Origin of the sequence: Maricaulis maris (assembly GCF_036322705.1) — a bacterium.
GTDB lineage: Bacteria > Pseudomonadota > Alphaproteobacteria > Caulobacterales > Maricaulaceae > Maricaulis > Maricaulis maris_B.
Window position 1 is genome coordinate 513,316 of record NZ_AP027270.1, and the last position, 56,913, is coordinate 570,228.

Annotated in this window: 51 protein-coding genes and 2 tRNA genes (2 of these 53 cut by a window edge); 24 read left to right on the top strand and 29 right to left on the bottom strand. The window is 64.6% G+C overall.

Translation table 11 applies throughout. From position 1 onward, the window contains the following. Positions 1–751, top strand: partial view of a TIGR03862 family flavoprotein gene (locus AAA969_RS02235; RefSeq protein WP_338243170.1) — the 3' portion only. 488 nt of this gene lie to the left of the window's left edge; only the last 751 of its 1,239 coding nucleotides appear in the window; its start codon lies off the left edge, out of view; the stop codon is at positions 749–751. Here AAA969_RS02235 and dapD read toward each other — a convergent pair. The 7 genes from dapD to rpmH all read right to left on the bottom strand — a co-directional run bounded on the left by dapD (position 748) and on the right by rpmH (position 6,268). Then, positions 748–1,575, bottom strand: coding sequence for a 2,3,4,5-tetrahydropyridine-2,6-dicarboxylate N-succinyltransferase (dapD, locus tag AAA969_RS02240; protein WP_338243172.1), 828 nt, complete (start codon positions 1,573–1,575; stop codon positions 748–750). The genes AAA969_RS02235 and dapD overlap by 4 nt on opposite strands. Next, positions 1,572–2,270, bottom strand: a complete 699-nt coding sequence (locus AAA969_RS02245) for a pyrimidine 5'-nucleotidase (protein ID WP_338243173.1) — start codon at positions 2,268–2,270, stop codon at positions 1,572–1,574. Before AAA969_RS02245 ends, dapD begins: the two co-directional genes overlap by 4 nt. A 1-nt stretch (position 2,271) precedes the next feature. Further along, positions 2,272–3,267 carry a DUF1036 domain-containing protein gene (locus tag AAA969_RS02250; protein WP_338243175.1) on the bottom strand — a complete coding sequence of 332 codons (996 nt, stop codon included), beginning with the start codon at positions 3,265–3,267 and terminating at the stop codon, positions 2,272–2,274. Positions 3,268–3,273: 6 nt separating this feature from the next. Beyond that, entirely contained in the window at positions 3,274–3,849 is a 576-nt protein-coding gene (gene yihA / locus AAA969_RS02255) for a ribosome biogenesis GTP-binding protein YihA/YsxC (protein ID WP_338243177.1), read from the bottom strand. A gap of 68 nt (positions 3,850–3,917) precedes the next feature. Beyond that, positions 3,918–5,705: a membrane protein insertase YidC gene (gene yidC / locus AAA969_RS02260; protein WP_338243179.1), complete on the bottom strand. Its 1,788-nt coding sequence runs from the start codon at positions 5,703–5,705 to the stop codon at positions 3,918–3,920. Between the two features lie 6 nt (positions 5,706–5,711). Then, positions 5,712–6,128, bottom strand: coding sequence for a ribonuclease P protein component (locus AAA969_RS02265; RefSeq protein WP_338243181.1), 417 nt, complete (start codon positions 6,126–6,128; stop codon positions 5,712–5,714). Between the two features lie 5 nt (positions 6,129–6,133). Then, positions 6,134–6,268, bottom strand: a complete 135-nt coding sequence (rpmH, locus tag AAA969_RS02270; RefSeq protein WP_297736733.1) for a 50S ribosomal protein L34 — start codon at positions 6,266–6,268, stop codon at positions 6,134–6,136. Between the two features lie 99 nt (positions 6,269–6,367). Between rpmH and AAA969_RS02275 the strand changes: the two genes are divergently transcribed. Next, positions 6,368–7,144: a TVP38/TMEM64 family protein gene (locus AAA969_RS02275; protein WP_338243186.1), complete on the top strand. Its 777-nt coding sequence runs from the start codon at positions 6,368–6,370 to the stop codon at positions 7,142–7,144. 16 nt (positions 7,145–7,160) lie between these two features. After that, positions 7,161–8,627: a sensor histidine kinase gene (locus AAA969_RS02280; RefSeq protein ID WP_338243187.1), complete on the top strand. Its 1,467-nt coding sequence runs from the start codon at positions 7,161–7,163 to the stop codon at positions 8,625–8,627. Here AAA969_RS02280 and ggt read toward each other — a convergent pair. Next, on the bottom strand, positions 8,618–10,342 hold the full coding sequence (gene ggt, locus AAA969_RS02285) for a gamma-glutamyltransferase (RefSeq protein ID WP_338243189.1): 1,725 nt from the start codon (positions 10,340–10,342) through the stop codon (positions 8,618–8,620). The two genes, AAA969_RS02280 and ggt, sit on opposite strands and share 10 nt — an antisense overlap. 64 nt (positions 10,343–10,406) lie before the next feature. Between ggt and AAA969_RS02290 the strand changes: the two genes are divergently transcribed. The 3 genes from AAA969_RS02290 (at position 10,407) to AAA969_RS02300 (ending at position 12,127) form a co-directional block, all read left to right on the top strand. Then, a complete protein-coding gene (locus AAA969_RS02290; RefSeq protein ID WP_338243191.1) occupies positions 10,407–11,402 on the top strand; it encodes a P1 family peptidase in 996 nt (331 codons plus the stop codon). Positions 11,403–11,513: 111 nt separating this feature from the next. Beyond that, positions 11,514–11,590, top strand: a tRNA-Arg gene (locus AAA969_RS02295). A 297-nt stretch (positions 11,591–11,887) separates the two neighbouring features. Further along, complete coding sequence (locus tag AAA969_RS02300; protein ID WP_338243193.1) at positions 11,888–12,127, top strand: hypothetical protein; 240 nt, start codon at positions 11,888–11,890, stop codon at positions 12,125–12,127. Positions 12,128–12,203: 76 nt separating this feature from the next. Here AAA969_RS02300 and AAA969_RS02305 read toward each other — a convergent pair whose 3' ends face one another. The 3 genes from AAA969_RS02305 to AAA969_RS02315 all read right to left on the bottom strand — a co-directional run bounded on the left by AAA969_RS02305 (position 12,204) and on the right by AAA969_RS02315 (position 14,958). Next, positions 12,204–12,692, bottom strand: a complete 489-nt coding sequence (locus AAA969_RS02305) for a hypothetical protein (protein WP_338243195.1) — start codon at positions 12,690–12,692, stop codon at positions 12,204–12,206. A 392-nt stretch (positions 12,693–13,084) separates the two neighbouring features. Further along, positions 13,085–14,404, bottom strand: a complete 1,320-nt coding sequence (locus tag AAA969_RS02310) for an MFS transporter (protein WP_338243197.1) — start codon at positions 14,402–14,404, stop codon at positions 13,085–13,087. Between the two features lie 98 nt (positions 14,405–14,502). Further along, a complete protein-coding gene (locus tag AAA969_RS02315) occupies positions 14,503–14,958 on the bottom strand; it encodes an Lrp/AsnC family transcriptional regulator (protein ID WP_338243199.1) in 456 nt (151 codons plus the stop codon). Positions 14,959–15,074: 116 nt separating this feature from the next. On the opposite strand from AAA969_RS02315, the gene AAA969_RS02320 reads away from it, so the two are divergent. After that, positions 15,075–16,730, top strand: coding sequence for an aminotransferase class V-fold PLP-dependent enzyme (locus tag AAA969_RS02320; RefSeq protein ID WP_338243201.1), 1,656 nt, complete (start codon positions 15,075–15,077; stop codon positions 16,728–16,730). 21 nt (positions 16,731–16,751) lie between these two features. Here the strand turns inward: AAA969_RS02320 and AAA969_RS02325 are convergent, their stop codons facing one another. From AAA969_RS02325 to AAA969_RS02360, 8 genes are all read right to left on the bottom strand, one after another. Further along, entirely contained in the window at positions 16,752–17,351 is a 600-nt protein-coding gene (locus tag AAA969_RS02325; protein ID WP_338243203.1) for a hypothetical protein, read from the bottom strand. An 87-nt stretch (positions 17,352–17,438) separates the two neighbouring features. After that, the gene (locus AAA969_RS02330; RefSeq protein ID WP_338243205.1) at positions 17,439–18,428 is read right to left on the bottom strand and encodes a hypothetical protein; all 990 of its coding nucleotides are present in this window, start codon (positions 18,426–18,428) and stop codon (positions 17,439–17,441) included. Positions 18,429–18,578: 150 nt separating this feature from the next. Further along, on the bottom strand, positions 18,579–19,847 hold the full coding sequence (locus AAA969_RS02335; RefSeq protein WP_338243207.1) for a DUF819 domain-containing protein: 1,269 nt from the start codon (positions 19,845–19,847) through the stop codon (positions 18,579–18,581). A gap of 122 nt (positions 19,848–19,969) precedes the next feature. After that, a complete protein-coding gene (locus AAA969_RS02340) occupies positions 19,970–22,078 on the bottom strand; it encodes a M13 family metallopeptidase (protein WP_338243208.1) in 2,109 nt (702 codons plus the stop codon). 148 nt (positions 22,079–22,226) lie between these two features. Then, entirely contained in the window at positions 22,227–24,296 is a 2,070-nt protein-coding gene (locus AAA969_RS02345) for a M13 family metallopeptidase (protein WP_338243210.1), read from the bottom strand. Between the two features lie 77 nt (positions 24,297–24,373). Beyond that, positions 24,374–27,592, bottom strand: a complete 3,219-nt coding sequence (locus tag AAA969_RS02350) for an efflux RND transporter permease subunit (protein ID WP_338243212.1) — start codon at positions 27,590–27,592, stop codon at positions 24,374–24,376. Between the two features lie 29 nt (positions 27,593–27,621). After that, on the bottom strand, positions 27,622–28,893 hold the full coding sequence (locus tag AAA969_RS02355) for an efflux RND transporter periplasmic adaptor subunit (RefSeq protein WP_338243213.1): 1,272 nt from the start codon (positions 28,891–28,893) through the stop codon (positions 27,622–27,624). A 2-nt stretch (positions 28,894–28,895) separates the two neighbouring features. After that, positions 28,896–30,311 (bottom strand): efflux transporter outer membrane subunit, encoded by a 1,416-nt coding sequence (locus AAA969_RS02360; RefSeq protein ID WP_338243215.1) that lies wholly within the window; start codon positions 30,309–30,311, stop codon positions 28,896–28,898. Between the two features lie 303 nt (positions 30,312–30,614). Here AAA969_RS02360 and AAA969_RS02365 point away from each other — a divergent pair, with 303 nt between their 5' ends. The 6 genes from AAA969_RS02365 to phoB all read left to right on the top strand — a co-directional run bounded on the left by AAA969_RS02365 (position 30,615) and on the right by phoB (position 37,804). Beyond that, the gene (locus AAA969_RS02365) at positions 30,615–31,976 is read left to right on the top strand and encodes an ATP-binding protein (RefSeq protein ID WP_338243218.1); all 1,362 of its coding nucleotides are present in this window, start codon (positions 30,615–30,617) and stop codon (positions 31,974–31,976) included. Positions 31,977–32,138: 162 nt separating this feature from the next. Further along, on the top strand, positions 32,139–33,839 hold the full coding sequence (pstC, locus tag AAA969_RS02370; protein WP_338243220.1) for a phosphate ABC transporter permease subunit PstC: 1,701 nt from the start codon (positions 32,139–32,141) through the stop codon (positions 33,837–33,839). After that, on the top strand, positions 33,832–35,574 hold the full coding sequence (gene pstA / locus AAA969_RS02375; protein WP_338243223.1) for a phosphate ABC transporter permease PstA: 1,743 nt from the start codon (positions 33,832–33,834) through the stop codon (positions 35,572–35,574). Before pstC ends, pstA begins: the two co-directional genes overlap by 8 nt. Positions 35,575–35,578: 4 nt before the next feature. Continuing rightward, a complete protein-coding gene (pstB, locus tag AAA969_RS02380) occupies positions 35,579–36,370 on the top strand; it encodes a phosphate ABC transporter ATP-binding protein PstB (protein ID WP_338243224.1) in 792 nt (263 codons plus the stop codon). Positions 36,371–36,401: 31 nt separating this feature from the next. Continuing rightward, positions 36,402–37,085, top strand: coding sequence for a phosphate signaling complex protein PhoU (gene phoU, locus AAA969_RS02385; protein WP_338243227.1), 684 nt, complete (start codon positions 36,402–36,404; stop codon positions 37,083–37,085). A 29-nt stretch (positions 37,086–37,114) separates the two neighbouring features. Next, a complete protein-coding gene (gene phoB, locus AAA969_RS02390; protein WP_338243229.1) occupies positions 37,115–37,804 on the top strand; it encodes a phosphate regulon transcriptional regulator PhoB in 690 nt (229 codons plus the stop codon). Here phoB and AAA969_RS02395 read toward each other — a convergent pair. The 4 genes from AAA969_RS02395 to AAA969_RS02410 form a co-directional block, all read right to left on the bottom strand. Next, positions 37,780–38,736 (bottom strand): hydrogen peroxide-inducible genes activator, encoded by a 957-nt coding sequence (locus AAA969_RS02395; protein WP_338243231.1) that lies wholly within the window; start codon positions 38,734–38,736, stop codon positions 37,780–37,782. The genes phoB and AAA969_RS02395 overlap by 25 nt on opposite strands. 359 nt (positions 38,737–39,095) lie before the next feature. Beyond that, the gene (locus tag AAA969_RS02400; RefSeq protein WP_338243234.1) at positions 39,096–39,830 is read right to left on the bottom strand and encodes a carbonic anhydrase; all 735 of its coding nucleotides are present in this window, start codon (positions 39,828–39,830) and stop codon (positions 39,096–39,098) included. 157 nt (positions 39,831–39,987) lie between these two features. Next, a complete protein-coding gene (locus tag AAA969_RS02405) occupies positions 39,988–40,344 on the bottom strand; it encodes an NINE protein (RefSeq protein WP_338243236.1) in 357 nt (118 codons plus the stop codon). A gap of 155 nt (positions 40,345–40,499) precedes the next feature. Next, positions 40,500–41,030 (bottom strand): GcrA family cell cycle regulator, encoded by a 531-nt coding sequence (locus AAA969_RS02410; RefSeq protein ID WP_338243239.1) that lies wholly within the window; start codon positions 41,028–41,030, stop codon positions 40,500–40,502. Between the two features lie 204 nt (positions 41,031–41,234). Here AAA969_RS02410 and AAA969_RS02415 point away from each other — a divergent pair, with 204 nt between their 5' ends. From AAA969_RS02415 to AAA969_RS02430, 4 genes are all read left to right on the top strand, one after another. After that, on the top strand, positions 41,235–42,047 hold the full coding sequence (locus tag AAA969_RS02415; RefSeq protein WP_338243241.1) for an ABC transporter permease: 813 nt from the start codon (positions 41,235–41,237) through the stop codon (positions 42,045–42,047). A 68-nt stretch (positions 42,048–42,115) separates the two neighbouring features. Continuing rightward, the gene (locus tag AAA969_RS02420) at positions 42,116–43,303 is read left to right on the top strand and encodes an aspartate aminotransferase family protein (RefSeq protein WP_338243243.1); all 1,188 of its coding nucleotides are present in this window, start codon (positions 42,116–42,118) and stop codon (positions 43,301–43,303) included. Between the two features lie 28 nt (positions 43,304–43,331). Continuing rightward, on the top strand, positions 43,332–44,261 hold the full coding sequence (locus tag AAA969_RS02425; RefSeq protein ID WP_338243245.1) for an Hsp33 family molecular chaperone: 930 nt from the start codon (positions 43,332–43,334) through the stop codon (positions 44,259–44,261). Positions 44,262–44,384: 123 nt separating this feature from the next. Then, positions 44,385–45,539, top strand: coding sequence for a GGDEF domain-containing protein (locus tag AAA969_RS02430; RefSeq protein WP_338243246.1), 1,155 nt, complete (start codon positions 44,385–44,387; stop codon positions 45,537–45,539). Here the strand turns inward: AAA969_RS02430 and AAA969_RS02435 are convergent. After that, a complete protein-coding gene (locus AAA969_RS02435) occupies positions 45,536–46,993 on the bottom strand; it encodes a TrkH family potassium uptake protein (protein WP_338243248.1) in 1,458 nt (485 codons plus the stop codon). The two genes, AAA969_RS02430 and AAA969_RS02435, sit on opposite strands and share 4 nt — an antisense overlap. A 49-nt stretch (positions 46,994–47,042) precedes the next feature. After that, positions 47,043–47,435, bottom strand: coding sequence for a Co2+/Mg2+ efflux protein ApaG (apaG, locus tag AAA969_RS02440; protein ID WP_338243250.1), 393 nt, complete (start codon positions 47,433–47,435; stop codon positions 47,043–47,045). A 164-nt stretch (positions 47,436–47,599) separates the two neighbouring features. On the opposite strand from apaG, the gene AAA969_RS02445 reads away from it, so the two are divergent. The 3 genes from AAA969_RS02445 (at position 47,600) to AAA969_RS02455 (ending at position 50,913) form a co-directional block, all read left to right on the top strand. After that, complete coding sequence (locus AAA969_RS02445; RefSeq protein WP_338243253.1) at positions 47,600–48,619, top strand: 2'-deoxycytidine 5'-triphosphate deaminase; 1,020 nt, start codon at positions 47,600–47,602, stop codon at positions 48,617–48,619. A 97-nt stretch (positions 48,620–48,716) separates the two neighbouring features. Then, positions 48,717–50,711, top strand: coding sequence for an alpha/beta hydrolase family protein (locus AAA969_RS02450; RefSeq protein ID WP_338243255.1), 1,995 nt, complete (start codon positions 48,717–48,719; stop codon positions 50,709–50,711). Between the two features lie 128 nt (positions 50,712–50,839). Beyond that, positions 50,840–50,913: transfer RNA gene (locus tag AAA969_RS02455), tRNA-Gly, on the top strand. Between the two features lie 151 nt (positions 50,914–51,064). On the opposite strand, the gene AAA969_RS02460 is transcribed toward AAA969_RS02455, so the two are convergent. Together AAA969_RS02460 and AAA969_RS02465 are read right to left on the bottom strand one after the other, a co-directional pair. Continuing rightward, positions 51,065–52,663 (bottom strand): glycosyltransferase family 2 protein, encoded by a 1,599-nt coding sequence (locus AAA969_RS02460; RefSeq protein ID WP_338243257.1) that lies wholly within the window; start codon positions 52,661–52,663, stop codon positions 51,065–51,067. 71 nt (positions 52,664–52,734) lie between these two features. Further along, complete coding sequence (locus AAA969_RS02465) at positions 52,735–53,307, bottom strand: SixA phosphatase family protein (RefSeq protein ID WP_338243259.1); 573 nt, start codon at positions 53,305–53,307, stop codon at positions 52,735–52,737. Between the two features lie 46 nt (positions 53,308–53,353). On the opposite strand from AAA969_RS02465, the gene AAA969_RS02470 reads away from it, so the two are divergent. The 4 genes from AAA969_RS02470 (at position 53,354) to AAA969_RS02485 (ending at position 54,994) form a co-directional block, all read left to right on the top strand. Continuing rightward, positions 53,354–53,989 (top strand): peroxiredoxin, encoded by a 636-nt coding sequence (locus AAA969_RS02470; protein WP_338243262.1) that lies wholly within the window; start codon positions 53,354–53,356, stop codon positions 53,987–53,989. A 140-nt stretch (positions 53,990–54,129) separates the two neighbouring features. Then, positions 54,130–54,390: a hypothetical protein gene (locus AAA969_RS02475; RefSeq protein ID WP_338243264.1), complete on the top strand. Its 261-nt coding sequence runs from the start codon at positions 54,130–54,132 to the stop codon at positions 54,388–54,390. Continuing rightward, positions 54,387–54,797, top strand: coding sequence for a hypothetical protein (locus tag AAA969_RS02480; RefSeq protein ID WP_338243266.1), 411 nt, complete (start codon positions 54,387–54,389; stop codon positions 54,795–54,797). Before AAA969_RS02475 ends, AAA969_RS02480 begins: the two co-directional genes overlap by 4 nt. Beyond that, on the top strand, positions 54,794–54,994 hold the full coding sequence (locus AAA969_RS02485; protein ID WP_338243268.1) for a helix-turn-helix transcriptional regulator: 201 nt from the start codon (positions 54,794–54,796) through the stop codon (positions 54,992–54,994). The genes AAA969_RS02480 and AAA969_RS02485 overlap by 4 nt, the downstream gene beginning before the upstream one ends. Before the next feature lie 12 nt (positions 54,995–55,006). On the opposite strand, the gene AAA969_RS02490 is transcribed toward AAA969_RS02485, so the two are convergent. After that, a complete protein-coding gene (locus AAA969_RS02490; RefSeq protein WP_338243270.1) occupies positions 55,007–56,113 on the bottom strand; it encodes an ABC transporter permease in 1,107 nt (368 codons plus the stop codon). 13 nt (positions 56,114–56,126) lie between these two features. Continuing rightward, positions 56,127–56,913: the 3' portion of an ABC transporter ATP-binding protein gene (locus tag AAA969_RS02495; protein WP_338243272.1), read on the bottom strand. 140 nt of this gene lie beyond the right edge of the window; the window shows 787 of its 927 coding nt (coding positions 141–927); its start codon lies beyond the right edge, outside the window — the gene reads right to left on this strand; it ends in the stop codon at positions 56,127–56,129.

Consider the following 56,913-nt stretch of genomic DNA (forward strand, 5'->3'; position numbering starts at 1 on the left):
GCTGGCGCTTGGCGGAGCGAGCTGGCCGCGACTGGGCTCCGATGGGGGCTGGGCAGGTCTGCTGTCCTCACGCGGCGTGGATCTGGTCGGGTTCTCGGCCTCCAATTGCGGCGTCGAGATCAGCTGGAGTGCAATCACACAGGACCGCTTTGCCGGCGCGCCCCTGAAGACCATCGCGCTGACCCTCAATGGCGAACGCGTGGCCGGCGAGGCGATGATCGCGCGTTATGGCCTGGAAGGCGGCGCCGTCTATGCGCTGTCGGCACCGATCCGCGAGGCGCTTGCGTCGGGCGAGACAACAGGCGAGGCCGTGACGCTCAGCCTCGACCTCAAGCCGGCGCGCAGTGAAGAGGAGATGGCGGCGTGGCTCGGCAAGGCGAGGAAGGGCCAGTCACTGACCAATACGCTGCGCAAGGCCGGCCTGACGCCGCAGGCGATCTCGGTGCTGCGCGATGCCGTGCCGGATCTGCCCCGTGATCCCGCCGCGCTGGCGCGGCTGATCAAGGCGGTGCCTCTGACCGTGACGGCCCAGCGCGGGCTCGACCGGGCGATCTCCTCGGCCGGCGGGATTGCCCGCGATGCGGTCGATGACCGTTTCATGATCACGGCGCTGCCGGGCGTCTTTGCCGCCGGCGAGATGCTCGACTGGGACGCGCCGACCGGCGGCTATCTGTTGCAGGCCAGTTTTGCGACCGGCGTTGCCGCCGCGCGCGGGATCGAAGCCTGGCTCGGGACGGCCGACGCCGGCTAGCGCAGCAGGTCGTTGATCGCCGTCTTCGAGCGGGTCTGCGCGTCGACGCGCTTGACGATCACGGCACACGCCAGTGACGGACCGCCCTTCGGGTCGGGCAGGGTGCCGGGAACGACGACGGCATAGGACGGGATCTCGCCGCGGGTGATCTCACCGGTTTCACGGTCGACGATCTTGGTCGACTGGCCGAGGAAGACACCCATCGAGATGACAGCCCCCTGGCGCACGATCACGCCCTCGGCGACTTCCGAACGGGCGCCGACGAAGACATCATCCTCGATGATTACCGGCCCGGCCTGCAGCGGCTCGAGCACGCCGCCAATCCCGACACCGCCCGAGATATGCACATTCTTGCCGATCTGGGCGCAGGACCCGACCGTCGACCAGGTATCGATCATCGTCCCTTCGTCGACATAGGCCCCGAGATTGACATAGCTCGGCATCAGCACGGCACCCGGGGCGATGAAGGAGCCACGCCGCACGGCGCAGGGCGGCACGGCGCGGAAGCCGGCCGACTTGAACTCGGCCTCGCCCCAGCCCTCGAACTTCGACGGCACCTTGTCCCACCAGCGCGACCCGGCCACACCGCCATCAACAAGCCCCATCGGGTTGAGCCGGAAGCCGAGCAGTACGGCCTTCTTCAGCCATTGATGCACCCCCCAGTCACCATTGCCCTCACGCGAGGCAACCCGCGCCCGACCGCTGTCGAGCAGGTTGATCGCGGTCTCGACGGCCTCGCGGACCTCGCCCGTCGTGTCAGCGGAAATCCCGTCCCGATTGTCCCAGGCGGTTTCGATCGTGGTGATGAGGGCGGTATCGGTCATGAGGCGTCGTCCGGTGTGGCAGCGGTCCGGATGGACCCGAGGAAGGTGGGCAGGCAGTCCACGGCGTGGTGGACATGGTCGGGGTGTTCGTCCGGCGCGGCGCTCTCTTCGTCGCGCGGGCCTTCTTTGGCGCGAACGAGCACGGTTGTGAAGCCCATCTCGTGCGCGGTCTTGAGGTTGCGCACGCTGTCCTCGAAAAAGATCGACTGGCGCACCGGCAAGTCGAAATGCGAGACGAACTTGTCGAAGCCGGCCTGGTGCGGCTTGGGCTGGAAGCCTGACGCCTCGACATCGAAGATGTCGTCGAAGAGATGGGTTAGCCCCATGTGACCCAGAATGTTTTCGGCATGGCTGAGCGAGCCGTTGGTATAGACGAGGCGCTTGCCGGGCAGGGCTTCGATACGGGCCGCCAGCTCGGGATGGGTGATGATCCCGGTCGGGTCGACATCATGCACGAAGTCGAGGAATTCCCGCATGTCGACCGTATGGTTGGCCATCATGCCGTTCAACGTGGTGCCATAATCGCGCCAGTAGGACTTCTGGACGATGCGGGCTTCGTCCTCGGGCAGGCCGAGCGTGCGCGCGACATATTCCGTCATGCGCCGGTCGACCTGGCTCATGATCGGGGCGTCGGACGGGTAGAGCGTATTGTCCAGGTCAAAGACCCAGTGGGTGATGTGTCTCAGATCGGCCATTCTAGGGCCTCCGGAAGTCACCTTCGCCCAGCGAGATGCGGGAGCCGCCATCGCTCGGTTCGGTGATGCGGCGAAAATTGGCGGCGGCATAGCCACGTTCGGCACAGTCGCGCCGGCCTTCGGCGACGAAGCGTGCGGGCGCGACGCAGAAACTCTCCGAACCATCGATCAGGCCGCGGCGGCCGGCGGTGTTGATGCGTTCGGCGTAGAAGAAAGCGGTCGGGGTCTCGAAGCGCGTTGCCAGTACTCGCGCGCACTCACCGGCATGGATGCGCCACCAGCCGCGCGACTGCCAGATCGTGCCGACCTGATGGCCGATCGCGACCGCGATATCGCCGTCGGCGTCGTTGCACACGGTCAGGCCACTGGCCGCATTGCGGGCCAGGGCGCGCGCCTCAAGGGCGTCGATCAGGGCATCATTATCGGGCCGGCTCGACAGGCCGGCATCGCGCAGGAAGGTGGAGACAGCCCGGCGGGTCGTATTGCCTTCCAGGCCGTCCACCGTGCTGCTCGGATAGCCTGCCGATTGCAGCAGGCGCTGGATCCCGGCTGTGGTGGCGCGGCGCCCGAAATCGACCGGCTCGACCAGTACCGTACGCTCGCGATCCTCGCCCTCGCGGATGAAGAAGTCGCGGGACGCCATGCCAAGCGACGAGCAGCGTGTATTGGCGACGACCTCGAAGTCGGACTCGTCAACGCAGAGCGGGACAGTGCCGCGCCATTCGCGAACGCCGCCGAGATAGGCGATCGAGGACTTGGCGTAATAGAAGATCGGCTGGTCGCTATCGAGGTCGACATCGTCGGCGATGGTGACGCAATTGCCTGGCCGCAGCCGGGTCCAGCCTTCGATGGCAACCCCGCCCTCAACCGCCCAGGCGGCGGCGGCTTCAACGATATAGCTGGTCTCGTTGCACAGTTCGGCTGCATCGGCGCGCGGCGCGGACGTCAGGAGCAGGACGGGCAGGGCGAGAAGGCCGGCAAGCAGGTAACGCAACATGCGCGATCATCCCATGTCGGGCAGCAGGGCGACAATCTCTGCCCGCAGCTGGTCGACGCCGTCTTGCTTGGCGCTGGAGGTAGCGACAACGCGCGGGAAGGCGGCCGGTCGCTTGGCGATCTTTTCGGCGGTCTCGCCGATCAGGCGGACCACGGCGGGCGGTTTGATCTTGTCGGTCTTGGTCAGCACGATCTGGTAGCTCACGGCCGCCTCGTCGAAGACGTCCATGATCTTGAGATCGACGTCCTTGAGTCCGTGCCGGCTGTCGATCAGCAGATAGACGCGCTTGAGATTGACCCGGCCCCGCAGGAAGGCCTTGGTCAGGCGGGTCCATTTCTCGACCACCGGCTTGGGTGCCTTGGCATAGCCATAGCCGGGCAGGTCGACGATGCGCAGATCGCTGCCCTCGACCTCGAAGAAGTTGAGCTCGCGCGTCCGCCCGGGTTCGCCCGAAGCGCGGGCGAGCCCCTTCTGGTTGGTCAGCGCGTTGATCAGCGAGGACTTGCCGACATTCGAGCGCCCGGCAAAGGCGATTTCCAGCCTGTCCGGCTCGGGCAGATGATCCAGTGCCACTGCGCCCATCAGGAAGGTGCAGGGGCGCGAGAAGAAACGCCGCCCGAGGCCGGGATCGAGCTCGTCGCTACCGTCGGTCAGGACGCGTCTCCCCCGCCACGCTTCATCAGGCGGGCAATCAGCTTGTCGACCTGGGTCTCGTTCCCGTGGCGCCGCATGATGATGTATTGCTGCAGCACGGAGAGGAAGTTGTTCCAGGCCCAGTAGATCACCAGACCGGCCGCGAACGGGGCCAGGATGAAGGTGAAGATGATCGGCAGGAAGGCGAAGATGCGCGCCTGCATCGGATCCGGCGGCGGCGGGTTGAGCGCCTGCTGGGCGGCCATGGTCAGGCCCATGATGATGGGCCAGGCGCCAATGCCCAGGACGCCACCGATCAGCCAGATGCCGGACGGGTCGTAGGGGATCAGGCCGAACAGGTTCCACATGTTCGTGGGGTCCGCTGCCGAGAGGTCGCGGATCCAGCCGAAGAAGGGCGCGTGGCGCATCTCGATGGCGTTGAACAGGGTCTGGTACAGGGCAAAGAAGATCGGAATCTGCGGCAGGATCGGCAGACAGCCGGCCAGCGGATTGATCTTCTCGGTCTTGTAGAGATCCATCAGCGCCTGTTGCTGCTTTTGCTGGTCCGCCGCGTAGCGTTCCTTGATCGCCGCCATTTTCGGCTGCACGGCCTTCATCTTCGCCATCGAGGCATAAGCCCGGTTGGCGAGCGGGAACATGACGATCTTGACCATCAGCGTCAGCGCCAGGATGGCGAGGCCGAACTGGCCGGTCAGGCCTTCCAGCATGTGCAGCAGCCATACGAAGGGGCGCGCGAGGAACCACAGCCAGCCCCAGTTGATGGCCATGTCGAAGCGTTCGATGCCAACCTCGTTCTGGACCTGCTGCAGCACGTCCAGCTCCTTGGCGCCAGCGAAGATGCGGGTCGTGGAGGACAGGCTCTGGCCGCTCGGGACCGCGATGGCCTGCTCGACATAGCTGGCTTCGAATGCTGTCTCGGCGCCGCGCTCGATGGAGCGGAAGCGGGCGGTAAAGGCGCGGTCCTGATCGGGAATCGCTGCCGCCATCCAGTAGCGCTGGGTGATCCCGACCCAGCCGCCAATGCCGCTTTCCTCGGTCTGGTCACCGTCTTCCAGCTTGCCGAACTTGCTCTGCACCAGGGTGCCGTCAACGACGGCAAGCGCGCCTTCGAACACCGCCATGTTGCGGGTTTCGTCTTCCGGACGGCCCTCGTGACGGACCAGGCCATAGCGGGAGAGCTCGACTTCCTGGCCGGAATTGTTGGTGACGACGTCGGTCAGGGTGAAGAGGTAGTTCTCGTCAACCGAGATCACCCGCTCGAAACGCAGGCCCGACGGGCTGTCATAGGTGAGGGTGACGGGTGTGTCGGGCGTCAGGGTCGAACCCGAGGCCAGCGTCCACTCGGTCGAGCCGCCCGGCAGGTCGGCAAAGCCCGGCGTACCGGAGGTCCAGCCATCACGGGCGTAGAAAACATGGTCGGAGCCGATCGGGTTGAGCAACGCCACCGGGGTGTCATCATCGACCGTTTCGCTGTGGCGACGCAGGCGGATATCGTCGAGGCGGGCGCCGGTCAGCGACAGTGAGCCGAGCACGGACGGGGCGTCGATGGTGACGCGCTGATTGCCGGCCAGGGCGGTTTCGCGATCAACCGTCGTCGGTGCGGCGGGTTCAAGGGTCGAGGCGGGCAGATCCGGGTCGGCCAGCTCGGCGGCGGCCTCCACGGCGGCGGCCTGCTCGGCGCGACGCTCCTCTTCGGCCGGGGCCATGACGAATATCTGGTATCCGGTCAGGATCACCAGGATCAGACCCAGTGCGATAAACAGGTTGCGTTGATCTTCGCCCATGAAAACTCAGGCCTCTTGCGCTTTGTGTTCGCGACCGCCTGGCGTTTTGTCATCGACAAGACTGACCAGAGCGCTTTCGACATCCCCCACCAGGCGCGACCAGTCCCGATCGGGCGTCGTCGCGCGTGCGATGAATACATAGTCAATGCCGGGCTGTCCGTGGAGGGGGAGAAGCAGCCGCACAATCTCTCTCAGGCGCCGCTTGGCGCGATTGCGGATCACGGCACCGCCGATCTTGCGAGTCGCGGTGAAGCCGGCCCCGATATGCCCGGGCGAAACATCGTCGGCCCCGACACGCAAAGAGCTGCCTCTCGAGCGGGCCTGTATGACCACACCCGATCGGACGGCTTTTTTGCCTTTTGCGACGTGCAAAAATTCGCGCCGCGTTTTCAACCGTTTAACGGAAGGAAGCGGCGCTGACATCGTCCTTAGGCGGACAGACGCTTGCGGCCCTTGGCCCGGCGACGAGCCAGGATTTGACGGCCGGATTTCGTCGCCATGCGCGCACGGAAGCCGTGCCGGCGCTTGCGGACGAGCTTGGACGGCTGAAATGTACGTTTCACGGTCGCGCTCCATTGGCGTTCAATTCGAGAGCGGCGGCAATTACGCGCTTGAAGCAGCGGCGTCAAGGGTTCATGCCCCGCAGGACGCAGGAGAATGACATGCCCGAGACGCCGGTCCAGCCGCCCTCAATCCCGCCGAAAGGGCCGAATAGCGCGGCCCGCTGGCTGCGGCCAGTCATTCTTCTGGCCCTGATCGGTCTGATTGCGGCACTGCTGCTGACAGGGACCGGTCCGCAGGAGCTGCTGGGCTGGCTTCGCGACAGCCGGGGGCTGACCCGTGAATTCACCAGCGCCCATCTCTGGCTGGCGGCGTTTGCCTATACCGGTCTTTACATCGCCTTGGCGAGTTTGGCCCTGCCGGGTGCGCTCTGGCTGACCATCGGGGCCGGATTCCTGCTCGGTCCGGTCTGGTCGATACCCGTCTCCATGGCCGGGCTGACAATTGGCGCGCTGAACACGCTCATCCTGGTGCGCTTTCTGGCCGGTGACGTCCGGCGGGACCGTCTGCGCGCCCGCTATCGCCGCATCGCGGCCGGCTTTGAGCGTAACCAGTTCAGCTATGTCATTCTCCTGCGCCTGCTGCCGCTGCCCTATTTCGGCGTCAACCTGGCAGCCGGTCTGTCGAGCGTGCGCTGGGAGGCGTTCGCGTTGGGCACCCTGATCGGCTCGATCCCGTCCATCATCCTCTATGCCGGCTTTGGCGCCGGACTGGGTTCCCTCACCGAGATGAACAGCCTGCCGGGACCGGGTGCACTGCTGCAGCCATCTGTGCTCGTTCCGCTTGCGATGGTGATCCCGCTGGCGCTGGCTCCCGTGATCTGGCGGCGCTGGCAGCGCCGCGCAAAAGCGGGCGCCTTGCCGGACGAAACGCTCTAGGCTATCGGCGAAACCGATGTCGACAGACCTGCCCCCCTCCGGCGACGAGCCTGCTCGTTCGACTATCGCGCCCCTGACAGGGGCGCTCGACAATCTGCGGGCGCAGCTCCTGATGGTGACGGTGGGCCTGATCGCGGCGGGTCTGGTGCTCGTCTATTTCCCGGCCGCGGCGAGTTTCCGCCTGCAATGGATGACAGACCGGGCCGAGGCGGCGCACCTGGCCGCACTGGCGGCCGATGTCGCTCGCGGCGGGGCCTTGGGTGAGGATGAGGTGCGGGCCCTCCTGATGGGCGCTGACGCCGTCGCAGTGGCCCGTGTCCGAAATGGCATGAATGAGCTGGTCCTCTATTCCGGTCCGATCGGCGATGGCCTGGTCGAGAGCGATCTGCGCTCCGCTGGCTGGTGGACCCATATCCGCGACACCATCGACACGCTCAACGCCTCTGATGACCGGCTGCTGCGCATCCGGGCGCGTCCGCGCGGCGCGCCGGACGAGCTGATCGACGTCATCGTCCGGGAAGCACCATTGCACGCAGCCCTGCGTGATTTCTCCCGGCGCCTGCTGATCTATGCCAGCCTCGCGGCGATCGCCGTCGGTGTGGTTCTGTACTGCGCGCTCTTCTTCCTATTCGTGCGACCGATGCGGCGTCTTGCCGGCGCCATGACCCATTTCCGGGAGAACCCCGCTGATGCCTCGCGCATGATCCGGCCCGGCACCGCACGCAACGAGATCGGTCAGGCCGAGCAGGAGCTCGCCCGCATGCAGGCGGATATCCGCCAGGCCCTGCTTCAGCGCGAGCGACTGGCGGCGCTTGGCGGCGCCGTCGCCAAGATCAATCACGACCTGCGCAATGTGCTGACCAGCGCCCAGCTGGTCTCGGACCGTCTGGCCATGGATGCCGATGACCGCGTGCGGGGCATGGGCGAGCGCCTGGTCCGGGCTGTCGACCGCGGCATTCGCCTGTGCGAGGCGACGCTGGAGTTCGGTCGGGCCGAGGAAAGCGCTCCGGTCCGTCAGTTGATCCGGGCCCGGGCCCTGCTCGACGAAGTCGCTGATGATGCCATGCTGGCCGAAGGCGAGGTCATCTGGGTCAATGAGGTCGGCGCCGAAATCTGTCTCGATGCCGATCCCGACCAGGCACACCGGCTCTTTCTCAATCTCTGTCGCAATGCGATCCAGGCGATGCAGGCTGTTGAGGGCGAGCGCCGACTCACGGTGCGCGCCACGCCGGTGTCGCCCGTTGGCGACGGGCCCGACGAGGTCCGGGTCGAGCTGTCCGACACCGGACCCGGTCTGGCCCCGAAAGCGCACGAACGTCTGTTCCAGGCGTTCAGCGGCTCAGCCCGGCGCGGCGGTACCGGGCTGGGTCTGTCGATAGCCCGTGAGCTCGCCCGCGCTCATGGCGGCGATGTGGCGCTGGTCGCGACCGGACCGGACGGGACAATCTTCGCGGTGCAACTACCGGCCGCCAATCAGGGCTGACGGGCCTGGCCTTCGCGGCGCGGATCGGCGCCACCGACCAGCGTGCCGTCTTCGAGCCGCCGGACAATATGCAGACCGGAAATCTCGCCGCGATTGGCGTCCAGGGTGAAGCCGAGATCGGTCAGCCCGGACAGGATAGTCGGATCCATGCCGTCCTCGACCCGTACTATATCGCCGCGCGCCACCACATTGGGCAGCTCGATTGCCTGTTGCGGGGTCAGTCCCCAGTCCAGCATGCCGACCAGGGTCTTGGCCGTGTAGGCAATGATGGAGGAGCCGCCCGGTGATCCAGTGGCCAGAACAAAGGTGCCGTCGCGGTCGAAGACGATGGTCGGCGACATCGAGGAGCGCGGCCGCTTGCCGCCATCGGGCGCATTGGGCACCAGGGCGCCATCGGCATCTGTCGGCGTGCGCGAGAAGTCCGTCAGCTGGTTGTTGAGGAAAAAGCCGCCCGCCATGCGGTGGCTGCCGAACACGCTCTCCACCGTGGTCGTCATCGAGACCACATCGCCATCGCTGTCGACGATCACGAAGTGACTGGTGCCGGGGGAATCCGGCGTGGCATCGGCACCGGGCGCCTCGATGCCCGGAGGAATGCCGGGGACCGAGGTCGGCAGCGCCGTGGTCCGGTTGATACCGGCCGAGCGTGTGGTGATATAGTCTGCGTCCAGCAGGCCTTCGCTCGGCACGCTCACGAAATCGGGGTCGGCGACATAGGCGTCGCGGTCGGCATAGGCCAGGCGGCTGGCCTCGATGAAGCGGCGCCAGCCCTCGAGGGTCTCCGGGCCGGTTGCCGACATGTCATAGGGTTCCAGCAAGCCGAGGATCTCGTTGACCGAAATTCCGCCGGAAGCCGGCGGCGGCGCCCCGCACACGGTCCACTCGCGATAATCACGGCAGATCGCCTCGCGCCGGATGGCCTGGTAGCTGGCCAGGTCGCTCAGGGTCAGGCCGCCGGGGCGGGGCTGATCCTGGACGGCGTCGATGATCGCCTCGGCAAGCGGGCCTTCATAAAGCGCTCGCCAGTCCGCCGCGAGGGCGCGCGTGGTCTCGGCATAGGCCGGATTGCGCAGCAGGTGGCCAGCGGGCAGGGGGGTGCCGTCATCGGTGAAGAAATAGTCCCGCGAGGCCGGCCACTCGTCGAGCGGTCCGCGCGGCGCCATGCCGGCGATAAAGCCGGCCAGTCGCGGTGATATCTCGAAACCGTCCTCGGCGAGGACGGTCGCCGCCTCGAACCCGTCAGCCCAGTCCAGCGCGCCGTGATCGGCGTGGGCCATGGCCAGCATGGCGACCGCACCCGGCACGCCGATCGAATGACCCGAGAAGACCGCTTCGGCAAAGCCCAGCGGCTGGCCATTGGTGTCGATGAAGAGCTCGGGTGTGGCGGTGGCCGGCGCGGTCTCGCGACCGTCATACACGGTCAGATCGCCGGACTGCGCGTCATAATAGACCAGGAAGGCCCCGCCACCGAGACCGGAGCTTTGCGGCTCGACCAGACCCAGAACGCTCTGCACCGCGATGGCCGCATCGATCGCATCGCCGCCAGCGCGCAGGGCTTCGAGCCCGGCCTCGACGGCGTGCGGGTTGGCGGCCGCTACCATCGCCTGACCCTGCGGCGGCGCCCCGGCCGTGTCCGGCGTCTCCTGTGCATTCGTGCAACTGGCGAGAAAAAGGCCACCCGCGAGCGCGGTGGTGGCGAACAGGAAACGCAGCATCTAACTTGCCCCTCAGAATTGTCCGGTCAGACTGGAGTCCGAAGTGACAGTTAAGAGGCCGGTCATGTCAATGCCAGCACCCCGCAACAGCCTGACCGATATCGCCGGTCTGCGTGTCGGACAGGTCCATGATGCATCGGCCAGGACGGGCGTGACCGTGATCCTGCCCGACCAGCGCGCGGTCTGCGCGGTTGATGTGCGCGGTGGCGGGCCGGGAACGCGCGAGACCGATGCCCTCGCCAGTCACACCCTGGTCGACGCCGTCGACGCGGTGGTCTTGTCCGGCGGCTCCTCCTACGGCCTCGCCGCTGCGGATGGGGTTGCCGCCGCGCTGGGCGCGCGCGGTGACGGGTTCGCGCTGTTTGACCTGCCCGGCGTTCCCAAATCGCCGGTGGTCCCGTCGGCCATCCTCTATGATCTCGCCAATGGCGGCGACAAGCGCTGGGGCGAGGAACCGCCCTATCGGGCGCTGGGCAAGGCAGCGCTGGCCGCTGTCTCTGACACGGTCGAGCTGGGCGCGTTCGGGGCCGGTCATGGTGCCCGCGCCGGTCTTCATCCCGGCGGCACCGGCACCGCCAGCCTGGCCCTGTCCGGCGAGGGCGGATGCGTCGCCGCGCTGGTCTGCGTCAACAGTTTCGGCTCGGTTACCCTGCCGGGTGCCGACGATGTCTATTGGGCCTGGCCGCATGAGATCGGGGGCGAGTTCGGGGGCCGTCGTCCACCGGCCGACTGGCGTCCTGCGCCCGAGGACTGGGGGGCCGCCAAGATGCAGCCCGGCCCGCGCGAAAATACCACGATTGCCGTGGTCGCGACCGATATTGCGCTGACCCCGGCACAGGCCAAGCGTCTCGCGATCATGGCCCAGGACGGTCTCGCCCGCGCCATCCGCCCGGTTCACACACCGTTCGATGGTGATGTCGTCTTCGCCTTGTCCACAGCCGCGCACCCCCTGGGCGCGGGCGGCGAGGCCCATCTCGCCCGGCTCGGCTCGGCCGCCGCCGACTGCCTTGCCCGGGCCGTCGCCCGCGGGGTCCATGCGGCCCGGCAGACCAGCCGCTGAGAGGCGCTGCGCATCACAGTGCATTTGCCGCAATCGGGGACTTGCCATCGGGAAAACCCGAGGCTAGGTTCCGCGCCTCTTCGGGGCTGAGACCCCGGAGCCATACGGCCTGCACCGGTAGCTCAGTTGGATAGAGCACTAGACTACGAATCTAGGGGTCGGGAGTTCGAATCTTCCCCGGTGCGCCATTTTTCTTTAAGTTCCCGCTCCGCTCAACCCTAGCCCGTCACTGCTTTCGGCGATGGGGTCGATGCTCACATGGAACGCGCTCAAGGCTGTGGGGTTTGAGTCTGGTCCCGCCGGGTGCGCCATTCTTCTTTGATCTCACGGCAACTCGCTCCGCTCGACCCGAGCCTGTCGCTGACTTCGGCGACGGGGTCGATGCTCGCATGGAACGCGCTCGAGGTTGTGGGGATTGGATCTGATCCCGCAAGGTGCGCCATTTCTCCTCGATCTCACGGTAACTTGCTGCGCCAGGGCCTCCATTGAGGCTGGCTGACCGCCTGAGGGGATGGCGCGCCTGGCAGTTCGGCGCCGTGCATCATGACTTTTCCGCCCAGCGGACCGGTGACGATCTGGGCAGTGAGTGGAATCTCTGGCTGAACTTTGACCTGCCGCGCGATGTCGGCCTGTCATTCCAGTATGCCGACTTTGACGGCTCGGACAGCCCGCTGGCGCCCGCCGACCGTCGCAAGCAAAGGGTTGTTCTGACCTATAGCCGCTGATCCGTCAGAGGCCGCGAACACAAAAAAGGCCGGGCGAATACGCCCGGCCTTTTTCTGTCTGCAATCGCGCTGAGGGTCAGGCGGCTGATGCGGCTTCGCGCTGCATGCGGCCAGCGACCGCATCGATGATCTTCCAGTCGCCATCGACATCATCGCTGGCATAGAGGTGACCATCGACATAGGCGGCCGATGTCGTGCCGGCCGGGGCATCCGTGCCCGCCAGCTCGGCGATGATGGCGGCGGTTCCGGTCAGGCCGATAACCGGCTTTCCCTTGGCGACAAAAAGCTTGGCCAGCGCCATGGCGCTCTCGCTCTGGGTGACGGCATCCTCAAGCAGGACGAGGGCGTCATAAGCGTTCTCGTCGATATTGGCGACGGTCTCCGCAACTGCGAAATTGATCTCCGTGGTGCCATTCTTGCCCCGCAAAAGAGCCGGCTGCCCGGAAACCAGGACGGCACGACGATTGTGGCGGGCAAGCGCATCCGTAGCGGTCTGCAATTGCTGCACATTCACGGATTCAGCGACAAATGCCGCAACGCGGCTCGGACGGGGACCATGTTTCATCAAGCGAGAATTCTCCATTTTTGCGGGCGCAGTTCATCCGGCGCCAAATAACTATCCGAGTTAGACATAATGATCATGGGGAAAGAATCAAGTGCCGCATGTGCTGTAAAAATATATTGAAGCGATAATCCGCTATCCATCTGCGCATCTATTAAAGTTATTTTTGGGTCTGATTATAAGTATGGCCATTGTCGTGATTATTCTGCCCTTGATATTTAACAAGTGCAGTTGCTTTTTATCATGTCTGCTTGTGTCTTCTGCGCACGTTGATGGTTTCAGCAGTGCGCCCGCCGCCTGGCCCCCTGGTGCAGGAAGGGCAGCGCCGTCGGGCCGTCATTCCAGCCCCTCATCGGAAGCGGCGAGGGGATTGGGCAGGATCCGGAGGCTCGGGATCAGTCCCGAACAGCCGCGTCTTCGAAACGGGCTTCGCCTGACTCCGTCCAGGCCGCATCATCCTCGGCCCGTTCCGTCAGTTCCACCACCGCAAGCGAGGTCGTCGCAGTCGGCTCGAAGTCCGCCTTGTCCTCCGAGCGAACCGGTGCCGTTCCGGTGCGCCGGATCAGCATGAAGCCGGTAAGGCTGAACAGCGCGATGGCGGCAAACAGGAAGAGGCCGGAGGGGCCGACGAAACTCATCACCGAGGTGGCGGCGAGCGGGCCGATCATGGAGCCGAGCCCCCAGACCATCAGGATGCCGGACATCATGCTGGTCGCCTGGCCTTCCGGTGCGCGATCGGCTGCGTGGGCGACCGCGATGCCGTAGTAGGACAGAGCACCGGCGCCCCACAGTCCGGCAATCGCGAAGATCGCCAGCGGCGGCAGCAGGGTGCCGAACAGGGCGAGGACCAGTGCGGCAGCGCCCGACGTCAGCGCGAGGCCGGCGATGACCATTCGGCGATCGATGCGGTCGGACAGCAGTCCGGCAGGCCAGGTTGCGATGACTGAGCCGCCGATCATGGCGGCGTTGAAGAGGGCGGCTGTCCGGGTAACGCTGTCCCCGGCAAAGTCCTGGATGAAGACAGCATAGAGCTGGAGCACGGCCCCGGAGACGATGCCGGAAATCAGCGCGGCGATGATCGCCGAGGGTGCGAAGTTCCAGATCCTGAACGGGCTGAACGGTTTGGCGGTTGGCGGGGCGGGCTCGGCGCGCCGGGTTGCGCAGACCGGGATGAGGCTTGCTGTGAGAAGGGCGGCAACGATCAGAAAGCCGGTGGCGGTGCCAGCGGGCGCACCGGCGACCAGAAAGGGGCCGGCCATGAAACCGAGTTTTGAGGTCACCAGGTAGAAGCCGAGGATGGCGCCCCGGCTCTGGCTGGGCGCTGCGTCTGCGATCCAGCTTTCTCCCGAAGCCAGGAAACCCGCAACGGACACACCGATGATGAACTGGACCAGCATCCACCAGGCCATGGCACCGCTGATATAGAGCGCCGCGGCGCCGAGCGAGGCGGCCGCCGCGAAGCCGGCAATCGCCCGGATGTGTCCGATCTGCATGATCTCGCCCGGGGCGAGGCGGGCGCCGAGCAGGAAGCCCAGCGCGTAGGACGAGACGATCGCACCAATCTTGAGTGGAGCAGCGCCCTGTGACAGCAGGGTCAGCGGCCCGACGACCGAGAGTGCGCCGACAGCCGTCTGCATGACAGCCAGTGCGAGCACGATGGCGGCCACATTGCGATAGCTGTCGGTTCCGGTAGCGAGCGTTGTGGGAGCTTTCATGGAGTCTCGTCGACAAGGGGCGGCAGGAGGACCCGGCTGACCAGGCGGACTGGGCCCAGCTTCAGGCAGACGCGCAGTGGTTTCAAGGGGGCGTCGGCTCAAACCGGCAATTCGGTGGTATTCTTGATCGCCTCCATGGCGAAACTGGCACTGACATCGGACAGCGGCGCAATGGCGATCAGCTTCTTGTAGGCCTCATCATAGGCGCGCACATCCGGCAGACACAGCTTGATCAGATAGTCGATATCGCCGCTCAGCCGATAGAATTCGACGACTTCCGGCATGCGGGCGACGCCGTCGGCAAAGCGCTTGAGCCAATCGGCATCATGATGGCTGGTGCGGACCGTGACAAAGAGCGTGGCCTGCAGATCGAGCGCCTCGGGATCGAGCAGGGCCACATGTTTGCGGATCACACCCGCCTCGGCGAGGCGCTTGAGGCGGCGTGCCGTCGGCGTGGCGCTGAGCCCGATCAGGTCGGCCAGCTCCTGGACCGTCCGGTCGGAATCGCGCTGAACGGCCCGAAGCAGTTTGCGATCATGATCATCAAGAACCATTTATAAGCTCATCTATAGCTGAAAACACCAACATATCCCGTTACCACGCCTGAAGTTTGGTGAAAACAGCTCCTCAGGCGATGGTTCTATAGTGTCCAGCTAACCGGAGCTGCCTGATGACTGTCCTCTCCCATCGTTCTGACCGCCTCGACGAGGTCCGAAAGGGGCTGGTCGGCGCGGACCAGATGCTGGTCACGCCCTTTGGTGAAAAGCCCTTCCTATACGCCGACTACACCGCGTCGGGGCGGGCCCTGCGCCAGGTTGAGGCCGTCGTCGGGCGCTTGATGGCGGACTATGCCAATCCTCACAGCGAGGACAGTGCGACCGGTCGGGCCAGCAATCGCTGGATGCGTGAGGCCGAGACCGTCATTCGCAAGGCGGTCAATGCCGCCCCCGATGATTGCCTCCTGCCCTGTGCCGCCGGTGCCACCGGGGCGATCCACAAGCTCCAGGAGATCCTCGGACTCGCGGTTGCGCCGGCCAGCCGCGCTGCGCTTGGCGTCTCGGCGGGGCCGGTCGGGAAGACGGTCGTTTTCGTCGGTCCCTATGAGCACCATTCCAACGAGCTGAGCTGGCGCGACAGCCTCGCGGAGGTTGTGATGATCGGGCTGGATCCGGCCGGCGGAATTGACCTGGAGGCCCTCGCGGTCGCGCTGGCGGATCCGCGTTTCGACGGGTGGCGCAAGATCGGCGCCTTCTCGGCGGCGTCGAATGTGACGGGTATCCGGACCGATATCTCCGCTCTCGCGCGCTGCCTGCATGCGCACGGGGCCATTCTCTGTCTCGATTGCGCGGCCAGTGCCCCCTATCAGCCCATCGACATGCATCCGGCCGACGACCCACAAGCGTCGATCGATGCGGTCTATTTCTCACCGCACAAATTCGTGGGTGGTCCGGGCGCGTGCGGTATCCTGGTCTTCAACGAGCGGCTCTACCGGCGCGATCTGCCGCCGACCCAGAGCGCCGGTGGCACGGTCCGCTATGTCTGGCGCGATGGTCATGACTTTCTTGAATCGATCGAAGCACGGGAACGGGCCGGTACGCCGGGCCTGCCGCAACTCGTGCGGGCAGCGCTGGCGATGCAGATCCAGTCGGAGATCGGGGCCGATGTGATCAACGAGCGCGAGCATGCGGCGCTGGAGGCGGCTTTCGCGGACTGGTGTCCGCACCCGCAGATCGAGGTGCTTGGTTGCCAGCTACCCGCCCGCCGGCTCGGTATCGTCGCCTTCAACCTGCGCAATGCGGCCGGCGAATTGGTTGAGCCCCGTTTGGTGACGCTTCTGCTCAATGACCTGTTCGGCATCCAGTCGCGTGCGGGATGCTCCTGCGCCGGCCCCTATGGCCACCATCTGCTGGGCATTGACGATGAGACGACCCGGGAGATCCGGGCCCGGGTCCTGTCCGGCGAGGTCGGCGCACGTCCCGGCTGGTGCCGGGTCAGCCTGCACTGGATCATGTCCGAGGCTGAGATCCGCTATCTCATCGATGCGGTCTGTTTTCTGGCCGAGCATGTCGATTTCTTCTCCGGCTTCTACGACCGGGACGTCGTCAGCGGTGGCTGGCGCTGGGCGGGTGATCCGATCGGCAATGACGTCGTCTGGCCGGCTTCCTTGCTGGACCGCCACCTCGAGACGCCTGACGCGTCAGAGGCGAGATCAGGCGCTGATGACGCGGATCGTCTGCAGGCGCCCTTCCGGTCGGCGCGGGACATGGTCCGTGTGTTTCGCGGCACCGATCTTGGTCCGCGCAATGTGGAACTGATCGACGCCTGAGCGTCGGTCCGCCTCACATCGTCAGATCCGTGACCGGAATTTCAGGACACCACAATCCTCGAGCAGCCTGTCGATTTGCGCGCGTGCTGCGCTATCCAGAGGCGTGCGGCGGGGATAGAGCGGCGCCGCAGTGTCGCGATCATTGACCCATGGCGCATCCCAAAGCTCGGTCGCCTGGATGAAGGCCCGGGCGCGGGCTTGGCCGCCGGTCTCGAGGCAGCCAGCCAGACAGGTATCGACATAGGTCTGTGGAATGGGGTGGTTGGCGTCGGCCCTGACCTGCTCGCGATTGACCACGATCCAGTAACGCCCCTCCGGCAGGTCGGAGCGATCCTCGCCGGCGGGGTGGACGCTGGACGGGTCGAGTTCGGTGAAGACATAGCCGCGCTCGCGATGGCGCAGCGCATCGGTAATCTCGGTCGGGACGAGGGCGGCGTGAAGGATGTGGCCCGCAACCGGCCGGACACCGGCATAGGTCGCTGCCTCATCGCCATAGCGGACCGTCCACCCGCGTCGCCAACCGGTCGCGATCACCGGCCGGATCTCGCTCTGGATGCCTGAATAGGTGCGCCGGCTGTAGCTGCTGAGCAAGCTGCCATAGCCGATCATGTAGTCCGACACGCGCCTCTCCCTGCCGCAAAAGCAAAACGGCGCGGATTGCTCCGCGCCGTTTCATACTGGATGGCTCAGCGCCTGTGTCCAGCCTGCCTAGCGGCGCGAGCGCCGGGTCGAGCGCGAGGAACGCGACTCTGACGAGCTGCTGTAGGACGCCTGGGCGACCGGGACTTCCTCGGAATAGACCGAATTGTCGACCGGCATCTCGGTCCCATAGAGATAGGTGTTGGCCTGGCTCGACGGGGCCGTCTGGCGCGAGGCCATCGGCTGGACTTCCGAGCTCATCGGCGGGTTGTGGCCCGGGATGTTGATCTCGTTACAGTCCACCAGACGCCATTCCCAGCGCTCTTCCGTGCGCAGCGAGTAACGGGTGATGGTCTGGGTCTCGACCGGGACGACATGGCTGTCGACCGTGGCATGCTGATCGAGGACTTCGACGCGATAGGTGTCGCGTTCCTCGGCGATCGGAATTTCCTCGATGCGGGCTTCCTGGACCAGGACATCGCGCGTGATCTGGGCGTACTCGGCGGGGTGGTTGACCTCGCGGATGGTAGCCGGCTGCACAACGATGTTGCGGGTCACGGTCTGGTATTCGCCGGCTTCCTCGACCAGGCACCAGACTTCACCGGTTTCGCTGTCGAATCGGGTCATCGATGCGCCCGGCACATAGCCCCGGCGCCAGACCATGCGTGGTTCGCGCACGAGGATGGTTTCGGTGACGGTGTCATGGGTGGCCGGGATGACCTCGTATTCGACATAGGCCGGACGAACCTGGACGGTCTCGGTGCGGCTCTCATAGACCGGCTCGTGCACGATGTAGCGCATGCCGGCGTCACGCGAGACATATTCGCGATACTCGTCCCGCAGGCGCGGCGGTGCCACGTCATAGCGCTCATAGGAGTCCTGGGTCGTGACCTGTTCGGAATAGGTGTCGTATTCGGGCGCGACGCGGATGCGCGCATAGCACTCACCTGTTGCAGCCGTGCTCGGCGGATCCGGCGGGAACCATTCGGTGTCACCTGCAAAGGCTGAAGAGGCGCCAAGCAGCACGATGGCGCTTGCGCACAGGAGTTGGTCTTTCATCTTGGATCCCCCTTGGAAACTGTCCCGAGTCGCGCTGGCGAACGCAAACGGATGACAGAGGGTTAACGGAAACGAGGGGTCTCGTTAACCATTATTCCGCCCGTCAGTTCGCTTTCAACCAGCAGGGGAATTTGCCGGCCTGGCATCGCCTCATGGGGTAACGCCGGCGCCCATCATCGCCATCATCATATAGCCGGTCAGCATGGCCGCCCAGGTGCCGACAATATAGCCGACGATGGCCAGCAGGACCCCGACCGGAGCGAGCGAGGGGTGGAAGGCCGTTGCGACAACCGGTGCCGAGGCAGCGCCGCCGATATTCGCCGTCGAGCCAACCGCGATGAAGAAGGTGGGCGCCTTGATTAGCGAGGCGACGGCGAGCAGGAGCGAGATGTGGATGGCCATCCAGATCGATCCGATCAGGAAGAATTCGGTGTTGCGGAAGATCGCCGTGATGTCCATCCGCATGCCGATCGTCGCGACCAGGACATAGATGAAGACCGAGCCGACCTTCATGGACCCGGCACCGGTCAGGCTGCGGGCCTTGGTGAAGGACAGGCTGACCCCGATGATGGTCGCCGACAGCATCAGCCAGAAGAAGCCCGAGGCCATCCCCAGATCCGCCAGGCCCGGCGCATGCGTCGCGACCCAGGGGCCCATGATGTCGGCGATGATGTGGGAGAGGCCCATGGCGCCGAGGCCGAAGGCGAGAATCACCATCAGGTCCTTGAGATCGGGAATCCGGGCATGGGCCTGCTCGAACTCATCGGCCTTGCGGCGCAGCGCATCGACGGCTCCGGTATCCGCCTTGAGCGCGCGATCGATCCGTTTGGCGTTGGCCACGCCGAGCAGAAGGATGGCCAGCCAGATATTGGCGACGATGATGTCGACCGCGATCCAGGCCGAGTAGACCTCGCCGCCGACGCTGAAGAACTCGTACATCGCCGCCTGGTTGGCGCCGCCGCCGATCCAGGACCCGGCGAGGGTCGTCATGCCGCGCCAGACCGCATCCGGCCCGGTCACACCGATGACGTCCGGGAACAGCCAGCTGGCGACCAGCAGGGCGAGCGGGCCGCCGATCATGACGCCGACCGTGCCGGTGAAGAACATGATCAGCGCCTTGGGTCCGAGCCGGAAAGTCGCCGGCAGGTCTGCCGACATGGTCAGCAGGACAAGGGCCGCGGGCAGCAGATAGCGCGAGGCGACGAAATAGGTCTGCGAGGCCTCGGGATCGACGATGTTGAAGAGGTTCAGCAGCGAGGGCAGGAAGTAGCACAGCAGCAGCGGCGGGAAGACGCGGTAGAAGCCGCGGGCCAGCTTGCTGTCGAGACTGGAGGTCCAGAAGACCAGCCCCAGCAGGGCGGCCAGCAGACCCATGATGATGGCGTCATTGCTGAATAGCGGCGCGGCTTCGGCTTCCATGATCGTCCCCTTCGACACTTCGGTCGGCGCGATAGGACGGGTTTTGGGCGCGCGTTGCAAGCCGCGGAATGCAAAACGGCCCGACGTTTCCGCCGGGCCGTTTCGTCAGTTCTGTCCGAACCTTACCAGATCGAGACGCGCTCTTCCGGCGGCAGGTAGAGGTCGTGCTCTTCAGTGATGCCGAAGGCTTCGTACCAACCATCCTGGTTGCGCAGGGCGCCATTGATCCGGTACTGCGCCGGCGAGTGCGGTCCCTGACGCAGCTGACGGACAAGAGCCTGTTCGGTGTACAGGTTCCGCCAGACTTGGCCCCAGGCCATGTAGAAGCGCTGGTCCCCGGTGAAACCGTCGAGCACCGGCGCTTCGCCGCCATGGTCGCGGAGATAGAGCTGGTAGGCCCGGTGGGCCATCGACAGGCCACCGACATCGCCGATGTTCTCGCCAAGCGACAAGCGTCCGTTGACGAATTCGCCCTCGATCGGGGAGAACTCGCTGTACTGGGCCGCCAGCTGATCGGTACGCGCGTCAAAGTTCCCGCGGCTGTCGTCGGTCCACCAGTCACGAAGCACGCCATCGCCATCGGAGCGGCTGCCCTGATCGTCGAAGCCGTGGCCCATTTCATGGCCGATCACGGCACCAATGCCGCCGAAGTTGACCGCCGGATCGGCATAGGGGTCGAAGAACGGACCCTGAAGGATGGCCGCCGGGAAGACGATCTCGTTTGCCGTCGGCGAATAATAGGCGTTCACCGTTTGCGGCGTCATGCCCCATTCCCAATGGCGGATCGGACCGCGCAGGCGGGCCCGGCTATCGGCGCGAGCCCAGGCCGAAATACGCTCGGAATTGCCGAACAGGTCATCCGGGCGGATTTCGATAGAGGAATAGTCCGGCCACTGGTCGGGATAACCGATCTTCGGCGTGAAGTTCTCGAACTTGTCGATCGCTCCGGCGCGCGTCTCTTCGTCCATCCATTCCAGGGTCTCGAGGCGCTCACGCAGGGCCATGCCGAGATAATCGACGAGAACTTCCATCTGCGCCTTGTATTCCGGCGGGAAGTAGCGCTCGACATAGATCTGGCCCAGCGCCATGCCCATGGCTCCGTTCACGTATTGCACGCCACGGGATTCCAGCGGGCGCGGTTCGTCCACGCCCGACAGGGTGCGGTCGTAGAAGTCGAAGGAGCGCTCGTAGAATTCCGGCGTGAGCGACCCGCGATTGCTCGACAGGTAGCGGAAGGTCATCCAGTCCTGCCAGGTTTCCACCGGAACCTCGGTGAACAGGGTGGCGAGGGACTGGATGGCAGTATCCTGACGGATCACCACTTCGGTCTGGTCCGCGAAGTCCAGGGCTTCCATGAAGGCGGTCCAGTTGAAGCCCGGTGCGTCGGCGGCGAGCTGTTCCGTCGTCATCAGGTTGTAGGTCCGGGTCCTGTCACGGCTGTCTTCGCGGGTCCAGTGTACCTCAGCGAAGGCCGTTTCCAGATCGAGGATGCGCTGGGCACGCTCGGCGCCGCCCTCGACACCGATAAAGCCGAACGTATCGCCGATATAGGCGACATAGGCATCGCGGTAGCCCTGGTAGCGCTCGGTGTCTTCGAGGTAGTAGTCGCGGGTCGGCAGGCCGAGGCCACTCTGGCTGACGCCGACGATGTAGCGGTCCGGATTGCCCTGGTCGCGCGTTACGCCCGCACCGAAGATGGAGCTTGTTCCGGGCATGCCCATCAGGGTCGCGATGTCGTCATGGCTGGTGGCGGCGGCGATGCGGTCGATCATCGGCTGGGCCGGCTCAAAACCACGCGCCTGAAGCGTATCCTGGTCCATATACGACGCATAGAGATCGCCGATCTGCTGCAGCGGCTGGCCAGCAGTCGTTTCGGCCGCGACGGCTTCCTCGATGATGCCGTTGATACGCTCTTCCGACAGAAGGAAGAGCTCGGTGAAGGAGCCGAAGCGGGAGAAGCCCTGCGGCATCTCGACCGAGTCAAGCCAGCCACCGTTCACATAGCGGTTGAAATCGTCACCCGGGTGAACCGAACTGTCGACATGCTGGGTCTCGATGCCCCAGCTCCCGAGGCGCGGATCACCGGCAGACGGGTCACCGACCGAGGTCGTTACCGCGCTGGTGCCGGCCTCGTCCTGTGCTGTTGTGTCAGCAATGGGCGCTTCATTCGCAGCCGGGCTGCAAGCGGCCAACAGGGCCAGGCTCGCGCCGGCCAAGAGAAATTTCTTCATTCATACCTCCCCAAAATAGGCAAACCTTCGGGGGGGAAACTAGGGCTTTCCGGCGCTGGCGCAATACTTCCCGGGCATGTGTAACAGCCCTGTAATGAAAACGGCCCGACGTTTCCGCCGGGCCGCTTCATCATCATTCAGGCAAAACCTACCAGATCGAGACACGCTCTTCCGGCGGCAGGTAGAGGTCATTGTCCTCGGTCACGCCGAAGGCCTCGTACCAGACGTCGAGATTTCGCACGACGCCATTGGTGCGGTATTGCGACGGGCTGTGCGGGTCAGTTGCGAGGCGGTTGATCAGATTGTCCTCGCGATAGAGGCGGCGCCAGACCTGGGCCCAGGCCAGGAAGAAGCGCTGCTCACCGGTGAAGCCGTCAATGACCGGGGCCTCGCCATCACAGCAGGAATCGAGATGGTGCTGATAGGCGGTATAGGCCATCTGCAACCCGCCCAGATCGCCGATATTCTCGCCCATCGTGAATTCACCATTCACGAAGCGGCCCTCGACCGGGGAATAGCTCGAATACTGCGCGCCAAGACGGTCAGCGCGCGCCTCGAAGCGCTCATTGGTCTCCTCGCTCCACCAATCACGGATGGATCCGTCATAGTCGAAGCGGCGACCCTGATCGTCGAAGCCGTGGCCGATTTCGTGACCGATGACGGCGCCGATGGCTCCGTAATTCATCGCTGCATCGGCATTGGGATCGAAGAAGGGCGGCTGCAGGATGCCGGCCGGGAAGGTGATCTGGTTCATCAGCGGATTGTAGGACGCGTTGACCGTTTGCGGCGGGTAGGGCCAGGCATCGCGATCGACCGGGCCGGCCAGATCGGCGACCTGCTCGTTCCACTGGAACTCGTTCAGGCGCATCATGTTGCCGAACAGGTCGTCAGCGCGGATCTCGAGGTTCGAATAATCCTGCCACTCGTCCGGATAGCCAATGCGCGGCTCGAAGGTGGAGAGCTTCTGGAGGGCGTTGACGCGGGTTGCGTCGTCCATCCAGTCCAGCGCTTCGAGGCGACCGGCGAAAGCGGTGGTCAGGTTGTTGACCAGCTCTTCCATGGCGGCCTTGGATTCCGGCGGGAAGTGACGGTCGACATAGACCTGGCCGACGGCTTCGCCGAGCTGGCCACCCACCAGGTTGACGCCGCGACGATCGCGCGGGCGCTGGTCTTCGGTCCCGTTCAGCGTGGTGCCGTACATCGCGAAATTGGCGGCATCGAAGGCCTCCGGCAGGGCGCCGGCATTCGAGCGGATGAAGTGGAAGGTCATGTAGTCCTGCCACACATCAACCGGGGTTTCCGCGAAGATGGTGCCGGCCGCTTCGATCGCGCTCGGCTGGGCGACGAGATAGGTCGCTACGCTGTCGAGGCCGAGCTGTTCCATGCCGGCTTCGAAGTTCAGCTGCGGGGCCAGGGCAGACAGCTGGTCCATCGGCATCGGGTTGTAGATTTTCTGGATGTCGCGGCTGTCGGCCTGGGTCCAATGGGTCTCGGCGATGCGCATTTCCAGATCGAAAATGGCCTGGGCCTTGGTCGCACCGTCATCCATGCCGGCGAGGTCGAAGACCTGCTCGATATAGGCGAGGTAGGCATCGCGATAGCGCTGGTTGTCTTCTTCCAGATAGAAGTCGCGGTCGGGCAGGCCGAGACCGCCTTGGCCGACAAAGACCGTGTAGCGGGTCGTATCGGCGGGGTCGGGAATGATGCCGACGCCATAAGGCGACTGGTGATAGATCGTCGCGAACAGCGCGCCGATATCCTCATGGGTCTCGGCCGCAGCGATCTCGTCGAGATAGGGCTGGATCGGGGTCAGGCCGAGCTGGTCGATGGTCGAGGTGTCCATCCAGCTGCCATAGAGGTCGCCGACCTTCTGCTCGATGGTCCCGTTGGCCGCGTCGAGCGCGGCGAGCTCGAGGATGATTTCCTGGACCTGTTCCTCGGCTTCGATCGCGAGCTCGGTGAACATGCCGTAATTGGAGCGGTCGGACGGGATTTCCGTGCGGTCGAGCCAGGCGCCATTGGCGTAGCGGTAGAAGTCATTGCCGGCTGTGACGCTGGTGTCCATGCCGGTCAGGTCGAAACCCCAGGCGCCGATTTCCGGACTGGCGGTTGCGGTTGCGGTGGTTTGTGTCTCGGTCGCAGCCGGGTCGGTCGGTGCCGCCGGCTGGCAGGCCGCCGTGAGCGCCAGGACGGCGGTGCTGAGCAAAAGCTTTTTCATGCGAAAATCCCCTAATTCAGTGTTCAAGACGCAGAAACGCCCCGCATTGAATACAACGCGGGGCGTTTCGACGCCAATTATTCGGCAGGCGAGTGGTCGAGGTGACCGGCCTGCTCGCCATGGGCGAAATCGGTGTCGGTATAGTGGCCGCCGAGCGCCGGCTGTTTCTTGCCCGTCCACACCATCCGGAAGAAGCGGGCGATGTCGACCCCGATCGCATACATGGCCGGGACCAGCAGCAGGGTCAGGAAGAGGGCGAAGATGACGGCGAAGGCCAGAGCCACCACCATCGGCTTCAGGAACTCGGCCTGGGTCGAGCGTTCGGCCATCATCGGGAAGATTCCGAGGAAGGTCGTGACCGAGGTCAGCAGGATCGGACGGAAGCGCTGGACGCCGGCATCGACCAGGGCCTGGAAGGCCCCGACGCCATTGGCCCGCAGGCGGTTGACGAAGTCGAGCAGCACCAGGTTGTCGTTGATCACGACGCCCGCCGCAGCCCCGACCCCGAAATAGGAGAAGAGGGCGATCGGCATGCCGAACATGTAGTGGCCGAAGATTGCCCCGGTCAGCGAGAACGGGATGGCGATCATGATCACGATCGGCTGGAAGTAGGAGCGGAAGGCGATCGCCAGCAGCAGGTACATGGAGATCAGGGCGAACATCAGCAGCACGATGACTTCCGCCATGAATTCGCGCTGCCCCTCGGCCTGGCCGATTTCGTCGCGCGAGACGTGCGGGAAGCGGGCTTCAAACGTGTCCCAATAGTCGTCGTCGAGACTGGCATTGATGTCGCCCCGGGCGGCCGGATCCGACAGCTCGGCGCTGACCGTGATCGTGCGCATGCCGTTGCGCCGATTGATCCGGTTGAGACCCGGCGCAAAATCCGCCTCCGCGACCGTGGTGAGCGGGACTTCCCGTCCGTCCGCCGTGCGGATGCGAATGTCGCGGAAGGTATCCAGCGACCGGCGGGAATCCTCGTCCATGCGGATCATGACGCGAACGTCCTGACCTTCACGCGGCAGGCGCTGGGCCTCTTCGCCGTAGAAGGCCTGGCGGACCTGACGGGTGACGTCAGCGAGGGTCAGGCCGAGCGCCCGGGCATCCGGACGCAGGCGGACCTGCAGTTCGTCGGTCGAGGTCTGCATGGAGTCGATCACGTCATAGAGCGTGTCATAGCTGCGCAGCTGTTCCTTCAGGTCGGCAGCGGCTGCCCGCAATTCGTCCAGGCTCTGACCCGAGAGGGCGAAATTCATCGAATTGCCGCCATCATTGATCGTCGAGTCGAGACGGATTTCCTCGGCATCCGGGATCGGACCCAGGAATTCGCGGATCTTGGCGGCGACTTCCGCCGTCGGCAGGCCGCCGGGACGATCCTCGGGATCGGCCAGGGTGATCCAGGCGCGGATCCGGCCATCGGTGGCCATCGTCGAGCGGCTTTCGATCATGTCGATCTCGCCGGGGAACGCCTCGCGATAGAATTGCAGGGCCTGGTCCTGGGCGCTGTCGAGTTGCTGACGCACCTGTTCGGTCCGGTTCCACGGCGTGCCTTCGGCAAGCTGGATCGTGGTCTGGATCGTCTCATTCTCGATCTGCGGCATGAAGACAGAGCCGACGCGATTGGTCGCCAGCAGGGCAATCGAGATGCCGAAGATCAGGAAGAAGCCGATGAAGGTCGCATAGCGGTTGCGGATGCAGGCCTTGGCCGCCGGGCGGTAGACGTTGCGGGCAAAGGCCAGCAGCGAGTTGGCGATGGCGCGCTGGACCGCGATCAGCGGACCGAAGAAGCCGGTATTGGACTGCGGCTTCATGTGCGACAGGTGGGCCGGCAGGATGAGCAGGGACTCGACCAGCGAGAAGCTCAGGGCGGCGATCACCACCAGCGAGATCTGGCTGGTGAACTGCACTTCCGGACCGGTCAGCAGCATCCAGGGCGAGAACATCATGATGGTGGTGATGACCGCGAAGATGACCGGCTTGGCCACCATCTGGGTGCCGATGACGGCAGCCGTCAGGCCCGGTTCGCCGCGTTCAACCCGGTCGTGAATATTCTCCCCGACCACAATGGCGTCATCGACGACGATACCGATCACGAGCAGGAAGGCGAACAGCGACAGCATGTTCAGCGTCACGCCGAGCATTGGCAGGATCAGGAAGGCGCCGCCAAAGGCAACAAAGATGCCGATGGTCACCCAGAAGGCGACGATGGGGCGCAGGAAGAGGAAGAGGACGATGAGGACCAGCACGCCACCGAACAGGGCCGAGCTGGCGATCGTTTCCATCCGGCCGGTATACTGCTCGGAATTGTCCCACCACAGCGACAAATGGGTGCCGTCGGGCAGTTCCAGACGCTTGCGATCGATATAGTCACGGACCTGCTGGGAGGTGTCGACGACGTCGATATTCGGCGAGGTTTCGACCACGACCAGAACCATCGGCTCGCCATTATAGGTGGCTTCCAGGTTTGAATCGACGAAGCCGTCGGTCACCCGGGCGACATCGCGCACCCGCAGGGTGCCGCCATCAGCGGTCTGGCGGATGATGATGTCCTCGAATTCCGGAGCCGTGTCGGCCAGCTGGCGCGAGGTGATCGGCACTTCGCCGAGCTCGGTGCGGATGGTGCCGGCCGAGGCGTTAAGCGAAGTGGAGCGGACGGCGCGGACGATCTCGTCGAAGGTCAGGTCATAGCGGCGCAGGGTCTCCTCGGAGACCTCGATCGAGACTTCCTCGTCGCGCGTCGCCCACATGTTGACGATGGAGGCACCGGGAAGCTGGGCCACCTCGTCGCGGATTTCCCGGGCGATGGCTTGCAGGTCCCGGCGTTCGGCGGCGCCGTGAACGGCGAAACCAACGACCTGGTCCTGGGACCGCCAGGGCGTGACGACGGGGCGGAAGGCCGATTGCGGGAGGTTGTTGACCGAGTCGACTTCCAGCTTGATGGCGTCAATGAACTCGCCGACATCGACCGAGCGCTTGCCCTCGATATTGACGAAGCCGCCGCCTTCACGTGCGGTCGAGGTGATGGTCTCGATGCCATCCATGTCCGCGAGGGCTTCCTCGATGCGGACGATGATCTGTTCCTCGACTTCCTGCGGCGAAGCACCGGGCCAGGCCACCGAAACGCTGGCGCCGTTGACCGAGACGGTCGGGAAGACCTCCCGGTTCAGCGACTTGTAGCCCATGAACCCGCCGATGACGGCGATGATCATGACCAGGTTGGCGGCGACGGAATTGCGCGCCCACCAGCCGATAATACCGCCCCGCGGGGCCTCGTCATGTGTGGTGTTCGGATCGGTCATCGCCGTCTCCCTTCGTCAGCGCGGTGCGCTTAGCCGTTGCTCGCGACAGCACCGCTGTCGGCGTCGCCGGTTTCGGTTTCAGCCAGGCCCTCGGCCGGTTCTTCATCATAGGTCGCCGAATAGGCCGCCATCATCTCGCCGCTCTGGGCGAAGGTCTGGATGCGCATGCCATCATTGGCGCCACGGATCGGTGAGGTGACCACCAGTTCGCCACGCTCGACGCCCGAGGAGACGACGACGCGGTCGGAATTGGAGTCGATCACGTGGACCGTCCGGACCGAGAGCGTGCCGCCTTCTTCAGCGACATAGACATTGTCCTGACCACGCAGGGCAGAGCGGGGCAGAATGTAGGCGTTCTCGACATCGCGTCCTGTGATGCTGGCGGTCACGAACAGGCCGACAGCCAGCGGCACGCCATTGGCAGCGCCGGCACCGTAGGGATCGGTCACCTCGGCGATGGCATAGAGAACACGGGTCTGCGGATCGATGGCGCTGTCGGTGCGGATGATCCGGCCCTGCCAGGTGTGCTGGCGGTCAGCGAGCGTTGCCGTCAGCTGCACGGGCATGCCTTCACCTTCGCCACCGGCGTTATAGGCGATCGGAATACCCAGCAGGCCGAGTTCATGGTCGGTCAGCGGCAGGCGCACCAGGATGGCATCGGTCGAGAAGACCTCACCCATCGGCGTGCCCGGCGAGACATATTGGCCGAGACCGATATTCTGGCTGCGCACGCGGCCGCTGAACGGTGCCGAAATGCGGGTCCGCTGCAGGTCGAGGCGAGCCGACTGGAGCGAGGCTTCAGCGGCAGCCAGCTGGGCGCGGGCTTCGGCCATTTGCGGCTCGCGCAGGGTCAGCGAGGAGGCTTCCCCGTCACCCAGCACGGCCCATTCGCTGGCGGCCAGTTCGGATTCGGCCTGCTCGCGGATCAGCGCCTGTTGGGCCTGGGCGACCTGGGCCGAAGCGCGGGTGACGGCGAGCCGGTAGTCGGCATCGTCGATCTGAACGAGGGTTTCTCCGGCCTCGAAGAAACCGCCCTCGATGAAGTCCGGGTTCACATAGGTGATCCGGCCGGCCACTTGCGGGACCAGATTGATCTGGGTGCGCGGCCGGGCCTCGCCTTGCGACGAGACCTGCAAGGCAATTGTTTCCAGCTGGGCTGCGTCGACAAAGACCGCGACCGGGCGAGGCGCCGCATTGGCGCGGTCGGGTTCTTCCTGTGTGGCGAAGAGGCCGAAGATGACGACCAGTCCGGCGGCGGCAACAACGCCGATGATCACGAAGCGTCCGATGAGCTTACCCATGATTATTCTCCTGTCTGCGCGGCCGGGTCTGCGGACTGGGCCGCGGAGAAATCGCCGGCGAGGGCGAGGTAAAGATCGACACGATTGGTCGCGCGTTCGCGACGTGCCGAGATGTACTGGCTTTCAGCGCTGATCCGCCGCGACTGGGCGGTCAGCAGTTCAAAGATGGTCGATACGCCGCGGGCGTACTCGCGGACCACAAGGTCTTCGGCAGCGGCCGCTTCTTCATAGGCCTGGCGCAGGCTCTCGACCCGACGGGCGAGAATAACGTCGGCATGGATGGCGTTCTCCGCTTCCTGCCAGGCGGTCAGGACCGTCGCGACATAGCTCGCAACCAGCCCTTCGGCATTGGCATAGACCTGGTCACGCTGGGCCAGCAGGCTGCCACCGTCGAAAATCGGGGCGACGAGCGAGGCGGTCAGGCTGGAGACCAGCGTGTCCAGGTCGAACATGTCCGAGACGTCGAGGCCGCCCGTGCCGGAGGATCCGCGCAGGGACAGGCTCGGGATGAGAGCCTTGGCTGCGGCTTGCGATTGCAGGCCGGCGGCGTCGAGGCGGTCTTCCGCGGCACGCACGTCGGGGCGACGGGCGAGCAGGTCGACCGGCGTGCCAAGGCCGCCGAGGGCGTCAAAGCTCGGGAAGTCGGTTCCGGGTGTCAGGGTCGCAGCCGGATAGCGCCCGAGAAGGGTCTCGAGGCTGCGGGCCGAGGCCGATTCCGCGCGCTGGCGGGAGGCGAGGGCCGCTTCCGAGGAGGCCAGGGCGCTGCGCGCCGTGCGGACATCGGAACTGCGTACCAGGCCGCGGGCGAAGCGACGTTCGGTCAGGTCGAGCGAGCGCTGGCGGGTTGCGACGTCGCGCTCGGCGAGCTCGGTCTGCAGGCGGGACTCGATGAGCGAGAACCATCCCTTGGCGACCAGGCCGGCGATCGAGAGCTGTGTGGCGCGAAGGTCTTCCGCTGCCGCCTCGGCGTTCAGGCCGCTGGCGCGGGCATTGTCGCGCAGGGCGCCCCAGAGGTCGGTTTCCCAGGACGCGGAAAGTCCGAGACCGTAGCTGTTCGAGCCCGAGCCGACATTCGGCTCGGTGCGCTGGTAGCTGGCGCTGCCGTCAAGCTGGGGCAGGTAGCGCGCACCGCTGATACGGGCCGCGGCCAGGGCACCATGATAGCGCGCCAGTGACTGGTTGAGGGTTGGATTGCCGGCGAAGGCCTCGTCGATCAGGGCGGTCAGGCGGTCATCCTGCATGGATGCGACCCAGTCCCGCGCCAGCTCGGCTCCGGCTTCACCTGTGCCAGCCGACCAGGCGGTCGGTGCCGGCGGGAGGGTCCCGTCGGCACTGAACTCCCGGGTCTCGAAAGCCTGCAGCGAGCTGCAGGATGCCGTGGCCAGCGCAGTGGCGATTACTAACAAACGTTTTGCCATGCGTTGTCCCCGCACGTCTTGAGCATGAATGGATGTGCATCCTAGAAAGCGCTTAGCGAAAGTCAACATATTTTTATCGAAAAACACTAAATGCATAGCGAATGGCATGAAAACTCTCTCGAAATTCGTGATGTGGTTATTCCGCCATCACGGCTTTGATGCCGCAGGCTCGTCAATTGGATGCAAATCGGGCTAGAAGGCCTGCACGCGACCCTGTCCCGGCTTCGAACTGCCGGGTACATGACGCAAGGCTGGCGTGAAAGCGACTAAAACTTGAGCAATAATAGGGCATCTGACGCGCCGATGATCCGTATCAGACGGCGCGATACCGCTGCGGTTGCCGCGCTTGGCAGCATGGTCCTCGTGCTGTTCTGGCTGTTCGGCGAGCTCGGCCTGCTGGAGACGGTTGTCGCGATCGCGACGATCGCCGCGCTGTCGACCTTCTACTACCTGACCATCAGCACAACGCTGAACCCATTGCCGAAAAACCGGTCTGTGCGCGAGCGTGGCGAGGTTGATCCCGACGTGTCCCTGCGCGCCAAGGTCATGCTCGAAAACCTGCCAATACCGGTCTTGCTGATCGGCGCCGGCGGCCGTATCGAAATCGCCAATCCGGCAGCGCGGGATTTCCTCGGCCTGGGCGCCGTGACGGGTCATCTCTCGGCGGTACTGCGTCAGCCCCAGGTCCTCGAAGCCGTCAGCTCTGCCTTGCGGGGGCAGGCGGTTGATCAGGTGGAATACTCGATGATGGCGCCGGTCGAGAGCCATGTCCGGGCTTTTGTCGCGCCGCTTGCGAGCCGTGATGAGCCGGCCCTGCCCTGGCGCGCCATGCTGGTTCTGTCCGATGAGACCTCGATCAAGCGGGCCGACCGGATGCGGGCCGACTTCCTGGCCAATGCCAGCCACGAATTGCGCACGCCGCTGGCCTCACTGGCCGGCTTTATCGAGACCCTTCGCGGCCATGCCAAGGATGACCCCGAGGCGCGCGACCGTTTCCTAGCCATCATGTTCGACCAGACCGAGCGCATGCAGCGACTGATCAATGACCTCTTGTCGCTATCGCGGGTCGAGATGGATGAGCATGTGCCCCCGGGCGGCCTCGCCGATGTGAGCGGCATTATTGATGACGTGGTCGATGTCCTGCGGCCACAGCTCGCAGAGAAATCGATCACGCTGGACATCGTGCCGGCAGTGGCGCCCTCGGTGACCGCGGTCGGCGACCGCGACCAGTTGCTCGAAGTGGTCATGAACCTGGTCGAAAATGCGATCAAATACTCCAACGCCGGAGCGGAAATCACGCTTGAGGTGACGACTGACCTGTCGCGTGACCAGGCCGAGCGGCCGGGGCTCGTCCTGGGCGAGGGGGCCAGCCGCCTGACACTCGCGGCGCCGGCCTATGAGGCCGGAGACCGATTCGTGGCGATCCGAGTCCGCGATAGCGGCAAGGGGATCGAGCGCCGCAACCTGCCGCGCCTCTCCGAGCGGTTCTATCGGGTCGATGGCCAGAAGAGCGGTCCGCGTGAAGGGACCGGTCTGGGCCTCGCCATCGTCAAGCACATCGTCAACCGTCACCGTGGCGGCTTCACCGTCGAGAGCCTCCCGGGCTCCGGATCTGTGTTCAGCGTATTTCTGCCTATCTCGAAACGTCAGATAAAAGCGTCTTAAACGTCAATGGGTTGACGATAAGTCGACAGACTCATTGCCGGCACACCGGCCGGTGTCACAAAACTGTAGTCTGAGTGTCATAAACGGGGCGCGCACAGGGTCTATCAAATGACTCGGTGCACCGGGATCGGGACCACCAATCGGCGAGCCGAGGGGAATTTCATGTCCATTATCGCCATTGTCGCGCTCGCGATCATCGTGATGCTGGCCGGCGGATTCTATGTCGGCCGGTCGCGGGCGATCGCCGCCGTTTCCGGCGCGACGGCGCGGCTGCACTCCCTGCCCAATTATCATGGCTATTACGTTGCGATCTGGACCGGCCTGCCGGCCTTCGTGCTGCTGGCCGCCTATGGCATGTTCGGCGCGAACCTGGTCGATCGCCTCACCGAGGCCGAACTGCGCCGCGACGCCATCGAGCTGACCACGCGGTTCGAGGGTGACCTCGCCGCCGATGCCGCGACCCGAGAGCTTGAAGAGGCCCTGTCGGTCCTGCGCGAGCGCGCCGATGTGATTGCGTCATCCATGGCCCAGCTGCGCAGCGCGCGCGGCGAGGACCGGGATCCGGCGCGTCTGGAAGCGCTCGGTCGCGAACAGACCGATCTGGTCAATCAGATCGCCACCGCCGAGGAGGCCCGTCTCGGTCGCCGGACTGTCCTGCGTGACGCTGTCGCCCGTGATGCGACGACCGCCAATGCCGGCGTGCGCGCGCTGGCAGGTTTCGAACTCGCCCACGCGCCGCGCGAACGTCGCCAGCTCTTCCTGTCCGATGCGCGCCGGATCGCCACCGATGGCCTGGCCAGCCGCGCCAGTGCTGAGCTCGATGCGGCCGCGCGGGTGATGGGGCGCTATGACAATCAGTTGCGCTTCCTGCTCGCTGCGGTCGCGCTGGCAATCGCTTTTGGCGGGCTGGTGCGGACCCGCGGCCAGATCACGGCCGGATTCAGGGCTCGCAATCATGTCGAGCGACTCATCACCGCGATGCTCTTCCTGTCGTCGGTAATCGCGATCATGACGACGATCGGTATTGTCTTCTCGCTGCTGTTCGAGAGCCTGCGCTTCTTCTCGACCGTGCCGCTGACGGAATTCCTGTTCGGCCTTCAATGGTCGCCGCAGATTGCCCTGCGCGCGGACCAGGTCGGCCAGTCCGGCGCGTTCGGAGCCGTGCCGCTGTTCGCCGGTACCGCCATGATCACGCTGATCGCGATGACGGTGGCGGTGCCCATCGGCCTGCTCTCGGCGATTTACCTGTCGGAATATGCCGGACCGCGTTTCCGCCTGACCGCCAAGCCGGTCCTCGAAATCCTCGCCGGCATCCCGACCGTGGTCTACGGCTTCTTCGCCCTGTTGACCGTCGGACCGGCCATTCGCAGCTTCTTCGCCATGGTCGGCATTGATGATGTGGTGACCCAGAGTGCACTGTCGGCCGGGCTGGTCATGGGGGTGATGATCATCCCCTTCATTTCCTCGCTCAGCGATGACGTCATCAATTCGGTACCGCAATCCCTGCGCGACGGCTCCTACGCCATGGGCGCGACCAAGTCTGAAACGATCGGCCGGGTCATCCTGCCGGCGGCCCTGCCGGGCATTGTCGGCGCCATCCTGCTGGCTGTCTCCCGCGCTGTGGGTGAAACGATGATCGTCGTCATGGCCGCGGGGCAAGGCGCCAACCTGACCGCCAACCCGCTGGAATCCGTCACCACCATCACGGTCCAGATCGTCATGCTGCTGACCGGTGACCAGGAATTCGACAGTCCCAAGACCCTGTCGGCCTTCGCGCTGGGCCTGGTCCTCTTCGTCATCACCCTGGTGATGAACGTCATCGCGCTGCGCGTCGTGCAAAGATACCGGGAAAAATATGACTGATACGCCCGACATCTCGCCGATCCGGAATGCCGTCGCCAAGAATCTCGGTGCGCGCTACCGGGCTGAGCTGCGCTTTCGCGCGGCCGGACTCGCCGCGGTCGCGACCGCGGTCGGTATCCTGATCATCCTGTTGACGTCCATCGTCTCGGGCGGCCTGCCGGCCTTTACCGCGAACGAGCTGGTCCTGACCGTCGAGCTTGATCGCGAGGCCGTCGACCCGATGGGCGATGGCAGCGAGGAGTCGGTCCGTCGCGGCAGCTACAGCCGCATCCTGCAGGACGCCATGCGGGCCGAGTTTCCCGAGGTCCAGTCGCGCGGTGACCTGCGCAACCTGTTCAGCCTCTATACCGCCCTCAATGCCACGCGCCTCATGGATGATGTGCTTGAGGACCCGACCCTGATCGGAACCCGCTACGACTTCACCATGCCGCTGGCCGATGATCTCGATCTCTATCTCAAGGGGCTGCTGGTCGAGGACCGGACCCTGGATACCGACGGATCGCTCACGGTGGCGGCCGAGGGCGACACGGTCACGGTCCGTTCCACGGCGACCGACTTCCGCGATCTGGCGGCCGAGATCGCTCGCACCCTTCGGGCCCGCGCGACGGTCCTGGAAGTGGAGGCCGACAGCCTTGCCGCACTGGCCGCCGACCTGACCGGAACCGATGCGGAAGACATGCTCTATGATGCCGAGCTCAACCGCCGACGGGCGAGCGACATCCGGGCGACCCTGGAGGCCGATTCCGGCCCGCTCATGCTCGATGGCAGCCTGCCCAGCATCCTGGTGGAAACCGGTGGGCGCACGATCGCCCTGACCAGCCTTGCCCGCGACGGCGCGACCGCCAATGGCCGCTTCCTGCTGGGGAATGGCTCGGCCGAACCGACCACCGATTGGACCCTTTACGTGATTGATACGCCGGCCGAACGCCGCCGGGTCAGCGATCAACTGATCGTCTGGACCCGGGCGCTGGAAGCGCGCGGTGCGATCAGCCCGGCCTTCAATACCTATCTGTTTGCCAATGCCGACAGCCGCGAGCCGGAGCTGGCCGGGGTCAAGGGGGCCCTCTACGGCTCGATCCTGACGATGATCATCACGATCATCATCTCGGTGCCGATCGGGGTGTTCACTGCCCTCTATCTGGAAGAATACGCCCCGAAAAACCGCTTCACCGCGCTGATCGAGGTGAATATCAACAACCTCGCCGCCGTCCCCTCGATCGTGTTTGGTCTGCTGGGCCTGGCCGTCTTCATCAATGCCTTCGGGCTGCCGCGCTCGGCTCCGCTTGTCGGCGGTCTCGTCCTGTCCCTGATGACCCTGCCGACGGTCATCATCGCGACCCGCGCCGCGCTGCAGGCGGTGCCGCAATCGATCCGCCAGGCGGCCCTTGCCGTGGGCGCGTCGCGGACCCAGACTGTCTTCCATCACGTGTTGCCGCTCGCCGCGCCGGGTATCCTGACCGGTGCCATCATCGGGCTCGCCCAGGCTCTGGGCGAGACTGCGCCGCTGCTGATGATCGGCATGGTCGCCTTCATCGCCGATGCCCCGACGCTGGGGCTGGAGGGCTTCACCCAGCCCGCCACCGTCATGCCGGTCCAGGTCTTCCTGTGGTCGGATGGCGCCGAGCGCGCATTCGAGGCGCGGACGGCTGCCGCAATTATGGTTCTTCTCGCGCTGATGATCGGGTTCAATGCCCTGGCCATCTATTTGCGCCGTCGCTTCGAGCGGAGATGGTAGTGTCATGACCGATACCCCTGAAAACCCAGTCGCTGAGCAGCCGATCAAGGTGGCCGCCCGCAATGTGACGGTGAGCTATTCCGGCAAGCAGGCCCTGCACGATGTGTCGATCGACATTCCGGATCGTTCGGTCACGGCCTTCATCGGCCCGTCCGGCTGCGGCAAGTCGACCTTCCTGCGCTGCCTGAACCGCATGAATGACACGATCGATGGCGCGGTTGTCGGCGGCTCGCTGACGATTGACGGCCAGGAGATCAACGACAAGTCGATCGACCCCGTCGTCCTGCGCGCCAGCGTCGGCATGGTGTTCCAGAAACCGAACCCGTTCCCCAAGTCGATCTATGACAATGTCGCCTATGGACCGCGCATCCACGGTTTGGCGATGACCCGCCCGGAGCTGGACGAGATTGTCGAAAGCGCGCTGCGCAAGGCCGGCCTCTGGGACGAGGTCTCGGATCGCCTGAGCCATCCGGGCACCAGCCTGTCCGGCGGTCAGCAGCAGCGCCTGGTCATTGCCCGGGCGATCGCGGTCAATCCGGAAGTGATCCTGATGGACGAGCCCTGTTCGGCGCTCGACCCGATCGCCACGGCCCGGATCGAGGAACTGATCGACGAGCTGCGCGAGAATTACTGCATCATCATCGTGACCCACTCGATGCAGCAGGCGGCCCGTGTGTCCCAGCACACCGCCTTCTTCCACATGGGCAACTTGGTCGAATACGGGCTGACCGAGGATATTTTCACCAACCCGCGCGACACCCGCACGCAAGACTACATCACAGGACGTTTCGGCTAGGCCGCCGCGACCATCGAGAGGAGGGCCAGAAATGGCACTTTCCAGAACGGCCCATATTGTTACCGCCTATGGCGAGGAACTCGACCAACTCGCTGATGACCTCGCCCGCATGGGCGGTCTGGTCGAAACCCAGCTTGAGAAGGCGATCTCCGCTGTCGTCCGGCGCGATGCCAGCGTCAAGCCTGACGTCAAGGCGCGCGAAAAGCAGGTCAATGCGCTGCAGGTTGATATCGAGAAGCGCGTGCTTCGCCTCTTCGCCCTGCGCCAGCCGCTTGCGACCGATCTGCGCATGACGATCTCGGCCCTCAAGATTGCCGCCGATCTCGAGCGGGTCGGCGACCTTGCCAAGAATATCGCCTATCGCGCCGGTGACCTGGCCGGCTACGCCCCGGTGTCCCTGAACCGGCAGGTTGAGCGGCTTGGCGAGATCGTGATCAAGCAGCTGCGCGAAGTCCTCGACGCGCTGGCGTCCGCCGACGTCGAGCCAGCCGTTCGTGTCTGGCATTCCGATGACGAAGTCGATGAGCGCTACAACACGCTGGTGCGCGAGATGCTGATGTCGATGACCGAGGACTCCGGTCTTGTCGAACCGGGCGTTCACATCCTCTTCGTGGCCAAGAATCTGGAGCGCATTGGGGATCATGCCACCAATATTGCCGAAGCGGTCCACTTCATGGTGACAGCCTCGCCCCTCGTGGATGACGGCCACTCCTGACCCCCTGATCGTTAGCGCGGAGCCGATCAATGAAACCGCAAGTTCTTGTCATAGAAGACGAAGATGCCCTGGCCACCCTGCTCCAGTATAATCTGGAGAAAGAGGGTTACACGGTTGCCGTGGCCAGTGATGGCGAGGACGCCCTGATCCAGGCCGAGGAAACGACGCCGGATCTGGTGCTTGTGGACTGGATGCTGCCGAAAGTCTCCGGTATCGAAGTCTGCCGCCGTCTGCGCGGGCGCCAGGAAACCGCCAATGTCCCGATCATCATGCTGACGGCGCGTGGCGAGGAAACCGACCGGGTCCGCGGTCTCGACACCGGCGCCGATGACTATGTCGTCAAACCCTTTTCGATGACCGAGCTTTTTGCCCGGATCCGGGCCGTGCTGCGTCGTATCCGCCCGGGCCTGGCCGAGGATGTGATCGAGGCTGGTGACATCTCGATGGACCGGGTCGCCCACCGGGTGCGCCGCGCCGATCGGGAAATCCATCTCGGGCCGACCGAGTTCCGCCTGCTGGACTATCTCATGCAGCATCCGGGACGGGTGTTCTCGCGCGAGCAATTGCTCGATGCGGTCTGGGGCTCGGACGTCTATGTCGAGGCCCGCACGGTGGACGTCCATGTCGGCCGGTTGCGCAAGGCGCTCAACAACAAGGAAGAGCGCGATCCCATCCGGACGGTCCGCTCGGCCGGCTACGCGTTCGACGTCAACGCCTGATCCGGCGTGGCGATCGGATCATTGCGGACACCGAGGATCGGGGTCGCTGCGGCCCGCAAGGCGGCCGCGAGGTCGGTGAACCCGTCCTGCAAGGGCGAGGCTTCGCGCCAGATCAACGCAATGTCACGCTGCGCCGAGGCATGAGCGATGCGACGGTAGACCAGGGTCGCGTCGCGCCGGGCCTCACAGGCGACATAGAGTTCCGGCAGAATGGCCACTCCGGCGCCAAGCGCTGACATGTGCCGGATCGCGTCCAGGCTCGTGCCCTCGTAGTCGGTGGAGATATAGGCCCCGACCTGGTGTGCCAGTTCGGCGACCAGCCCGGCCAAACGGTGCCCCATACCCAGCGACAGCAAGGGCTGGCCGGCCAGGGTGTCGAGTCGGACCGGGCCGGCGCTGCTGGCCAGCGGATGGTCAACCGGCACTGCCACCCAAAGGGACTCGTTGAACAGGTGTTCGGATCGCGTCTGGGCGTGGTCCTGCGGGGTCGAGATCACAACATCCATCCGGCCGTCGATCAGCTTTTCCTGAAGCTCCACGGTGGATTCCTCGCGAATGCTCAAGCGCAGGTCCGGGAAGGCCCGGTGAAGACCGGCGGTGCAGCGCGGCAGCAGGTAGGGTCCAATTGTCGGCAGCACGCCGAGCCGGACACGACCGTAGAGGCCGACCCGTCCGTTCGAGGCGATCGACTTCATGTCCTCCATCTGGCGCAGCACGTAGCGGCCCCGACGGATGATCTCCGCACCGAGCGGGGTCAGGCTGGCACCGTGGCGCCCGCGCTCGAAGACGATCACGCCCAGATGGGCTTCCGCTTCGGCGATCTGGGCCGACAGGCTGGGCTGGCTGACATTGAGCATTTTCGCCGCGTCCGAGAAGCGACCGGTGTCGGCGGTTGCGACGAGGTATTGGAGCTGACGGAGCGTCGGTCTCATGGATAGGTATTCCCTATGATCAAGATAGATAGCTTATCATTTGGCTATTTCGGCTGCCAGGCTATTCAGATGTCACCTGAGTGTCCGTACCCCCCAGACACACGCTTCAGGTTCACCAGGGCCGGTCAGGCCCTGTCCGGGCAGGACCGATACCCTGTCTGAAACCCCTGACCGGTCGGCCCGGCTGACGCAGCGTGTCCCCGCATGCGTCGGTCGGGCCTCTTCATTCCGGGCTGACCGACGGGCGATCGTGCGAACCCGTATCCCGTTGATCTGCCAAGGGCGGGCGGAAACGAATACAAAAAGGGCCCGACCAATCCGGTCGGGCCCTTCCTGTTGGTGGCTGTATCCGGCGAGGATCAGTCGCTCAGCAGCACGTAGCGACGATTGGCCGGCAGAACCGGACGGGCATTGTCCGTAACCAGCGCCGTGAAAGCGCCAATCTGCTCGGCAGAGGCTTCAATCGGCGTCGGGAAGACGGTCCAGCTGACGATTTCCGAGCAGGGCGGGGTGGTCAGCGAGCCTTCATAGCGGAAGACCGGCTCGGCATCGGGGATGAAGCTGTCGAGGGCCAGCATGGCCGGGCCGCTGGCGGTTTCGCCTTCGGCCGGGATCGCAGCCCACAGCGCGTCAAGCGCCGGGTGGGCATCGCCCTCTTCGAACATGACCCCGACCACGGCCAGGCGACCATCGTCGGAGGCGGTCACGAAATGCACTTCCATCGGGAAGTCATTGCCGTCGATATGGTGCTCGGAACGGGCATGGAAGTGGAATTGGAGCAGGTTGAATTCGCTGCCGCCCAGCGTCAGACCGGCGTCGACCGAGTTCGCGCTGTAGGTCACGCCATGCGCGTTCCGGACGACCTGGACACCGCTCATGCTGTTCAGCGCCAGGCTCGGCGCCGCGCCGGAGGCCGAGATGGCACCGGTCAGATCGATCGGGCTTTGTTGGATCCCGGTGGCACAAACGGCCGCTTCCTCGCTGATATGACCCCAGTGCTCAGGTCCGGTTTCACCGGCATAGCTCCAGTCCTCTGCCGAGGCGGCGCTCAGACCGGCAGCGGCAACACCGGCCGCCATGACAAGATGTTTCATCGAGAAATCTCTCCAATTGATCAATGGCGCACATGTGGGGGGGGTCTGGATTAGTGACGAATACGATCTGCGTTACCTGCCCATAGGTTTTAGCTATGGAAGCTTCAGGCCGCTATCTCCCCCTTGGAACCGCACATCTGGCCGCGACAGCGAGGTGTCAGTTTGAGGTCGCGGTGCTCTCATCCGCGCCCGGCTGTGCGGTCCGCGAGAAGGAATTGGCCAGCTGGCGCGCCAGCTCGAGATTCTTGTTGCGAGCCCGGCTACCGATCAGGAAGCAATCAATCAGCTGCCACAGGCCAAGTCCGCCGAGGGTCAGCAGCTTGAGGACACCGGCCAGGATGTCACCAACCAGGAAACGGTCAACGCCGAGCGCGCCGAGAAAGATGTTGAAGCCGAAGAGCACCACCGGGTTTTTCTCGGAGGCTTGGAAGGCTGTCATGAAGGCCTGGCGATTGCCGGACGGTACGGCGGATGCCAGCTGCAGGAGTTCCAGTGTGTAAGCGCGTTGGTTCATTCTTGTCCCCTAGACCCGTGTCGCGCTGCCAGTCTTCCACGGCCGCGTCGAGGCGTTAACCCAACTGCGAAGCGCGATGTTTTGCAAACAAAAAAATGGCCGCCCCGGAAACGAGGCGGCCATGATCTGTCCCTGTACCTGGGTGAGGGGTCGGGTCAGAAATTATAGCGGCGCGTGGCAGCGATCGCATCGAGCGCAGCCGAGGCATCGGAATTGCGGCGACGACGCTTCTGGCTCGGCTGATAGGCCATGTCGGAGTGGGCGTGGCAGTAGGCCTGTCCGGTATCCGCCTTGCGGCCGCAGAAGCGGAACTCGGACTGGGAGGGATCGCCGATCGGCCATTTGCACATGCTTTCACGCAGCGTCAGCACGGTCGCAAACTCGCCGGAGGGAAGAACCGCAGGCTCCACTGGAGCGGGCGCCGCGGCTGGCGGGGCGGACGGTGCGGGGCGTGCAACAGCGCGGGCCGGGGCTGTGGTCGCAGCCGGCGTACGTGGGCGGGAGGGTTTCACGGTACGGCGGGCCGGGCGCGACGGCGTTGCGCGACCTGACAAACCAAGGCGGTGAACCTTGCCAATCACGGCGTTGCGGGTCACACCACCCAACTGTTTCGCAATCTGACTCGCGCTCAGGCCTTCCGACCAGAGTTTCTTGAGTTCTTCGACGCGTTCGTCAGTCCAAGCCATTGCCCTAGTCTCCCGTTTGGGATGCGCAGGCCTACCTTGATGGTGGTAAACCGCGCACTGCTCAATGCATGTTTAATTACACTAGATATTGTATCAACGCGAGCAGATGCCACAAGATGGGGTTAGGTTCATTCCTGTGGAAAGCTCACTTGCACCACCAATCGTTAACGAGGATGGTTACCGAGAAATTAAGGGTAATTCGATATGAGTAACGCCGCTTTAACTGATTTTCCACAGCCCAAGAAGTTTGGCCTTTTCAATGGCTTGGGGCTTTGGACGCTGTACAAGAAGGAAGTCCGGCGATTCCTGAAGGTCGGCATGCAAACCGTGCTCGCCCCGGTTGCAACGACACTGCTTTACATGACGGTTTTTGCCGTCGCGATCGGCGCCCGGCGCGGCGATGTCGGGGGTATACCCTTCGCCGAATTCCTCGCTCCGGGTCTGATCCTGATGGGGCTCCTGAACAACGCCTTCGCGAATTCCGGCTCCTCCATCCTTGTCTCCAAGGTGCAGGGCAATACGGTCGACTTCCTGATGCCCCCGCTTTCGGCCCTCGAGCTTTTCATCGCCTTTGTCGCGGGCGCCATGACCCGTGGCGTTCTCGTCGCTGCGGTGACGGCGGTCACGCTGGTCCCCTTCCTCGACATGATGCCGGCGCATTGGTGGGCCGTGCTGTATTTCGGCCTGAGCGCCGCGGCGATGCTGTCGATGATTGGCGTGATCGGCGGCCTCTGGGCCGAAAAGTTCGATCACATGGCCGCCGTCACGACCTTCGTGATCACGCCGCTGACCTTCCTGTCCGGCACATTCTACTCGATCACCAACCTGCCCGGGCCGTTGGCAACCATCAGTCATTTCAACCCCTTCTTCTACATGATTGACGGCTTCCGCTATGGCTTCACCGGCCATGCCGATGGCAGCCTCATGATCGGGGTTATCCTGCTGGCCGTGATCAACCTTGCGCTGGGCGTACTCAGCTATGCGCTCTTGCATGCAGGCTGGCGCTTGAAGAGCTGATCGGCCCGGCCTAGAGGAGAGACAAGGCCCACGCTGAGACAGGGTCACACACCCTAGGAGGACAACACATGCCCGCACCGATGATGGATACCTACGCTCCGCCGGATCTGGTCTTTGATCACGGCAAGGGGGCGCGTCTGTTTACAGGCGATGGCGAGGGGTATCTCGACTTTATTTCGGGCATCGCGGTGAATTGCCTGGGCCATGCCCATCCGAAGGCCGTGGCAGCGCTCACCGAACAGGCCGGCAAGCTCTGGCACCTGTCCAACATGTTCAAGGTGCCGGCCGGCATCGAACTGGCGGACAAGCTGACCAAGGCCACCTTTGCCGACCGTGTCTTCTTCACCAATTCCGGTGCCGAGGCGATGGAATGTGCGCTGAAGACCGCGCGCCGCTATCACTTCGTGAACGGCAATCCGCAGCGCTACCGTATCATCACCTTCACCGGTGCCTTCCACGGCCGCACCTACGGCGCCATCAATGCCGGTGGCAATCCGAAATACCTCGAGGGTTTCGGCCCGGCGATGGAAGGGTTCGACCAGGTCGAGTTCGGCGATCACGAGGCCCTGAAGGCTGCCATTTCCGACGAGACCGCGGCGATCTGCATCGAGCCCGTCCAGGGCGAAGGCGGTGTCCGTGCCGTTCCCGAGCAATGCCTGCGCGGTCTGCGCCAGCTGTGTGACGAGCACGGCCTGATGCTCATCTATGATGAAGTCCAGTGCGGCGCGGGCCGGACCGGCAAGCTGTTTGCCCATCAGTGGGTCGAGGGCGCCGAGCCGGACATCATGGCGTCGGCCAAGGGTATCGGCGGCGGTTTCCCGATGGGCGCCTGCCTCGCGACCGAGGCGGCGGCGGCCGGCATGGTTGTCGGCACCCATGGCTCGACATATGGCGGCGGACCGCTCGCGATGGCGGTCGGCAATGTCGTGTTCGATGAACTCACCGCCGACGGTTTCCTCGACCAAGTGGTCGATGTCTCGAACTATCTCGGCCAGCAATTGCATGGCCTGATGGATCGCCACCCTGACAAGATCAAGGAGATCCGCGGCAAGGGTCTTTTGATCGGTATCCAGCTCAAGGACGGTTTCGATCCGAAGAAGCTTGTACCGCTGGCCCGCGATCGCCATCTGCTGATCGGCGCGGCGGGCGACAATGTCGCGCGTCTTGCCCCGCCGCTGGTCATTACCAAGGACGATGCCAGCGAGGCGGTGGCTGTTCTCGACGCCGCGTTCGCGGCTCTCGAATCGACGGCCTGACCGGCGTTTCAACCGCCTAGCGACAAGGATGATCCCCGTGAGTGACCCGCTCGGAGAAGACGACAATATCGTTGCCGGCTTTCAGATTGAGGGCCGGACCGTGCGCGGGCGGGTCACCCGCATCGGATCCGTGCTCGACGAAATCCTGTCGGCGCACGACTATCCGGCTCCTGTTGCCCGCCTGCTGGGCGAGGCGGTACTCGTCACCATCCTTGTCGGCGATGCGCTCAAGTTCGACGGTCGCCTGATTGTTCAGGCCCAGGGCGACGGGCCGGTCCGGTTCCTGGTGGCTGAGTACGTCACCGGCGAGGGCGTGCGGGGCTTTGCCTCGATGGACCGTGCGGCGGTTGAAACGGCTCTGGCCGTCGACGTCGCGGCAGACGCGATGATGCAGACCCTGCTCGGCCATGGCTCCTTCGCCATGACGATTGATCACGGCCCGGACATGGACCAGTACCAGGGCGTCGTTGCGCTGGAAGGCACCAGTCTGAGCGCCGTCGCGGAGACCTATTTCCGCCAGTCCGAGCAGACGCCGACGCGCCTGCGCTGTGCCATCGGCGAGTTCTGGAGCGGCGATCAGGCGCGCCAGTGGCGGGGCGGTGGCGCCTTGCTGCAGTCAGTGGCGGCCGATGAGGCCCGCGGCTCGGCCGAAGACGACTGGGATCATGCCCGCGCGCTCTTCGAGACCGTCGAGGATGCCGAATTGCTGGACCCGGACCTGTCGTCCGGTGCCCTGCTTTTCCGACTGTTCAACGAGGATGGCGTGCGGCTGCTCGAGCCGGTCACGGTCACCAAGCGCTGTTCCTGCGAGCGTGAGCGCCTGCGGCGGATTATCGCCTCCTTTCCGGCCGAGGACCGGTCCGAGATGGAGACCGACGGCGCCATCGTCATGACCTGCGAGTATTGCAATCGCGACTGGCGGTTCGAACCCGCAGAGGTCGAGGCCAGCGCGTCCTGAACGCGGGCCTTTCAGCGCGGTGATTGCTGCGCTGCAGCGCAACTTCTTGCCCGAGAAAAACCCTCCGGTAACGCATCGCGTCGATAGTGCTCGCTGGGTTGGGGAAGATCGGTCGCGAGTCGCATGGATTCGAAAACACTCATTCTGGCGATCGTTCCGGTCATCCTGGCCGGTGTGTTCATTCACGTCGTCAATGCCGCCATCCATCGTGACAGTGACGGGCCGCGCTGGTGGCTGGCCGGGACGGCCGCCCACGGCCTCGGTCTCGGCCTGATCTCGCTGCGCGGCGTCGTGCCGGACCTGTTCGGCATCGTCATCGGCGATATCCTGGCGGCCGGTGGTTTCATGATCATGCTGGAAGGCCTCGCGCGGTTTGCCGGCCAGACGGTCCCGCGCTGGCAGCATGCCATGCTGGCCGCCCTGATCCTGATCGGCTTTCCGGCGCTGACCTGGATCGTCGACAATGCCGCGATCCGCTTTGCCATTTTCGGAGTTGCAGTGATCGTGCCGAACCTTCTGATGCTGCGCTATCTGCAGACGGTCGGGGCGCGGGCCGGCCAGTTCGGGGTCCGGCTTCTGCGCTACAATATCTACTTCTTTGTGCTGTCGCTGGTTTTTGTGTGCGGCGATGTTCTGCTGCTCGATCCGGACATGCCGGGCATTCTCGCACCAAACCAGACTGTCGCGGTCGGCATCCTGTCGATGATGGTGGTGGAGACCAATCTGGTGTTCGGCTTTGTCCTGTTGTCGGCCGGGCGCTCGGCCTCGGTATTGCGACAGGCGGCATTGACCGACTATCTCACGGGCTTGCCGAACCGGCGCGCGTTTGAAGCGCAGGTCGCGGCGCGCCTCGCCGAGGAGCCGGACGATCAGCCCAAGGCCGCGCTCGCCGTGTTTGATGTCGATCAGTTCGAACAGGTCAATGATACCTACGGCCATGATGTCGGTGACGCCGTGCTCCAGCATGTCGCCAACGTCCTTGGCGCTGCCCTGCGTCAGACCGATCATGTCGCGCGACTGGGCGGCGAGGAGTTTGTCGCGCTCATCCATGCCGGTTCCGGCGCCAGCGCGGCCGAGATTGCCGAGCGGGTCCGGGGCGCGGTCGAAGCCCAGCCCTTCCGCAGCGACGGTCTGGAGATCTCGGTGACGATTTCAGCCGGCCTGGTGGAGCTGGCCGAGGCGCAACCATCCCTGACACGGCTTCTCAAGCTCGCCGATGAAGCTCTCTACCGGGCCAAGGGCGCCGGCCGGAACCGGATCATCCTGGCCGCCGCCTAGGGCCGCCAGAAGCGCGGGCTGAGCAGGATCAGGACCGCGAGGACCTCCAGCCGTCCAATGAACATGTTGGCCGTCAGAACCCATTTCGCCGGATCCGGCAGGGGCTCGAATGTGCCAGCCGGGCCGATGATCGGACCAAGGCCGGGGCCGACATTGGCCAGCGTGGTCGCGGCACCGGACAGCGCTGTGACCAGGTCCAGCCCCATCGCCGAGAGGATGGCGGCCGAACCCGCGTAAACCGCAAAGAACACAAAGAAGAAGCCCAGCACAGAGTGCAGGATGCTCTCCGAGACCGGCCGACCATTATAGCGCATCGGGATGATGGCATTGGGCTGCAGCAGTCGCGCGAGGTAACGCCTGATGGCGGTGCCGGCGATCTGGTAACGGAAGATCTTGATCGAGCAGGTCGTCGACCCGGCGCAGCCGCCGATGAACATGAAGACGAAGAAGCAGGCCTGGGCAAACGAGCCCCATTGTCCGTAATCCGTGGTCGCAAACCCGGTCCCGGTGATGATCGAGACGGCATTGAAGCTGGCATGCCGCCAGGCGGCCACACCGTCGGTCGGGGTGTGCTGGATCATCAGGAGTGCGGTCAGGCCGACCGACGCAACCAGGACGACGAGCAGGAAGCCGCGCACCTGTGCGTCCCGGAAAAGATTGCTGAACCGGCCGCGCGAGGCGAGCACGTAGAGGCCGAACGGCAAGGAGGCCAGCACCATGAAAACGGTGGTGATCACATCGGCGCCGAGATGGACGTAATTGCCCATTGAATTGTCGGACGCCGAGAAGCCGCCGGTCGAGAGGGTCGACATGGCGTGGCAGATTGCATGCAGCCAGTCCATGCCGGTCGCCAGATAGGCCAGGAAGCAGATCAGCGTGAGGCCGGCATAGATCGCGGCAATGCCGGCTGCAATCTGGGTCGCACGGGGCAGGACCTTGTCTGACTTGTCGCCGGTCTCGAGCTGGAACAGCTGCATGCCGCCAATCCCCAGCATCGGCCAGAAGGCCATTGCCGTGACGATGATCCCGATGCCGCCGATCCATTGCAGGATGGCGCGCCACAGCAACAGTCCGGGCGGGCGGAAATCGAGACCGGTGATCACGGTGGCGCCCGTCGTGGTCAGGCCGGAGATGGATTCGAAGATCGCATCGGTCCAGCTCAACTCCTGGCCGGAGAGGCGCAGCGGCAGCGCGGCGCAGAGGGCCAGGCCGAGCCAGGCGCCAACGATCAGGACGAAGGCGCCGCGTGGCGGCATGTCGCCGACCGGGCCACGGGTCGCCAGCGTGATCGCGCCGCCGACGAAGACGCCGATGACCGCGGACAGGATGAAGGCGGTCGCGCTTTCCTGTTCGCCCTCGGCGAAGTCGACGAGCGCCGGGAACACCATGGTGACGGCCAGCACCGTCACCATCATGCCGATCATGAAGAGAACTTGCCTCAGGGCCTGGGTCACGGGCGCATGATTTCCGGCTGGGGACGGGTCATCGGATTGCGATCATTGCTCAGTGCAGCCACAACCGGTCGGATGGCCGGTCCAGCGAGAAGCCGGGAATGGTCGCGGCAAAGCTTTCACCATCGCCGCGGCGCATCTCATAGCTGCCGCTCATGAAGCCCGACGGGGTGCTGAGCGGGGCGCCGGATGTGTACCGGAAGCGCCCGCCAGGCTCAATAATCGGCTGCTCACCAATCACGCCCATGCCCTGGACATGCTCGGTATTGCCGTTGGCGTCGGTGATCGCCCACTGGCGAGCGATCAGCTGCACCGGCTGTTCGCCGGTATTCTCGATCTCGATCGTGTAGGCCCAGACATAGCGCCCTTCATCCGGAAGGCTCTCGTCCTCAAGATAGTCCGGACTGACACTGATCCGCACGCCGCGGCTTTCGTGCTCATACATGGAGGGCCCCTGTGACCGGCCGCCGGGTGCGAACCTGATCCTGAAAAACTGGCGCTATCATCGACCTGCGCGCAAAGCGGCTCAACCCCCACGGTCAGCATGGCTGGACAGGGCGCGCCGGATGTTGGACATCTGCCAGCCCGCAGACCTGCTGATCGTGACCCATGGCCGACACCGGAATTCTCCCCGACCATTATCTTTCTGCCCTCACCGAGCGCGGCATCGTGACCGTCGAGACACCTCTGGCGGACGGACAGGTGCAGCCGGCCAGCATTGATTTGCGTCTCGGCAACAAGGCCTGGCGCCTGAGGGCCAGCTTCCTGCCCGGGCCGGACCGGACCGTGGCCGAACGGCTTGACGATGACCTCGTCATGCACACCGTTGATCTCAGCGCCGGCGCCGTGCTGGAAACCGGCTGCGTCTATCTCGCACCGCTGCAGGAAGGCCTGAAGCTGCCCGCCGGCCTGACCGCGGCCATGAACCCGAAAAGCTCGACCGGCCGGATCGATGTCTTCACCCGTGTCATCACCGACCGGGGTGTGGCCTTCGACCAGGCGCCGGTGGGCTATGAGGGTCCGCTCTACGCCGAGATTTCGCCCTGCACCTTCTCCATCCTGGCGCGTGAAGGCGACCGGTTGAGCCAGATCCGCTTTCGTCAGGGCGCGCACTCGACCCTGCGCGACGTGACCGTCAGCGTCGACCTTGCCGGCTTCGATGACGGGATTGTCGGCTATCGCGCCCGGCGCCACTCCGGTCTCGTGGACCTGGCCAGGATTGCGGGGCATGCGGCCAGCCGTTTCTGGGAGCCGCTTTATGCGCCGGACCGGCGTCTGATCCTCGATCCGGGCGAGTTCTACATTCTGGCGTCTCAGGAAGCGGTCGAGATCGGTTTCGACGAGGCCGCCGAAATGGCACCCATCGCGACCGAGATCGGCGAGTTCCGCGCCCATTATGCCGGTTTCTTCGACCCCGGCTTCGGCAAGGCCGAGGCGGGGGGTGTCGGTGCCCGGGCCGTGCTGGAAGTGCGCGGCCGCGATGTGCCCTTCATGCTCGAGCACGGCCAGCCCATTGCGCGGCTCGTTTATGAGCCGATGCTGGCGGCCCCGGAGACGGCGTATGGCCAGCTGGCATCCAACTACCAGGCCCAGGGTCTCAAGCTCTCCAAATTCTTCAAAAGCGAATAGCGCCGATTTTCTGGGTTTTCCCCTTGATTGTCGCGTCACGAGGCTAAATCTTACGCCCCAGTAATCCATTTGTTGGGTTTTCGTAAGGGAGGGGAGTATGGCCCGTTTGCTAGGCCTTGCATCAATGCTGTTCATGGCGGTGGGGGCTGCCCATGCGCAGCCGCCGGTGCCATCCATCGACGACTACGCCGCCATGGCAAACATGTCGTCCGTAAACATTTCGCCGAATGGCGAGCGCATCGTGTTCATCTCCGGCGAGAGCCGGGCCGAACGGTCGATCGTGATCTATTCCCTGGTGGGCGATCCGCCGCAGGTGATCGATGGCGGCGATGACCAGGTTCTCGCGGCTGTCTCCTGGGCGAATGATGAAAACCTCATCGCCACCTATTCCGAGCGCCGCGACCTCGCGGCCCAGGGAGAACGCGCGGATGTGTTCCGCAACTACATCGTCCGCGCTGACGGCAGCCGGAACTGGGAACTCAACCAGTATGCCAGCCTGGCCAATCGTGACATCTCCGACCCGGATACGGCGCTGGTCTGGCTCCCGGTCCTGCAGGACAATCGGGGCTCGCGGACCGGCGGGGACTCTGTCCAGCGGGCCGTCGGCCTGTTCCGTCAGGGCTTCGGTCGCGACCGTGACCGCCGTCGCGTCTTTATCGGTGATGGCGGCTATACATATCTGCTCAATGCCGAGAATGAACCGGTTGTCCGATACGCCTTCGATGACGGCGAATTCGAGCTCTGGTCCAATCTGGATGACAGTGGCTGGGAGCGCGTCTACTCGGAAAACCTGACCCGTGAGCGCTTCCGCTTCGGTGCCCGTCGGTCTGACAGCTGGATCGGCCGGATGACCAATATGGCCGGCCTCGATTCGACCGGTCAGTATGGCTACTTCACCTCGCGCGTGAACAATGACCGCGCGGCGGTGTTCCGTTTCAACTTTGAAACCAACGAGATCGAAGGGCCGATCGTTCAGTCCGACCTGGCTGATGTCGGCAGCTTTATTCGCGACTGGCGCACCAATGCCATCATCGGTGTGCGTTGGAACGAAGAGCGGCAGCACGTCGAGTATTTCGACGAGACCTTCGCCGGTATCCAGTCCCAGCTCGAGGGGTTCTTCCCGGACTCGAATGTCTCGATCTCCAGCTTTGACCAGGATTTCCGCAAGGTGATCATTTCGGTCAATGGCGGTCAGACCAGCCAGAGCTATTACTTGCTCGATCGCGACACCGGCCAGATGGCCTTCCTGTCGGGTGCCTATGCGCGCATTCCGGATGAAGCGATTGCGCCGGTTGAAGTGGTCCACTACGCCGCACGCGACGGGCTGGAGCTGTTTGGCTATCTGACCACGCCGCCGGGCCGTGAAGCTAGAGATCTGCCGCTCGTGATGCTGCCGCACGGTGGCCCGCAGGCGCGTGACAATTACGGTTTTGATCCGTGGGCCCAATTCCTCGCCGCCCGTGGATATGCGGTGTTCCAGCCGCAATTCCGGGGGTCCGAGGGTTTTGGCCGCAACTTCATCACCATGGCTCACGGCGAATGGGGACGGTCCATGCAGGACGATGTCTCTGACGCGGTGCACCACCTTGTCGAGACCGGTGTCGCTGCTCGCGACCGTGTCTGCCTGTTCGGCTGGTCCTATGGCGGCTATGCCGCCCTGGCGGGTGCCACGCTGACGCCGGAGCTCTATCGCTGCGTGATTGCCGGTGCGCCGGTGTCCGACGTGTTTGCGATGATGGAATATGAGACCGGCCGCTTTGGTGGCGCCTCGGTGACCTACTGGGCCGAGTATATCGGCGACTGGCGCAGCGAAACCGAGTACATAACCCGGATCTCGCCGGCCCTGAACGCCTCTGACGTCCAGTCTCCGCTGATGATCATCCATGGTACGGACGATCTCATCGTGCCCTTCGAGCAGGCCGAGATCATGGCCGAGGCGATGCAGGCTGCGGGCAAGCCCTACGAGCTGGTCGCGATCCAGGACGGCCCGCACCAGTCCTACCGGATGACGGTGGACAATGTGCGCGAGCTCTACACCAATCTCGAGCGCTTCCTGTTCGAGCACAATCCGCCGGACGCTGCCACGCAGTAAGTCCAACGGACAGACCTGACGAGAAAGGGCCGGTGAAAACCGGCCCTTTTTTATGTGCGATTTTTGTGGGCCGGGGCTGCATGTGCGTGCTTCCGCCGCGTGGGTCTGTCCGTGTATGCTCGCCCCATGCGGGTGTAGCTCAATGGTAGAGCAGAAGCTTCCCAAGCTTACGACGAGGGTTCGATTCCCTTCACCCGCTCCAGCCTCCCAAATTGAAAGACGAACCGTCGCCCGCCGCGCTCACATCCGCCGCGGGCGCAGCGCTTCCGGGTCGACGCCGAAGAGCTGGACCAGATGAGCCAGCAGGGCGACGCAGAAGGCGGCGGCCATGATGGCGATCAGGGTCCAGGGGATCATGCGCGGGCCGCGCTCGGGTCGCACCGGTTGTCCGGCGCGCCAGCGGGCGAGGAAGAAGAGGCCGATGCACACGGCGATTCCGACAAGGGTGGGGATGAGAGCGAGATACATGGCGCTTCCGTCAGGGCGCTGAGGCCGTGTTCGGTCTTCTCCCAATGGTGGGGATCACTCAGGAGTTGGCGTACGGCGCGCCCCGCCGCAAGGGTCTGCAGCAGCCAGTAGACCGGCATGCCGGCCAGATCGACTGTCCGCAGCGGCAATCCGGCCCGCCTCATCGCCACACCCGCGCAGGCGATGGCGCTGGCATATCCGGTGAGCATGAAGGCCAGCGCCAGCAGGCCGGATGTCAGCGGGGCGCCGGGCAGGGTGAGGGAGAACAGGCAGGCCAGGCAGAGCGGGGCATGCAGCAGGGCAGAGGCAAAGGCGCCGCCGAGCACCAGCGCGCCGGGCCAGACCTGGCGCCAGGGCGTATCGGGGCAGCGGACAAGCACGCCGATGGTCTGGGCATAGCCCTTGATCCAGCGAGTGCGTTGCTTGATCCAGGGCGACAGGTTCAGCGGCGCTTCTTCCAGGGTCATCGGTGCGATCAGCCCGCAGCGATAGCCGGCCGCGTGCAGTCGCAATCCGAGGTCGGCATCCTCGGTGACATTCCAGGCATCCCAACCGCCGACGGCGACCAGTGCGTCGCGGCGGAAATGATTGCTGGTTCCGCCCAGCGGCAGCGGCCAGCCCAGGCGTTGGTAAAGCGGCAGAAGGGCATGGAAATGCGCGGCATATTCGAGCGCGAACTGGCGTGAGAGCCAGCACTCGTCGCGATTATACCAGTTCAGCGGCGCCTGCACGCAGGCGAGGCGCTCATTGCCAGCCAGGAAGGCCTCCGCAGCTCGCCGCAGCTGGACCGGGTCCGGTCGGTCCTCGGCGTCGTGAACCGTGACCAGGGGTGTGCGGCACAGCCGCAGGGCGTAATTCAGGGCGCGCGGCTTGGTGCGGGGCTCGCCGGGCGGGACGATGACGATCTCGAAGCGGTCGTCGAGCGCCAGGCCGCGGGCGGGCTGGATTGTTGCATCATCATCGGCCTCCAGAACCAGCTTGAAGCTGATCCGGTCCGCCGGATAGTCGATCGCCGCCAGGCCGCGCACCAGCTGTGGCAGCACTGCCGCCTCGCGGTAGAGCGCCACCAGAATGGTGGCCGCGGGGAGTTCGGCATCGGCGGCCCGCGGCGGGGTCAATGGTTTGGGCGTCAGCGCAAGGGCGGCGAGGCGCAGCGCGATCAGTCCGGTGAACAGCACACTGACCAGACCGCTTGCGGTCATCAGCGCGAGGCCCGGCATCAGCAGGGCCAGCAGGGCCGTCACTGCCAGTCCGGCCATGACACACCGCCCGAGGGCTCGCGATGTCGCGCCGAACGCACTCAGCCCGGGCGCGCGCCAGGCCAGTCCGAACGCTGCCTCGCTGGCCCACATCCGGGCCAGTTGCGGTGAGGGTGAGGCGAGCTTTGTCGGCTTGAAGGCGCGACCACCCTGCGGTCGCCAGGGATGAGGCGGCGTCGTCGGTGGTCGCCCTTGTGTCCGCGCAGCGTCATTCATCAGGACCATGTCACAGCCTCCCGAGCGCCCTTGAGCGCGCAGAAAAGCATAAATACAGCCTTAAGGCGAATCGAAGAAAATTACCCTTTAGGGTTTATACAGGCGACCAGCGTGGGCTGGCCGAGGTCCTCATTCGCCAGCTCGAAGACGCAAACGGTAGCGGTCGGATAGCCAATCGGCAGCTGGCGCGAGGCGTCACAGCGCAGCGCCAGCTTGTGGGCGAAGCCGCCAATCCCGGGGTTATGGCCGACGAGGAGAAGGGTGCGGGCCGGGGCCAGCGCGTCGCGGGTGGCCCGTTCCAGCATCTCGGTGGAGGCGTGGTAGAGCACCATCGGGTCTTCCACTGTCGGTGTCCCGAGCTGGGGGATGAGCTGGTCGAAGGTCTGGCGGGTCCGCCAGGACGGCGAGACCAGGGCCAGATCGGCGGTCAGGCCGAGCGCCGCCAGCGCATCGGCCGTATCGGCCGCATCGCTGCGCCCGCGCGGCGTCAGGCCGCGCTGGAAATCGTCTTCAGCTTCGAGCCGGTCAACGGCCTTGGCGTGTCGCATCAGGATCAATGTGGCAGTCATGGCATCCGGCAGGTTGGCGGCAGGTTGGCGATCATCAGCACGCCTGACCAGCAGGGTCTTGAACTGACCGCAGACAAGGCGCACCTACTCCTAGGCCAGTTTCGAGATGTTTTGAACCGAGGAGAAAGCCATGGGTCTGCTGTTGGGTGATATTGCCCCGAATTTCCAAACCGAGACGAGTGAGGGTCCGATCAGTTTCCACGACTGGATCGGTGATGACTGGGTCGTCTTCTTCTCCCACCCGGCTGACTACACCCCGGTCTGCACCACCGAGCTGGGCTTCACCGCCAGGCTGAAGGACGAGTTCGCCAAGCGTGGCGCCAAGGCGATCGCCCTGTCGGTCGACAGCGTCGAGGACCACAAGGGCTGGATCAAGGACATCGAGGAAACCCAGAATGTCCGGATGAACTTCCCCATCATTGCCGACACCGACCGCAAGGTGTCCGAGCTCTATTCGATGATCCACCCCAATGCCGATCCCAAGCTGACCGTGCGCGCGGTCTACATCATCGATCCGAACAAGAAGATCCGCGCCACCTTCACCTATCCGCCGAGCGCCGGCCGGAATTTCAACGAAGTCCTGCGTCTGATCGACAGCCTGCAGCTGACCGACGGCTACAAGGTCGCCACCCCGGTCAACTGGGTCGATGGTGATGATGTCATCATCGTGCCGTCGATCTCCGACGCTGAGGCCGACAAGCTCTTCCCGGCCGGCTACAACAAGATCAAGCCCTATCTGCGCGTGACGAAGCAGCCGAACAAATAGGCGGATTGTCCATCGAGACACGGTTTCAAGGCGCCCGCGGGATTCCCGGGCGCCTTTTCCCGGTCCGTATTTGACAAGTCTCCTTGACGACAAGCATCCTTTACATCATAAGACAAGGACGCTTTACAAAGGAGTGTGTGATGACATTTCGCGATTGGGTCAATGAAATGGGCGGCGCCGGTGAGACGCCAAGCCTGGTGTCTCTCGCCCTGTTCGCGGCGGTTTTCCTGCCGTCGATCTTTCTGGTCGGTATGGCCGGACCCTGGCTCGACACGATCCGCGACGCCGTCGCGGTCCTGTCACCGGAAATGAAAATGGCCGGAATGACGGTCTTCATTCTGGGCCTGATGGCCCTGGCCCGTATTGCCAGTCTCGTGTTCGGCAAAAAGGGCGCGTCATGAGCGCAACACAGCGCCAGGCATCGGTCAGCCGTCGATTCTTCTGGCGCACTTTCGCCACGATGATCACCTTCGCGGTGATCCTCGTGGTGATCGACAAGACGCTGGACCCCTCGCGCAATGGTTGGGATGCGGTCTCGGCCTGGCCGCTGGTCGTGCTCACCTGTCTGCCCCTGATGGTCTATGGCTATGAAGTGATCCGCTATGTCCGCTCCATCGACGAGATGCAGGCGCGCATGCAGATCCGGGCCGGCGCCATCGCGGCTCTCGGCATGCTGCTGGCCAGCGCGGTCTTCGGCGTGGCCGAGATCTACGGCCAGATGGAACCGCTCAACATGACCATGCTCCTGCCGATTGCAGCCGTGGTGCACAGTGTGGCGGCCCTGGTCCAGCAGGTGCAGGTGCGATGAAGAACCGGCTCAAGGAGCTGCGCGCCGACAAGGGATGGAGCCAGCAGGCGCTGGCCGACCATCTCGATGTCTCACGCCAGACGGTGAACGCGTTGGAGACCGGCAAGTACGATCCCTCCCTGCCGCTGGCCTTCAGGCTCGCCCGCCTGTTCGGCGAGCCGATCGAGAGCATCTTTGACGATGGGTGGCAGCCCTAGCCGCCAGCAGGCCTAATCCAGCGTCTGGCGATAGCGCAGCATGGCCACGGTCGCGATCACGGAGAAGATCACCATCAGCGGCCAGACCTGTGGCCAGACATGCTCCAGGCCGGCGCCCTTCAGCATGATCTCACGGACGGCCCGGATGAAGTGGGTGGCCGGGATGGCCTGGCCAATCGCCTGGGCCCAGTGTGGCATCGCAGCAAAGGGAAACATGAAGCCGGACAGCAGGATCGACGGCAGGAAGGCAAAGAAGGTCAGCTGCATCGCCTGCATCTGGCTGCGCGCCACGGTCGAGAACAGGAAGCCCAGCGCCAGATTGACCAGGATGAAGAGCGAGACCGCAACGAGGAAAGCCAGGGGAGACCCCTGGAAGGGTACACCGAACAGGAAGCGCGCGCCGGCCAGCATGATCCCCACCTGGATGAAGCCGACCACGACATAGGGCGTGATCTTGCCGATCATCACCTCGTGCGGCCGGGTCGGGGTCGACAGCAGGGCTTCCAGTGTACCGCGTTCGGCCTCGCGGGTCAGGGCCATCGAGGTCATCATCGCCATGGTCATGGTCAGGATGATGCCGAGCAGGCCCGGCACAATGTTGAGCGCTGTCCGTCCGGCCGGATTATAGCGTCGGTGCACGATTGTCTCGACCGGCGGTGTCAGGGTCCCCAGCATCGGTTCCAGGGCCTGCTGGACGATGGTCGCAAAAGCGCTGCTTCCCGAGCCGGCAGCGACCGGGTCGGTGGCATCGGCATCGAGCAGGATTTGCGGCCGCTCGCCGCGCGCGAGGGCGCGTTCAAAGCCGGGCGGGATTGTCACGATGAAAACCGCCGCGCCATCGCGCATGGCATTCTCGGTCGCGGCGCCCGGCGCGACCGTGCCGATAATGTCGAAATACTCCGACGTTTCCATGGCCTGCACGATGGCCCGACTGGCCGGACCGCTATCGCCCATCTCGACCAGGGTCGGCAGATGGCGCGGATCGGTATTGATGGCGTAGCCGAACAGCAGGAGCTGCATGACCGGAATACCGACCATCATGCCGAAGGTCAGCCGATCGCGCAGCATCTGGATGAATTCCTTGCCGAGGATGGCGAGGATGCGGGACAGGCTTTTCATGAGGCGCGGCTTGTCATTTGAAATTGTCCTCGGCGCCGCTCATCAGCCAGATGAAGGCTTCCTCCAGACCGGTCTTGGCAGGTGTGACGGTCAGGTCATCGCGGGATCGATAGGGGTTCGCGGCGGTCGCCAGCGCGTCAGCATCGCGGCCGGAAATGTGGATGGCAGCGCCGAAGCGGGCGATCTGTTCGACTCCCGGCGCGTGTTCCAGCGCATCATAGACCGGCTGCAGGCCCGGCCCCTCGATACGGATCGTGTGCAGACCAATGCGCTGCGGGATTTCGCCCGCCGGTGCGTCGATCAGTTTGCGGCCATAGGCGATGAAGGCGATATTGTCGCACTGTACCGCCTCATCCATGTAGTGGGTCGAGACCAGCACGGTCACACCCTGACGGGCCAGCCGCCGGATACGGTCCCAGAAATCACGCCGGGCCTTCGGGTCCACGCCAGCCGTCGGCTCATCAAGCAGGAGCAGCCCCGGCTCATGCATGGACGCAGCAGCAAGCGCCAGTCGCTGCTTCCAGCCGCCGGACAGATTGCCAGCCAGTTGCCTGGCGCGCGGCGCGAGCTCGTACTCCGCCAATGCCTTGTCGACCACGGCGCGGGTTTTCGGCAGCGCATGCAGACGCGCCATGAAGGTCAGGTTCTCGCGGACGGTGAGATCGCCATAGAGCGAGAAGCGCTGGGTCATGTAACCGACCCGCGATTTGATCTCGCGGCTTTGGGTAATGATGTCGAGCCCGAGCGCTGTGCCGCCGCCGCCATCGGGTTTCAGGAGTCCGCACATCATGCGGATGGTC

Bases quoted from the DNA above. Each gene is read 5' to 3' on its own strand.
- AAA969_RS02475 (WP_338243264.1), top strand. From the start codon at position 54,130: ATGACATTTCGCGATTGGGTCAATGAAATGGGCGGCGCCGGTGAGACG.
- AAA969_RS02460 (WP_338243257.1), bottom strand. From the start codon at position 52,663: ATGGTCCTGATGAATGACGCTGCGCGGACACAAGGGCGACCACCGACG.
- AAA969_RS02365 (WP_338243218.1), top strand. From the start codon at position 30,615: ATGATCCGTATCAGACGGCGCGATACCGCTGCGGTTGCCGCGCTTGGC.
- AAA969_RS02320 (WP_338243201.1), top strand. From the start codon at position 15,075: ATGACTGTCCTCTCCCATCGTTCTGACCGCCTCGACGAGGTCCGAAAG.
- pstC (WP_338243220.1), top strand. From the start codon at position 32,139: ATGTCCATTATCGCCATTGTCGCGCTCGCGATCATCGTGATGCTGGCC.
- AAA969_RS02355 (WP_338243213.1), bottom strand. From the start codon at position 28,893: ATGGGTAAGCTCATCGGACGCTTCGTGATCATCGGCGTTGTTGCCGCC.
- AAA969_RS02490 (WP_338243270.1), bottom strand. From the start codon at position 56,113: ATGAAAAGCCTGTCCCGCATCCTCGCCATCCTCGGCAAGGAATTCATC.
- AAA969_RS02400 (WP_338243234.1), bottom strand. From the start codon at position 39,830: ATGAAACATCTTGTCATGGCGGCCGGTGTTGCCGCTGCCGGTCTGAGC.
- AAA969_RS02305 (WP_338243195.1), bottom strand. From the start codon at position 12,692: ATGAAACATGGTCCCCGTCCGAGCCGCGTTGCGGCATTTGTCGCTGAA.
- AAA969_RS02450 (WP_338243255.1), top strand. From the start codon at position 48,717: ATGGCCCGTTTGCTAGGCCTTGCATCAATGCTGTTCATGGCGGTGGGG.
- AAA969_RS02280 (WP_338243187.1), top strand. From the start codon at position 7,161: ATGTCGACAGACCTGCCCCCCTCCGGCGACGAGCCTGCTCGTTCGACT.
- AAA969_RS02470 (WP_338243262.1), top strand. From the start codon at position 53,354: ATGGGTCTGCTGTTGGGTGATATTGCCCCGAATTTCCAAACCGAGACG.
- AAA969_RS02420 (WP_338243243.1), top strand. From the start codon at position 42,116: ATGCCCGCACCGATGATGGATACCTACGCTCCGCCGGATCTGGTCTTT.
- AAA969_RS02275 (WP_338243186.1), top strand. From the start codon at position 6,368: ATGCCCGAGACGCCGGTCCAGCCGCCCTCAATCCCGCCGAAAGGGCCG.
- dapD (WP_338243172.1), bottom strand. From the start codon at position 1,575: ATGACCGATACCGCCCTCATCACCACGATCGAAACCGCCTGGGACAAT.
- AAA969_RS02480 (WP_338243266.1), top strand. From the start codon at position 54,387: ATGAGCGCAACACAGCGCCAGGCATCGGTCAGCCGTCGATTCTTCTGG.
- AAA969_RS02335 (WP_338243207.1), bottom strand. From the start codon at position 19,847: ATGGAAGCCGAAGCCGCGCCGCTATTCAGCAATGACGCCATCATCATG.
- AAA969_RS02250 (WP_338243175.1), bottom strand. From the start codon at position 3,267: ATGTTGCGTTACCTGCTTGCCGGCCTTCTCGCCCTGCCCGTCCTGCTC.
- yihA (WP_338243177.1), bottom strand. From the start codon at position 3,849: ATGGGCGCAGTGGCACTGGATCATCTGCCCGAGCCGGACAGGCTGGAA.
- AAA969_RS02415 (WP_338243241.1), top strand. From the start codon at position 41,235: ATGAGTAACGCCGCTTTAACTGATTTTCCACAGCCCAAGAAGTTTGGC.
- AAA969_RS02485 (WP_338243268.1), top strand. From the start codon at position 54,794: ATGAAGAACCGGCTCAAGGAGCTGCGCGCCGACAAGGGATGGAGCCAG.
- AAA969_RS02340 (WP_338243208.1), bottom strand. From the start codon at position 22,078: ATGAAGAAATTTCTCTTGGCCGGCGCGAGCCTGGCCCTGTTGGCCGCT.
- pstA (WP_338243223.1), top strand. From the start codon at position 33,832: ATGACTGATACGCCCGACATCTCGCCGATCCGGAATGCCGTCGCCAAG.
- AAA969_RS02360 (WP_338243215.1), bottom strand. From the start codon at position 30,311: ATGGCAAAACGTTTGTTAGTAATCGCCACTGCGCTGGCCACGGCATCC.
- AAA969_RS02265 (WP_338243181.1), bottom strand. From the start codon at position 6,128: ATGTCAGCGCCGCTTCCTTCCGTTAAACGGTTGAAAACGCGGCGCGAA.
- AAA969_RS02405 (WP_338243236.1), bottom strand. From the start codon at position 40,344: ATGAACCAACGCGCTTACACACTGGAACTCCTGCAGCTGGCATCCGCC.
- ggt (WP_338243189.1), bottom strand. From the start codon at position 10,342: ATGCTGCGTTTCCTGTTCGCCACCACCGCGCTCGCGGGTGGCCTTTTT.
- phoB (WP_338243229.1), top strand. From the start codon at position 37,115: ATGAAACCGCAAGTTCTTGTCATAGAAGACGAAGATGCCCTGGCCACC.
- AAA969_RS02430 (WP_338243246.1), top strand. From the start codon at position 44,385: ATGGATTCGAAAACACTCATTCTGGCGATCGTTCCGGTCATCCTGGCC.
- yidC (WP_338243179.1), bottom strand. From the start codon at position 5,705: ATGGGCGAAGATCAACGCAACCTGTTTATCGCACTGGGTCTGATCCTG.
- pstB (WP_338243224.1), top strand. From the start codon at position 35,579: ATGACCGATACCCCTGAAAACCCAGTCGCTGAGCAGCCGATCAAGGTG.
- AAA969_RS02350 (WP_338243212.1), bottom strand. From the start codon at position 27,592: ATGACCGATCCGAACACCACACATGACGAGGCCCCGCGGGGCGGTATT.
- AAA969_RS02310 (WP_338243197.1), bottom strand. From the start codon at position 14,404: ATGAAAGCTCCCACAACGCTCGCTACCGGAACCGACAGCTATCGCAAT.
- phoU (WP_338243227.1), top strand. From the start codon at position 36,402: ATGGCACTTTCCAGAACGGCCCATATTGTTACCGCCTATGGCGAGGAA.
- AAA969_RS02425 (WP_338243245.1), top strand. From the start codon at position 43,332: ATGATCCCCGTGAGTGACCCGCTCGGAGAAGACGACAATATCGTTGCC.
- AAA969_RS02395 (WP_338243231.1), bottom strand. From the start codon at position 38,736: ATGAGACCGACGCTCCGTCAGCTCCAATACCTCGTCGCAACCGCCGAC.
- AAA969_RS02345 (WP_338243210.1), bottom strand. From the start codon at position 24,296: ATGAAAAAGCTTTTGCTCAGCACCGCCGTCCTGGCGCTCACGGCGGCC.
- AAA969_RS02445 (WP_338243253.1), top strand. From the start codon at position 47,600: ATGGCCGACACCGGAATTCTCCCCGACCATTATCTTTCTGCCCTCACC.
- apaG (WP_338243250.1), bottom strand. From the start codon at position 47,435: ATGTATGAGCACGAAAGCCGCGGCGTGCGGATCAGTGTCAGTCCGGAC.
- AAA969_RS02330 (WP_338243205.1), bottom strand. From the start codon at position 18,428: ATGAAAGACCAACTCCTGTGCGCAAGCGCCATCGTGCTGCTTGGCGCC.
- AAA969_RS02245 (WP_338243173.1), bottom strand. From the start codon at position 2,270: ATGGCCGATCTGAGACACATCACCCACTGGGTCTTTGACCTGGACAAT.
- AAA969_RS02315 (WP_338243199.1), bottom strand. From the start codon at position 14,958: ATGGTTCTTGATGATCATGATCGCAAACTGCTTCGGGCCGTTCAGCGC.
- AAA969_RS02410 (WP_338243239.1), bottom strand. From the start codon at position 41,030: ATGGCTTGGACTGACGAACGCGTCGAAGAACTCAAGAAACTCTGGTCG.
- AAA969_RS02290 (WP_338243191.1), top strand. From the start codon at position 10,407: ATGTCAATGCCAGCACCCCGCAACAGCCTGACCGATATCGCCGGTCTG.